Source organism: Paracoccus sp. UBA5162 (assembly GCF_002413585.1).
Lineage (GTDB): Bacteria > Pseudomonadota > Alphaproteobacteria > Rhodobacterales > Rhodobacteraceae > Paracoccus.
This window is the reverse complement of sequence record NZ_DHXG01000002.1, coordinates 17,845-70,880: the sequence shown is the minus strand read 5'-3', so window position 1 is coordinate 70,880 and position 53,036 is coordinate 17,845. Positions and strand designations below refer to the sequence as shown.

Sequence of the window (53,036 nt, the reverse complement as noted above, 5' to 3'; positions counted from 1 at the left end):
GGTGATGACCACGATCACTGCGCAGTAACCGGCCCGCATCCAGCAGGCCTCGGCCCTCCGTGCCCTTGGCGCGGAGGGCCGTTTTCGCATTCGGCTTTCACAGCGGACCAGCGTTCCTGATGCCCTTTGGAAAAGGATCGCCGCGATAGCGCCGCCCATTGATGCGACGCCAACAGCATGACCGGCGTTCCCATCCTCTCTATCGCTGAATGTGTTACAGGAGCGCTGATGGACATTGGTCGATCAAGCCGCTGAACTGTGTGAGACCGTGGCGACTTCACCTGGCATATCCGGCGGGCGAGCCTCGCCACCGACTGCCAGCCGCAGTTCACGCGCGATCACCCATCCATCTTCAACGCCTGAATGAACGCCGTCTGCGGAATTTCCACTTTCCCGAACTGGCGCATCTTCTTCTTGCCGGCCTTCTGCTTTTCCAGCAGCTTCTTCTTGCGCGTGGCATCGCCGCCGTAGCATTTGGCGGTCACGTCCTTGCGCATGGCCGACAGGGTCTCGCGCGCGATGACGCGGCTGCCGATGGCGGCCTGGATCGGGATCTTGAACATGTGGCGCGGAATCAGCTCTTTCAGCTTTTCGACCATGACCCGGCCGCGCGATTCCGCGCGGTCGCGGTGGACCATGATCGACAGCGCGTCCACCGGCTCGTCATTCACCAGGATCGACATCTTGACCAGGAAATCCTCGCGGTATTCGCTGATCTGGTAGTCAAAGCTGGCATAGCCCTTGGTCACCGATTTCAGCCGGTCGTAGAAGTCGAAGACGACCTCGGCCAGGGGCAGGTCATAGACGACCATCGCGCGGGAACCGGCATAGGTCAGATCCAGCTGGATGCCGCGCCGGTCCTGGCACAGTTTCAGAACGTCGCCCAGGTAATCGTCGGGCACCATGATCGTGGCCTTGATGCGCGGCTCCTCGATATGGTCGACCAGGGTCAGGTCGGGCATGTCGGCGGGGTTGTGCAATTCGCGCATCTCGCCGTCGCGCATGTGCAGCCGGAAAACGACGCTGGGCGCGGTGGTGATCAGGTCCAGATCATATTCGCGTTCCAGCCGGTCGCGGATCACCTCCAGGTGCAACAGCCCCAGAAAGCCGCAGCGGAAGCCGAAGCCAAGCGCGGCCGAAGTCTCCATTTCGGAGCTGAAGCTGGCGTCGTTCAGGGCCAGTTTCTCGATCGCGTCGCGCAGCGCCTCGAAATCGTTCGCATCGACCGGAAACAGCCCGCAGAACACCACCGGTTGCGAGGGTTTGAAACCCGGCAGGGCGGTGGCGGCGGGCTTTTTCTCGTGCGTGATCGTATCGCCGACACGGGTGTCGCGAACCTGCTTGATGGATGCGGTGAAAACGCCGATCTCGCCCGGCCCCAGTTCCGCGATGTCCTTCATCGCAGGCGTCAGCACCGCCAGCTTGTCCAGCCGGTAGGTGGCGCCGGTCTGCATCATCTTGACCTGATCGCCCTTGCGGATGGTGCCGTCCATGACCCGGATCATCACGACGACGCCCAGATAGCTGTCATACCAGGAATCGACCAGCATCGCCTTCAAGGCCGCGTCGGCATCTCCCGTCGGCGCGGGCAAGCGCTGCACGATCGCCTCCAGCACATCAGGGATGCCGAGGCCGGTCTTGGCGCTGATCGGGATCGCCTGGCTGGCGTCGATGCCGATCACGTCCTCGATCTGCGCCTTGACGCGATCGGGCTCGGCGGCGGGCAGGTCGATCTTGTTCAGGACCGGGACGATCTCGTGATCGGCGTCGATGGCCTGATAGACATTGGCCAATGTCTGCGCCTCGACCCCCTGGGTCGCGTCCACGACCAGCAGCGATCCTTCGACGGCGCGCATGGACCGGCTGACCTCGTAGGCGAAATCGACATGGCCCGGCGTGTCGATCAGGTTCAGGATATAGGTCTGGCCGTCCTGCGCCGGATAGGCGATGCGGACCGTATTGGCCTTGATGGTGATGCCGCGTTCGCGCTCGATATCCATGGCGTCCAGCATCTGGGCCTTCATGTCGCGTTCGGCGACGGTGCCGGTCAGCTGGATCAGCCGGTCGGCCAGCGTGGATTTGCCGTGGTCGATATGGGCCACGATCGAGAAATTGCGGATCAGGGACAGCTTGGTCATGGCGCGGCTATACAGGGGCGTCATGCCCGCGAAAAGAGGATTTCGCAAGGCCGCTGGCGAGGCTGCCGCCGCCCCGGTTTCCCGTCTTTCAGCCTGGCCGCGCGACGCTGCCGGCGGGGATCCGGCGCGCGGCGCGATTCAGCCGCGCCTCGCGCCACATCGTATAGCCGCCCGCGACGGCAATAATGGCAGCCCCCGTCAGCATCCAGCCATCGGGGCGTTCGGCAAAGACCAGCAATCCCAGGATGATGGCGAAGACCAGCCGGGAATAGCGGAAGGGTGCGATCGCGCCGATCTCTCCGATCCGGGTCGCGATCACCATGGTCAGATAGCCGAACAGCCCGAAGATCAGCGAGGCCGCCATCAGGCCCCATTGTGCGGGGTCGGGCGCGATCAGCGGCTGTCCTCCGACGACGACCAGCGCGGCCCCGGCCAGCGACATCGACCCGAAGGCCGAGGCCGTCAGCAGCCCCGACCCGATGGAGGCAGGCAGCCGTCGCGTGACCAGATCGCGCACCGCCAGAAACAGCACCGCGACCAGGGCCAGCACCGATCCCGGCTGAAACGCATCCGTCCCCGGCCGCACGATCATCAGCACGCCCAGGAACCCCGCACCGATGGAAGCCCAGCGGCGCCAACCGACTTTTTCGCCCAGGATCAGCGCCGCGCCAAGCGTCATCAGCAAAGGCAGCGCCTGCAGGATGGCCGAGGCGATGGCCAGATCGCCGATCGAAATGGCGGTCAGGAAGAAGACGCCGCAGACCGCCTCGCAAAGGTTGCGCAGCAATACGCCGGGATGGATCAGATCGCGCCAGCGCAGTCCCTCGGGGCCCAGGGCAACCCAGGCGCCGAAGGCGACCATCCCGCCAAAGCCCAGCAGCAGCAGAAGCTGTCCGATCGACAGATCCGAGGACAGGAATTTCAGCAGCGCGTCCTCGAAGGCAAAGCCCGCCATCGCCAGCGTCATCAGCAGGGCCGCCCGGGCATTGACGCTCATGGCACGGCCTCGATCTGCGTGATCAGGTCAGGCAGATCCGCGATTCTGTCCAGATGATGCAGGCGCGGATCCGGGCCCGGGTCGGCATGTTCGGCGGCCCAGGTCATCTGGTGTGGAATGAAGACGCCATGTCCGCCCAGTGAAATCACCGGCAGGACATCGCTTTTCATCGAATTGCCCGCCATCACGAAACCGCCCGAGGCGATGCCGAGACGGTCCAGGACGCGGGCATAGGCCGCGGGCGTCTTTTCGGCCAGAATCTCGATCGCCGCGAAACGTCCGGCAAGGCCCGAGGCGGCGATCTTGCGTTCCTGATCGATCAGATCCCCCTTGGTGATCAGCACCAGGCGCCGCCCCGACAGCGCGTCCAGCGCAGCCTCGACTCCCTCGATCAGCTCGACCGGATGGGCCAGCATGTCCCGTCCCAGTTCAAGGATGCGACCGATGGCCTGGCCGTCGATCCGCCCGTCGGTCAGTTCGATCGCGGTCTGCACCATCGACAGCACGAAGCCCTTGATGCCGAAACCGTATCGTTCAAGATTCGCGCATTCGACCTCATAGAGCCTGCCCGCGATGTCGTCGATCTCGGCATGATCCGCCAGAAGCGATGCGAATTCGGCCTCGGTGACGCGAAAGAAGGTCTCGTTCTCCCATAGCGTATCATCCGCATCCAGCCCGATTGCCTCGATCATGTCATCCTCCGTCCGGCAGCGCAGCGGAACCATGCAGCGCGCGCAAAGTCAAACCGCAGCGAATTGTCCGGTCGCTCCGGATCGGGACCACGACACAAGATATTGATGAGGCCGCGCTGTCAGCGCAACAATTCCTCACGTCCCGGTGATTGAGCCCGAATGAGCTTTTTGCTATGTCTGGTGGTGCAGAAAGGGCATTCCAGATCGGGAAAAACCGGCCATGCCCGCTTTCATGAGGATCAGGAAACCGAGGAGACAGTTCCATGCTCAACCGCATCGCGATCGCGGCATCCGCCGTGATGATGACAGCGCCGCTTGCCATGTCCGGCCCTATCGACACCGCCTGTGTGCGATCCGACCGCGCCCGCGGCAACGCGCCGCTTTGCGGCTGCATCCAGCAGGTCGCGGACCAGACCCTGTCGCGTTCAGACCAGCGCCGCGCGGCCGCGTTCTTCCGCGATCCGAATCAGGCGCAGGCCGTGCGGATGTCGAAACGCGATGCCGACAACGCGTTCTGGGCGCGCTACAAGCGTTTCGCCGGCAGGGCCGAGGCCCTTTGCCGCTGACGCATGCGGATCACGGTCCTGACCGGCGCGGGCATTTCCGCTGAAAGCGGCCTGGCCACCTTTCGCGCCGGCACGGGATTGTGGGAACGGCACCGGATCGAGGATGTGGCGACACCGGGGGGTTTTGCCCGCGACCCGGCGCTGGTCCATCGCTTCTACAATGAACGACGGCAGAAGGCAGCCGGCGCGCAGCCCAATGCTGCCCATCGGGCCCTGGCCCGGCTGTCGCGGAACCATGACGTGACATTGGTGACGCAGAATGTGGAAGATCTTCACGAACGCGGCGGCTGCGCCGATGTGATCCACATGCATGGCCGCCTGAGCCGCGCGCGCTGTGCCGCCTGCGGGGCGTGCTGGGATGCGCCGATGACGATGACATCCGAGGACGGCTGCCCCGGCTGCGGGGCAAGGCGGACCCGACCCGACATCGTCTGGTTCGGCGAGATCCCCTGTCACATGCAGCGGATCTGGCAGGCTTTGGCGCATAGCGACCTTTTCGCAGCCATCGGAACGTCGGGAAATGTCTATCCGGCCGCCGGTTTCGCCCGGCACGCCGCCCGGATGGGCGCGGAATGCGTCGCCCTCAACCTGGAAGCCGGCGCCAATGCTCCGGACTTCGACCGCCAGATTCTGGGCCCGGCCTCGCGGATCGTGCCCGAGTGGGTCGCCTCGCTGCCCGCCTGAGGCGAAATTCCTTGCGCCGCGACGGCCCGATCGGCTATGCCCCGGGCTGCCTCGGTTCCGGGTTCGCGCCCGGTGAAAAGGGAACGCGGTGCAATTCCGCGGCTGCCCCCGCAACTGTCAGCGGAGAGCGAGGCCGGAGAATGCCACTGTCCGCCGAATTCGCGGATGGGAAGGCCCGGCCAAGCCTTGACCCGCAAGCCAGGAGACCTGCCCAGGCGATCACCCCAAGGACATGCGGGGCGCATGTGCTTGACGGATCGTCCGTTGTGGTGATGTTCGCCGTCCGGAAAGCCCTTCCGGACAGACCGCATCCCGCCCCGGCATCCGTCCGGGCGACCCGGAAGGGACATCATGAAACGCCTAGCCATCCTGGCCGCAATCGCCGCCGCCCCCCCCGCCCTTGGCCAGCAGACGCCGTATGTATTGCCGGAAATCACCCTGACCGCCAATCGCGAGCAGACCGAAATCGGTCGCTCTGGCAGTTCGGTTTCGGTAATCGGTGCGGCCGCGCTGGCCGATCGCACCGCCCAGCCGATCGCCGACAGCATCGCCGAACTGCCCGGCGTGGCGATCCGCCAGTCCGGGCCGCTGGGCACGACCGGCGCGCTTCAGGTGCGCGGCGCACCGCCCGAATATACGCCGGTCCTGATCGACGGAATCGACGTTTCGGACCCGGCGGCGGGCCAGCCCTATTTCGATATCGGCGGACTGATCACGGCCGGCGTCGGCCGGATCGAATTGCTGCGCGGCACGCAATCGGCGCTTTACGGATCGCGCGCCATCGCCGGCGTGTTGTCGATCGACACCATGCGCCCGACCGAGGACGGATTGCGCCAGAATTTCGCCATCGAGGCCGGCCAATACCAGACCTTCGCCGCAAGCTACGGCGCGGCTCTGCGCCGTGACGGCACGGACCTGGCCTTCACCGCCAGCCGCGTGACCAGCCAGGGATTTTCCGCCCGCGACGAAAACGACGGCAACTTCGAGACCGACAGCTACAACGCATCGCGCCTGTCCTTCTATGCCGCGCGAGAGCTGCAAAATGGCGGCAAGGTCGGCATCAACGGCTTCTGGGACAAGAGCCGCGCCGAATTCGACGAATTCGGCGGCGACATGACCGGCACGCCGGGCGACGAATACACCACCCGCAAATCCTACGGCCTGCGCGCCTTCGCCGAGGTCACGACCGGATCCATCGATCAAAGCCTTGCCCTGACCCGCTATCGGATCGACCGGAGAAGCTGGTCGAACGGCGTCGAAACGCCCTTCATCGGGTCCCGCACCAAGGTGTCATGGCAGGGCGCGACCGACCTGGGCACGACCGGCGCACGCGCGATCCTTGGCGCCGATACCGAGAAAGAGAAGGCCGATGGCATGGGCGACAGCCGCATCAGCGGGGTCTTTGCCGAAGTTGACGCCCCGATCGGCAGCGATATCGATCTCAGCGCCTCGCTGCGTCGTGACGATCATTCGCGCTTTGGCGGCTTCACCTCGGGCCGGGTCTCGGCCGTCTGGCGGGCACGGCCGGACCTGCTGGTCCGCGCCGCCATCGGAACCGGCTTTCGTGCGCCCTCGCTCTATGAGTTGTTCGGCCCCTACGGCGATGCCGGGCTGGATCGAGAGGAAAGCCGCACCGCCGAGATCGGGGTCGAGAAACGCTGGGGCGATGACAGCTATCTGCGCGCCACCGCCTTTTGGCTTCAGGCCGAGAACCTGATCGGCTTCGATGCCGATGCCACAGCATGCGGCCAGCTTTTCGGTTGCTATGCACAGGTCCAGGGCCAGTCGCGTCGGCGCGGGATCGAACTGGATGGTCGCTGGGCCATCGGCGCGGCCACCGCGATTCGGGGTTCCTATACCTATACCGACAACGCTGCCACGACAGATTGGGCCGAGGCACCCCGCCACGTTCTGAACCTTGGCGCCGAGACTGAAGTCGCCGCCGGCACCAGGGCCGGAATGTCCCTGCATGTCGAGGCCGATCGCCCGCGCGACATGGCCAGCTTCGCGACGCTGGATCTGACCGCCAGCCATCCGCTGCCGAATGGTGCCGACGTCTATCTGCGGGTCGAGAATGTGCTCGACCGCGAATATCAGCAGAACCAGGGCTATGGCACGTCCGACCGGGCCGTCTATGTTGGGCTGCGTGCGGATTTCTGACCTGATATGCGCGGCGGCGGCGCTTCTGGTTGCGGCTCTGCCCGCCGTGGCAGCGCCGCGGCGGGTGGTATCGATGAATCTGTGCACCGACCAGGTTGCGATGTTGCTGGCCGCGCCGGGCCAGCTGATTTCGGTCAGCGATCTGGCGCAGGATCCGCGCATGTCGCCGATGGCGGACGCGGCGCAGGCCTATGACGTGAATTATGGCCGGGCCGAGGAAATCTATCTGATGCGCCCGGACCTGGTCATCGCGGGCCAGTTCGCATCCTCGGCGACGGTCTCCATGCTGCGCCGGCTGGGAATCCGGGTCGAGGTCCGCGACCCCGCCGAAAGCATCGCCGCCATTCGCGACGAGATCGCCGGGATCGGCGCGCTGCTGGGACGCGAATCCCGCGCCCGAACCGTGATCGCGGATTTCGACGCCCGCCTCGCCGCGCTGCGCCGTGCTCCGGGCCGCGACCGCGCCGCCCTGTATTATGCGAATGGCTTCACCTCGGGTCGCGGCACGCTGGCGGGCGAGATCCTGGACGCAGCGGGGTATCGCAACATCGCCAGCGATTACGGCATCGAGAATACCGCGCCGCTGCCGCTGGAGTTGTTGGTCATGTCGCAGCCCGACCGCCTCATCACGGGCGCGCGATGGCCGGGAAGATCACGAAGCGAGGCCATCCTGGACCATCCCGCGCTGTCCGAGGCGACGGATCGCAGAGCCGATGTCACCGATCGCGACTGGGTCTGTGGCACGCCTTTCATCCTGCGCGCCGTCGAAGGGTTGGAATGAAGCCTCTTTTCGTCATCCTCGCTGTTCTCGCCACCGCGCTTTTCCTGGTTTCGCTGCTGACCGGTCCGGCGGGGCTGGGCGCGTGGCGCGGCCTGTCGGCGCTGATGTTCGGCGGCGAAGGCCCGGCGCCCATCGTGATGCGCGAAATCCGCCTGCCGCGGGCCATGCTGGGGCTGCTGATCGGCAGCGGACTCGGGCTGACGGGCGCGGCCCTGCAAGGCTATCTGCGCAACCCGCTGGCCGAGCCGGGGTTGATCGGCGTGTCGGGCATGGCGGCACTTGGCGCGGTGATCGCGATCCAGACCGGGCTGTCGCTATCTGCCCCGCTGGCGCTGCCGCTGGTGGCGCTGGCCGGAGCGGCCATGGGCGTCGGCCTGCTGGTGGCGCTGGCCGGGCCGCGCGGAGGTTCGGTGACGCTGATCCTTGCCGGCGTCGCCATCTCGGCGCTGGCGGGGGCGGGCACGGCGCTGGTTTTGAACCTGTCGCCCAATCCCTACGCCGCCAACGAGATCGTGTTCTGGCTGATGGGATCGCTGGCCGATCGCTCGATGGTGCATGTCTGGCTGGTCCTGCCGCCCATGCTGCTGGGCGCGGCGCTGATCCTGTCGGCGGGGCGGCCGCTGGATGCGCTGACCCTTGGCGAAGGCGCGGCGGCGGCGATGGGCGTCTCGCCTCCGTGGCTGCGCTGGCGGATGATCGCGGGCGTCGCGCTGATCGTCGGTCCGGCCACGGCGGTGGCGGGCGCGATCGGTTTCGTCGGCCTTGTCGTTCCCCACGTCATGCGGCCCTGGGTCGGCGCGCGCCCCTCGGTCCTGCTGGCGGCCTCGGCGCTTGGCGGGGCGATCCTGCTGCTGGCGGCCGATGTCGCGGTGCGTCTGATCCTGCCCGAACGCGATCTGAAACTGGGCGTCCTGACCGCCATCGTCGGTGCGCCGCTGTTCCTGCACCTGATCTGGAAAACCCGCAGCGGGGGGCGCGTCTGATGCTGCTGGCGCTTGCGAACCTTGCCGTCACCCGTCGCAATCGCCCGGTGCTGCGCGGCATCGACCTGACCTTGCAAGAGGGCGAGGTGGTCGGGCTGATCGGCCCCAACGGTGCCGGAAAATCCACGCTGATGGAGGCCGCGCTGGATCTGATCCCCTTCAGCGGCGCGTCCTCGCTGGCCTCGATGACGGCGCGCGATCGGGCCCGCGCGGCCGCCTTTCTGCCCCAATCGCGCGAAATCGCCTGGCCCGTCAGCGTCGAGGATCTGATCGCGCTTGGGCGCATTCCCTGGCCCGGCGGCGGCCGCAGCGCCGCCGACCGCGACGCCATCGAGGCCGCCATCGCGCGCATGGGCCTTGCACCGTTCCGCAAACGCACCGCGCTGCGCCTGTCCGGGGGGGAACAGAACCGCGTCCTGGTCGCGCGGGCGCTGGCCCAGGACACCCCCCTTCTGATTGCGGACGAACCCATCGCCGGTCTCGATCCGGCACAGCAACTGGCCTGCCTGCGCCTGTTCCGCGATCTGGCGTCCGGGGGCCGGGGCATCCTGACCTCGATTCACGATCTGGGCCTTGCCGCCCGCTTCTGCAGCAGGCTGGTCCTTCTGGCCGAGGGCCGCATCCTGGCCGACGGCCCGCCCGACCGGGTGCTGGACGACGCGCTGCTGAACCGGGCCTTCGGCATCACCGCGCGTCGCATCGAGACGCCGGATGGACCCGCCATCCTGCCAGTGTGACCGCCGGCGCAATTCTCAGCCGAAAGCGGCCAGAACCTCGTCCGTCAGCGCGGCCATCTCGTCGCGCGCCACGCCGTTTCGGGCGCGTTCGGCAACGCCGAGGCCCTGGCCCAGCGTCTCGGCATAGGCGACGCGGTTGGCGACCTGCGTGCCGGCCACATCGGCGCCCAGTTCGGCCGCCTTCCGGGCCACCTCGACCGACAGGCGCGTATGCGGCCGGACCCGGTTCAGCACCACCAGAACCGGCGATTTCTCGCGCCGCGCCAGATCCAGCACACCCTCGGTCGCCCACAGATCGACATGGCTGGTGGCGACCGGAACCAGAACCAGATCGGCGACCCGAAGCGCGGGGCGCAGGTCACTGTCGATCTTGGGCGGCGTGTCCACGATCACGTAATCGAAACGCTTCTTCAGCTTCTCGGATTCGTAGCTGGCCCCCCAGGCCGATGAGGTCGAGAAATCCATGGCCTCGTCCTCGCCCTGCGCCTGAAGCCGCTCGATGAACCAGCGGCCCATGCTGCCTTGCGGATCGGTATCGACCAGGGCGACGGAATGGCCGCGCTGATGCAGGCACACGGCCAGATTGATCGCCAGGGTGGTTTTCCCCGAGCCGCCCTTCTGCTGGGCGACGGTGATGATCCTGCCTGCCATCGCTGCCTCCTCGTCACGCGCTTTCCAAAACGTATCGGGCCGGTTCAGCGATTGCACGGGCTATCTTGCGGGCCGCGACATCAATCGCCGAAAACTGCCTGAACCTCGTACATCACCGGCTCGAAGCTTTTGCACATCGCATGGATCTCGCGGTTGCGGCGACGCATCTCGTCGCTACGCAGCATCGCCTGATAATCCTTGCGGTCGCGCCACTGCGAATAGGTGGCGATCCGGGTCTGCGCGTCGTTCAGGTGAACCGCGCCGGCGATGAAGCCGGGTTGCCGGCGGATCACCTGATCCCAGGCGGCGGTCAGCATCTCAAGCACGTCCTGCGCGCTGCCGGGCGTCACCTCGAAGGTGGTGATCACGGTCTGGCCGTCGAATTCGGTCCTGATATCGGGCATGGCTGGCCCCTCCTCTGCTGACGCATCCCGGCGCCCAGCCTAGGGGGAAATCCGCAGCACGCAAAGTGGCAACTGCGCGGCATTGCCGGCGCTCGCGCCAGGGTGCATGGTCGGCGCGGGCGGCAAAGGAGGCATTGCATGATCCCGGTGTTCGATGGTCACAACGATTTCATCCAGCGCGTCGTCGCGGCGGGCGAGGACGGGGCGCGGATCTGGCTGGAAGGCGACGGGACCGGCCATCTGGATCTGCCACGCGCCAGGGCGGGCGGGCTGGTCGGCGGATTTTTCGCTCTCTGGGTGCCTTCGCCCGCCAATCCCAATGATGTCGAATCCATCGCGCTGATGCAGGATCCGCCCTTTCACCTGCCGCTGCCCGACGAGATCGCGCATGACAGCGCCCTGCCCTTCGCCTTCCGGCAGGCGGCGGCACTGAAGATGCTGGAACGCACCGGCACGCTGGAGGTCGTGACCAGCGCCACCGGTCTGCGCCGCGCGATCGCCGAAAATCGCTTCGCCGCGGTCATGCACATGGAGGGGGCCGAAGCGATCCGCGACATGGATGCGCTGCATCTGTGGCACGCGGCGGGACTGCGATCGCTGGGACCGGTCTGGTCGCGGCCCACGGCCTACGGTGAAGGCGTGCCCTTTGCCTATCCGGCCGGCCCCGATATCGGCGCGGGACTGACACCGCAGGGGCGCGATCTGGTCCGCGAATGCAACGTCTTGCGGATCATGCTGGATCTGTCGCATCTGAACGAGGCCGGGTTCGATGATGTGGCACGCCTGTCCGACGCGCCGCTGGTAGCCAGCCACAGCTGCGTGCATGCTATCTGCCCCTCGGCCCGGAACCTGACCGACCGCCAGTTGCAGGTCATCCGCGACAGCGGCGGGCTGGTCGGGCTGAACTATGCCTCCAGCTTTCTGCGCGAGGACGGCAAGCGGCTGCCGTTAAAGGGCTTTGATACGATCCTGCGCCATCTCGATCGCCTGCTGGCGGTCCTGGGCGAGGACGGAGTCGGCCTGGGTTCGGATTTCGACGGTGCGCTGATGCCCGAGGAACTGGCCGACGCGGCCGCCCTGCCCGCCCTGATCCGCGCGATGGAGGCGCATGGCTATGGCGACGCCTTGATCCGCAAGATCGCCGGTGAAAACTGGATTTCCCTGCTGGCGCGGGTCTGGGGCAACTGACCCCGACGGCCGGTTCATCACCCGGCCATCATGGGCGCGGCCTCCCCGATGCCCGCGCCTCGGCGATCCGGGCCGCGCTACTCGGTCGCCTGCGCCTCGCCATTTACCGGCGCGGCCTGGGCCAGCGCCACCATCTGCGCCAGTTCGGGATCGGCGTTCAGATCGGCCAGCGCAAATGTTCCGGTCAGCGCATCAGGTGACAAACGGATATTCTTGACCACCTGAGGCCCCGGCGCCGCGGGACCGTAGGTCTTGCCGTTCACCGCGAAATAGATGGCGCCCGAATTGCCCGTGCGCAGCACCGGCGGTTCTTCCAGCTTGGGCAGGCTGAAGCGTTCGCCGGCATCCATGATCTTTTCCAGCAGCACCGTCCCGTCCGAGGTGGTGACCCGCACCCAGGCGGGCCGGGCGGCCAGCAACTGAAGCTCGGGCGCATCCGCCGCCATCGTGACCGAGTGCTGGCTTTCCGGCATCTGCGGTCCGTATTCCACCGCCTCGCCCGCCCCGGCCGAGGCCAGCGCACGCTGGATCGCGTCCGCCCCTTCGGCGGAACCGGCCGTCATGTCGCCGCCTTGCGCCGTCGCCGTTTGCCGTGCAAGCCCCGGATCGATGGCCGCGATCGGGCCGTCGCGAGAAGTCAGCACCGGCGCCTCCAGAATCTGCGGCCGGTAGATCCGGTCAAGTCCCTCGGGCTGCGGCAGATTCTGCGCGATTTCAGCGGTATCGCCACTTTCGAGCAACGGCACCGACATTCCGGCGCCGGCAGCCGGATCCAGTTCCGTCACCACGCCTGGGGTGGTTTCGCCCGGCGTCAGCGTCACCCGCTGCACCTCTTGCAGCACGGCCCAGCCGCCATAGGCCAGCCCGCCCATGATCGCGATCAGCACCAGGACCGAGCCCATCGCCCGGGGTTCGATCTGCGTCCAGAAGCTTTCGCGCTGAGGAAGGAACAAGGCATGAGGATTGGCCAGCGCCTCGGCCGGTTCCGACGGCCTGCGCCCGGGTTTCGGCCCCGAGGCCGAGGGCGCCATGCCATGCGTCGGCTGGAAGCCCGATTCAAGACAGAAGCGGCGGAAGGTCCAGTCCGGGTCCATGCCCAGATACCGCGAATAGGATCGCACATAGCCCGAGATGAAGCTGGGCGTATCGAAAGCCGTGATGTCGCAATTCTCGATCGCGGCGACATAGGAGGCCCGGATCCGCAATTCGCGCTGCACATCCAGCAGCGATTTGCCCAGCGTCGCCCGCTCGCCGCGCATGATGTCGCCGAGACGTGTGTCGTCATCGAGGAAATGGTCCACTTCCTCCACCTGCATCAACTCCTCTGCCGGGATTTCAGCCCGCAGCCTGCTCATTCCTGCCTGCCTCTTTGCCCGCTGACCGTATCGCCCGAATCGGAACGATATCCTGCCTTGTTTAAACCAAGGTTATCACGGACGCGAGAGCAGTTCACCCGTCGATTGTGTCACGCGCTCATTTCGGCGCGATTCAACGCACAATGCGACCAAAGTGCATCCATCGCCCGCACCAGTTGATCAATTCGTCCAGGATCGTGCACTGGCGAGGGCGTGAACCGCAGGCGCTCGGTGCCGCGCGGCACCGTGGGAAAGTTGATCGGTTGCACGTAGATGCCGTAATCGCGCAGCAACATATCGGACAATTGCTTGCAGTGGACCGGGTGCCCGACATGGACCGGCACGATATGGCTGCCATGATCGATGATGGGCATCCCCAGCGATTGCAGCCGCATTTTCAGGATCTTCGCGTGCAATTGCTGGGCATCGCGCAGCGTCTGCCCTTCGGCCGTCTTCAGCAGCCGGATCGAGGCGGCTGCCCCGGCGGCCACCGCGGGCGGCAGCGAGGTGGTGAAGATGAAGCCCGGCGCGTAGGATCGGATCGCGTCGCACATGGTGGCGCTGGCCGCGATATAGCCGCCGAACACGCCAAAGGCCTTGCCCAGCGTGCCGTTGATGATGTCGATACGCCCCGCCAGCCCGTCGCGTTCCGCCACACCGCCGCCGCGCGGCCCGTACATGCCGACCGCGTGAACCTCGTCCAGATAGGTCAGCGCGCCGAATTCACGGGCCAGATCGCAGATCGCCTCGATCGGTCCGAAATCGCCATCCATGGAATAGATCGATTCGAAGGCGATCAGCTTGGGCGCGGCCGGATCGTCCGCTTCGATCAGTTCGCGCAGATGCGCCACGTCATTGTGGCGAAAGATCCGCTTGGCGCCGCCATTGCGCCGGATCCCCTCGATCAGCGAGGCGTGGTTCAGCGCGTCGGAATAGATGATCAGGCCCGGAAACAGCTTTGGCAGGGTCGAAAGCGTGGCGTCATTGGCGATGTAGGCGCTGGTGAACACCAATGCTGCCTCTTTGCGGTGCAGGTCGGCCAGTTCGGCCTCCAGCCGCTTGTGATAGACGGTGGTGCCGCTGATATTGCGCGTTCCGCCCGACCCGGCGCCGACCGCATCCAGCGCCTCGTGCATCGCGCCCAGGACCGCGGGATGCTGGCCCATGCCCAGATAATCGTTACCGCACCAGACGGTGATGTCCTGTTTCCTGCCATCGGGACGGGTCCAGACGGCCAGGGGAAACTGCCCCTTCGATCGTTCGATATCGATGAATGTGCGATAGCGGCCCTCGTCGTGCAAACGTGCGATGGCCTGATCCAGGGCGGCGTCATAGTCCATGTGCGGGCGTTCCCTTGCGTAGCTGGCTGGGTGCGATCATTGTCAGATCACGCGCGGCCCCAAGTTGATACACGTCAAATTCCGGCAAGAACAGACCAAAATCGCCGTGACACGACCAAGGAACAGGGCGCGGAAGCTGCAAACACCACCGGGAAAGGACGACCACATGGCGCAGGATGACAGGCTGGAGGCGGTTCTGGCAGAGCTGGACCGGGGGCTTGAGCCGGCCTTGCAGCGGCTGCTGGACTTTCTGCGAATCCCCTCGATCTCGACCGATCCGGCCCATGCGGGCGACGTGCGCGACGCGGCGGAATGGCTTTGCGCACAGCTTGCCTCGCTGGGCTTCGAGGCCAGCGTGATGGCGACCGAAGGCCATCCGATGGTGATTGCGACCTCGCCGCCCAGCGGGGCGCGTCCGCTGCTGTTCTATGGCCATTACGACGTGCAGCCGGTTGATCCCCTGGCCCTGTGGGACCGTCCGCCTTTCGAGCCGGAAATCCAGTCCACCGATGCCGGTGACGTCATTCGCGGCCGCGGCGCCAGCGACGACAAGGGCCAATTGATGACCTTTGTCGAGGCGTTTCGCGCCTGGAAGGCGGTTCACGGCGCCCTGCCCGGCGATCTGATCCTGCTGTTCGAGGGCGAGGAAGAATCCGGTTCGCCCTCGCTGCGCCCCTTTCTACTGGCGCAGAAGGACCGCCTGTCGGCCTCGTTGGCGATGATCTGCGACACCGGGCTCTATGCGGATGGCCGCCCCGCCATCACCACGCAATTGCGCGGCCTGGTCGGCGAGGAAGTGGTGATCCGAGCCGCCGATCGCGACCTGCATTCGGGCAGTTTCGGCGGGCTGGCCGCGAACCCGATCATGATCCTGACGCGCGCGCTGGCGGCGCTGAAGGACGCGGAGGGTCGCGTCACCCTGCCGGGCTTCTACGAGGGTGTGGCCGATCTGCCCGAGACGCTGCGCCGCGACTGGCAGGCGCTTGATTTCGACGCACGGGATTTCCTGTCCCGTGTCGGATTGTCGCAGCCGATCGGGGAAAAGGGCCGTACCCCGCTGGAAATGGTCTGGAACCGGCCCACCGCCGAGATCAACGGCATTGCCGGAGGCTATGCCGGCGATGGTTTCAAGACCGTGTTGCCCGCCGAAGCCCGCGCCAAGGTCAGCTTCCGCCTGACCGGCCGGCAGGATCCCGCAGCGGTGCGCGAGGCCTTTCGCAATCATGTCCGCGGCTTCCTGCCAGCCGACTGCACGGTGGAATTTCACGACCACGGCGGCAGCCCGGCCAGCGTCATGGACACCTCGGATCCCGCCTTCGCGGCCGCCAAATCCGCGCTGAGCGAGGAATGGGGGCGCGAGGCCGCCTTTATCGGCGCCGGCGGCTCGATTCCCGTCGCAGGTGATTTCAAGCATATTCTGGGCATGGATTCCCTGCTGATCGGCTTTGGCCGCGACGATGACCGGATCCATTCCCCGAACGAGAAATACGACGTCGAAAGCTTCGCCAAAGGCGCGCGATCCTGGGCGCGCATCCTTGCGGCCCTGCGATAGGCGGGCGGCAGGGGGGCGCTGCCCCCCTCGGCCCCAGGGGGCCTCACCCCCCGAGGTATTTGAAAAGAGGGCGAGGGGCGATTAACGACAAATTAAGCAATTGCGGACAAGACTGCGAATCGCGGTACAGGCGGAGGCGCCGATGACCGCAAGAGAGCGAGGCGCTCCGGTTTCCCGCCAAGCCCCCTGAGCCGGCAGCCGGAGCGACCTTTCTTCCGTCTCGTTCTCTTTCCAATCGCCTTTGGCGCCATCGGCGGTCCTTGGCACCGGTCTTCCCGGCAGCGCCGCGCAGGCCGACCTGAAACGCCGCTTCTATCCCCGTGGCGTGCAATAGCTCTGGCTGCTGGTCCAGGCGGCTATATCGGCGCGCTTCTCGGGGTTGCGCATCGGCGCCCAGTCGCGCGCCACGCCGCGCCAGCCGCTGCCGTCATTGGCCACCGCATTGTCGCGCGCGACCTGTCGCGACATGATCCGGACGGCGCAGGACATGTTGTCGGCCCCGTTGCGGATATTGCCGTCGCAATTGTAATTGCGCCAGGTCGCGGGCGCGATCTGCATCAGGCCGATCCACTTGCCGCCGCCGCCACTGGCTTTCGGGTTATAGGTGCTTTCATGCTTGGCCACCGCCGACAGCAGACCCGCCCAGAAGGCCTTGCGGCCCGGCGCGCCAAGCTGGGCGTAATTGGGGCAGAAGGCGTCGATGTCCGAGGGCACGCGCGACAGCACCTTCACCCCCTCGCGATCCAAAGCGGTCAGCGTCGCCCTGGTCCAGGCATCCGCGCCCGACCGCTGACCCCACCGCATCGGCGGCCTTTGCGCCAGCGACATCTGCCGGGCCTGCGCCTCGGCCTGCTTCGCCCGTTCGGCCTTGTCGCTCGTCGTGGTCGCACAGGCGCTCAGCAAGGCAAGAGCGGCCAGGGGCAGAAGCGCAGCGTGCATCGGGATCCTCTCTGGAAGGTTTCGTCGCTTCCGGATTAGCCATGCGTGCAATTCCCGCAAGCATCGCGGAATCCTTCGGCGAAATCCCGCCCGGCCACGCCCGCGGCGCGACGAAAATCCGCCGATCGACCATGCCGGGGCGGCCTTCTTGACCTGTCACACAAAGACGTGTCGCAGGGCAGGCGGGGTGCGCGCGTCGGGCGTGACGCAGGCCCCCAGTGACAAGCGCCCTCTGCTGCCCTAGAACACCCGCCGAGACGCCATTTGCCGACGAGGATCCCGATGCTGGACCACCTGAGCTTCACCGCCCCCCAACCAAAGGTCATCGCCGGGGCGAGGGGCGATTGGGAACTGGTCATCGGGCTGGAAGTCCACGCCCAGATCGCCAGCAAGGCCAAGCTTTTTTCCGGCGCATCGACCGAATTCGGCGCCGAGCCGAATTCCAACGTCTCCTTCGTCGATGCCGCCATGCCCGGGATGTTGCCCGTGATCAACGAATTCTGCGTGGCCCAGGCCGTGCGCACCGGGCTGGGCCTGAAAGCCGCGATCAATCTGCGCAGCGCCTTCGACCGCAAGAACTACTTCTATCCCGATCTGCCGCAGGGCTATCAGATCAGCCAGCTTTACCACCCCATCGTCGGCGAGGGCGAGGTGATCGTGGACATGGGGCCGGGCATTGCGCGGCGCGTGCGGATCGAGCGTATTCACATGGAACAGGACGCCGGCAAGTCGATTCACGACATGGATCCCGACATGTCCTTCGTCGATCTGAACCGCACCGGTGTCGCGCTGATGGAGATCGTCAGCCGCCCCGACATCCGCGGCCCCGAGGAAGCCTCCGCCTATGTCGCCAAGCTGCGCCAGATCATGCGCTATCTGGGCACATGCGATGGCAACATGCAAAACGGCAACCTGCGCGCCGACGTGAACGTGTCGGTCTGCAAGCCCGGCGATTACGAACGCTTTCAGGAAACCGGCGATTTCAGTCATCTTGGCACCCGCTGCGAGATCAAGAACATGAACTCGCTGCGCTTCATCCAGGCTGCGATCGATCACGAGGCACGCCGCCAGATCGCCATTTTGGAAGATGGCGGCAGCATCGTGCAGGAAACCCGCCTCTACGATCCCGACCGGGGCGAAACGCGATCGATGCGCAGCAAGGAAGAGGCGCATGATTACCGCTATTTTCCCGATCCCGACCTGTTGCCGCTGGACATCGAACAGGCATGGGTCGATGCCATCGCAGGCGATATGCCCGAATTGCCCGATGAAAAGAAGGCCCGCTTTGTCAAGGAGATGGGGCTGTCGGAATATGATGCGGGGGTGCTGACCGCGGATGTCGAGAACGCCAATTATTTCGAGGCTGTCGCGCAGGGCCGCGATGGCAAGGCGGCCGCGAACTGGGTGATCAACGAGCTGTTCGGTCGTCTGAACAAGGAAGGCCTGACGATCGAGACCTCGCCCATCTCGGCGGCGCAGCTTGGCGGCGTGATCGATCTGATCGGCAAGGGCGAGATTTCGGGCAAGATCGCCAAGGAATTGTTCGAGATCATCTGGACCGAGGGCGGCGACCCGGCCGGGATCGTCGAGGCGCGCGGCATGAAACAGGTCACGGACATAGGCGCGATCGAGGCCGTCGTGGACCAGATCATCGCCGCCAATCCCGCCCAGGTCGAAAAGGCCAGGGCCAATCCGAAACTGGCGGGCTGGTTCGTGGGCCAGGTGCTGAAGGCCAGCGGCGGCAAGGCAAATCCGGCCGCCGTCAACCAACTGGTCGCAAAAAAGCTGCAATTGTAGCGGCTGCGGCGGCAGAGGGTCGCGCAGGCTGAAACGGCGGCCACTTCCTCTGTCGGAGATGACCCCGCCGCCCTTGGCAAGCGATGCGGCATCTGCTCTACCTTCTGGTTGATGCAAGGTTCAGGACGCAGACAGATGCCCTTCGAATACACCGTCATTCCGGCCCCCACGCGCGGCGAGAAAGCCAGGGACGTCAAGACCCCGACCGACCGCTATGCGCTGGCAGTGACGCAGGAACTGAACCGGATGGCAAAGGATGGCTGGGAATATATCCGCGCCGACGTGTTGCCCAGCGACGAACGCAGCGGCCTGACGGGGCGGACGACGATCTATCACAACCTCTTGGTTTTCCGCCGCAAGGCAGACGCCACCGAGACGCCAGAACCCGAAAGGCAGCAGATTCCGCAACCCGAATATCCCGTCGCCGCCGCGCCCGTGCGCAAGCCCCAGCCGGCACCGGCGCTGCCCGAGGCCGCGGCACCGCAGCCCCCGCGTCGGGTTTCCGAAACGGTGCCGGCCGCCACCGCCGACGCCGAGCCGATTGTCAAGGAAAACCCGACCGGGACCGAACCTCCCGCACCGCGGACCGAGCCTGACCGGATTTAGCCCTGCGGTTCAGGGATCATGCCGGATCGGCAGCGGGCGACGTCTCTTCGACGATGACCAGTTCGCGCGTGGACGCATCCTTGGCATGGGCCAGCGCGGCTTGATATTCGGCGCTTTCGTAGCAGGCCACGGCCGCTTCGAAGCTGGGAAAGCGGGCCACGACGTTGCGCGGCCGGTCCTGCCCCTCGAATTGCCGGTAGCGGCCGCCCCGCGCCAGAAAAACGCCGCCATGCGACGCGATCGCGGGTCCGGCAGCCTCGGCATAGCGGCGATAGGCCTCGGGGTCGGTCACGAGGACATGTGCGATCCACAGCGCGCTCATAGTGTTGCCCCGATCAGTTTCTCGACTTCGGCAAAGGCGCTTTCGGCGGCCTCCAGTCCCGGCGCGCCACCCTGGGCGCGATCTGGCCGCCCGCCGCCGCCCTTGCCGCCAAGCGCGGCGGTGGCGGCCTGCACCAGGGACACGGCGCTGAGACGGTCGGTCAGATCCGGCGTCACGCCGGCGGCCACGGTCGCCTTGCCGTCGGCTTCCGACAGGACCAGCACCGCGCCGCTGCCCAGCCTGGCTTTCATCTCGTCGATCAGAGGCCCAAGCTCCTTGCCGCCGACGCCCTCGACCCTGCGGCCGATGAATTTCACGCCGGCGATTTCCTTGGCTTCGGTGGCCCCGCCGCCGCCCATGGCAAGCTGCCGCTTCAACTGCGCGACCTCGCTGGCCAGTGCCTTGCGCTCATCGGCCAGGGCGCGCACCCGGTTCACGACATCGCCCGCCTGCGCTTTCAACAGGGTCGCGATCTCGGCCAATTGCCGGTCTGCCGCGCGCAGATGGTCCAGCGCCGCCTGCCCTGTCAGCGCCTCGATCCGCCGCACTCCGGCGCTGGAAGCGGAATCGCCCAGCAGCGCGAAGGCGCCGATATCGCCCGTGCGCAGGACATGCGTGCCTCCGCAAAGTTCCAGCGAATAGGTCTGGCCATCCGTGCCCTTGCCGGAATTGCCCTGCCGACCCATCGAGACCACCCGCACCTCATCGCCATATTTCTCGCCGAACAATGCCTGGGCGCCCAGGGCACGAGCGTCGTCGGGGGTCATGATCCGGGTTTCGACCGGGGAATTCTGCCGAATGAAATCATTCACTTCCGCCTCGATCTTCGAGACCTCCTCGGGCGTGACGGCATGGTTGTGGCTGAAATCGAAGCGCAGCCGGTCAGGCGCGTTCAGACTGCCGCGCTGCGCGACATGGGCGCCCAGGGTCCGACGCAATGCCTCGTGCAGCAGATGCGTGGCCGAATGGTTGGCGCGGATCATGCCGCGCCGGTCACGATCGACCGACAATTGCGCACCCTGACCCTTGGCAATCGTGCCCAGCGTCACCTGGGCCATATGCGTGAAGACGCCCGCGACCTTCCTGGTGTCGGTTACCCGCGCGGCGCCTGTCTCGGTCCTGACAAGACCGGTATCGCCAACCTGACCGCCCGATTCGGCATAGAAGGGCGACTGGTTCACGACGATCTGAACCTCTGCGCCCTCGGTCGCTTCCGAAGCCTCGGCCCCCTCCACCACCAGAGCCAGGATCTGACCTTCCGCCTCGTCGGTGTCATAGCCCAGAAATTCGGTCGCGCCATGACGTTCGGCCAGATCATGCCAGATCGCTGCGTCCTTCGTCTCGCCGCTGCCCGCCCAGGCCGCGCGGGCCTTGGCCTTCTGTTCGGCCATCGCGGCATCAAAGCCGCTGATGTCGACCGCGCGGCCTTTTTCACGCAAGGCATCCTGTGTCAGATCCAGCGGGAAACCATAGGTATCATACAGCTTGAAGGCCGCCTCGCCCGGCAGATTCGCGCCCTCCGGCAGCTTTGCCACTTCCTCGTCCAGCAGCCGCAATCCCCGGTCCAGAGTCTGCCGGAACCGGGTTTCCTCGCTGCGCAGGGTCTCTTCGATCAGCGGCTGCGCGCGGGTCAGTTCCGGATAGGCCGTGCCCATCTGCCCGACCAGGGCCGGGACCAGCCGATACATCACCGGATCCTGCGCACCCAGCATGTGCGCGTGACGCATCGCGCGCCGCATGATGCGCCGCAGCACATAGCCGCGCCCCTCGTTCGAGGGCATGACCCCATCCGCGATCAGGAAGCCGGTCGAACGCAGATGATCCGCGATCACCCGGTGATGCACCTTGCCCGAGCCGTCCGGATCGACGCTCGTGGCATGGGCGCTGGCTTCGATCAGGCTGCGCATCAGATCGGTGTCATAATTGTCGTGCTTGCCTTGCAAGAGCGCACCGATCCGTTCCAGTCCCATGCCGGTGTCGATGGATTGCATGTCGAGCGCGCGCATCGAGCCGTCCTCGAATTGCTCGTTCTGCATGAAGACAAGGTTCCAGATCTCGATGAAGCGGTCGCCGTCTTCCTCGGCCGAACCCGGCGGCCCGCCCCAGATGTGATCGCCGTGATCGTAGAAGATTTCGGTGCAGGGGCCGCAGGGACCGGTCGGACCCATCTGCCAGAAATTATCGGCCGTGGCGATGCGGATGATGCGGTCGTCCGGCAATCCGGCCACCTTTTTCCAGATATTCGCGGCCTCGTCATCGGTATGATAGACCGTGACCAGCAGCCTGTCCCTGGACAGCCCGAAATCCCGGGTCAGCAATTCCCAGGCGAAGGCGATGGCCTCGGATTTGAAATAGTCGCCAAAGCTGAAATTGCCCAGCATTTCAAAGAAGGTGTGGTGCCGAGCGGTATAGCCGACATTGTCCAGATCGTTGTGCTTGCCGCCGGCGCGGACACATTTCTGCGCCGTCGTCGCGCGGGTGTAGTCCCGCGTCTCCAGTCCGGTGAACAGGTTCTTGAACTGAACCATTCCGGAATTGGTGAACATCAGCGTCGGATCGTTGCGCGGCACCAGGGGGCTGCTTTCGACCACGCGATGGCCGTTTTTCTCGAAATAGCCCAGAAACGTTGATCGGATGTCGTTCAGACTTGGCATGAGCGGCCTTCATCGCAGGAATATCGCGGCGTCCCCGCGCCGCAAAAGCTGGCGTTCGGTCTATCGTCCGCCGTGCCCGCTGTCCAGCGATCCCGCCGCGCGCTGATACCCAGCCGGAGAAAGGCGCCGACCGGAAAAGAAAACGCGCGAAGGATTGCCCCCCGCGCGCGTCGAATGGTCGGTCTGCCCGTTGCTTCAATCCTCGGTCAGCTTTTCGTCCTCGCCGCCCGCGACGCCGAAATCCAGACCATGGCTGGCCCGGATCTTGTCCTCGATCGCATAGGCGATATCGGGATTGTCGCGCAGATATTGCTTGGCGTTCTCGCGTCCCTGGCCGATCCGTTCGTCGCCATGCGAATACCACGCGCCCGATTTCTCGACCACGCCGGCCTTGACGCCCAGATCGACCAGTTCGCCGACCTTGCTGATGCCCTCGCCATACAGGATGTCGAATTCGACCTGCCGGAAGGGCGGGGCAACCTTGTTCTTGACGACCTTCACCCGCGTCGTATTCCCGATCACCTCGTCGCGATCCTTGATCGAGCCGATGCGGCGAATGTCCAGACGCACGGACGCATAGAATTTCAGCGCGTTCCCGCCCGACGTGGTCTCGGGACTGCCGAACATCACGCCGATCTTCATGCGGATCTGGTTGATGAAGATGACCATGCAATTGCTGCGGCCGATGCTGGCGGTCAGCTTGCGCATCGCCTGGCTCATCAATCGGGCCTGCGCGCCAACCTGATGGTCGCCCATATCGCCCTCGATCTCGGCCTTGGGTGTCAGCGCGGCGACGGAATCGACCACCACCATGCTGACCGCGCCGGAACGGACCAGAGTATCGACGATCTCCAGCGCCTGCTCGCCTGTATCGGGCTGGCTGATCAGCAGCTCCTCCAGGTTGACGCCCAGCTTGCGGGCATATTGCGGATCCAGCGCGTGTTCTGCATCGACAAAGGCACAGACGCCGCCCTTCTTCTGTTCCTCGGCCACCGCATGAAGGGTCAGCGTCGTCTTGCCGCTGCTCTCGGGTCCATAGATCTCGACGATGCGCCCCTTGGGCAGACCGCCGATTCCAAGCGCGATGTCCAGCCCCAGCGATCCGGTCGAGGTTGACTCGATCTCGGCCACCGGATTGTCGGCGCCCAGTTTCATGATCGAGCCCTTGCCGAACTGGCGCTCGATCTGAGCCAGCGCGCTGTCCAGCGCCTTCTGCTTGTCCGCGCCGCGTTTGTCGTTCATGTCGAAAATGCTCGCCTGTGCCATGTCGTCCTCACATGTATTTCACAGCCATCCGGGCGTAGCAATCTGCCGGGCCGCCGCGAATTGTTCACTTCTTGTTCTCACGCCTGAATGCCCGATCCGGGACCTCGTTTCAAGTGAAATTGGTTAACCGAGGCGATTCTGCCTCCGATGATGCGCGACGAGCGGTTAACGAATCATTACCGGATTCCCCGATCGTCGGCTTTTGCCTGCCTTTGCCGTTTTTTTCGCCCCGCTCCGTGCCGGTCTGCTGATCCGATCCGGCGGGTCAATGCAGCGTCGGTCCCGGCGGCGCCGACAATTGACGTGCGACGGTCTGGGTCAATTCGGCCAGGGTGAAGGGCTTGGCGAGAAAGGCTGAATTCGGGACCGGCATGCTGCCTTCGCCGAAAATGTCGTCGGTATAGCCGGACATGAACACAACCCTGGTCTTCGGCCGGTCCCTCAGCGCGGTTCTGACCCAGCTTGGTCCATCCATGCCTGGCATCACGACGTCGGTGACAAAGACATCGATCTTCAGCCGGCTGTCGGACAGCATTTCAAGCGCGCTTTCGGCGCTGTCGGCTTCGTGAACCTCATAGCCCTTCAGCCGCAGGGCGCGGACCGCGAAGGCCCGGACAGGGGCCTCGTCCTCGACCAGAAGGACCGAGGCGGGATGGTCGGGGGCGTGTTCACGCCCCGATACCGGTTCGGGCAAGGCTGCGGGCGAACTTTCGGCGGCGGCATCATGCGCCGGAAAATACAGCGAAAAGCAGGTGCCTCGCCCAGGCTCGCTGTCGCAGAAGATATAGCCGCCGGTCTGCTTGACGATACCATAGGCCGTCGACAGGCCCAGGCCGGTACCCTCTCCGGTGCGCTTTGTGGTGAAGAACGGCTCGAAGATCTTGTCCAGCACTTCCGGCGACATGCCGCAGCCTTCGTCGGACACGCGGATGCGGACATAGCTGCCTTTCGGCAAATCGACCCTGTCACGCGACAAGGGTTTGTGCAGCGAGACGTTGTCGGCGCGAACGTTGATCTCGCCGCCCTGCGGCATGGCATCGCGCGCGTTGACCACGAGATTCATGATGACCTGTTCCAGTTGCCGCTTGTCCGCGCGGATCGGACGCAGTGCGGGATCGTTGGTGATCGTCAGCCCGACCCGTTCACCCACCAGACGGTTCAGCAGATGCGTCAGATCGGCCAGCGTATCGCGCGGGTCCAGCGTCTCCAGCCTCAGGGTCTGCTTGCGCGAGAAGGCCAGAAGCTGCCCGACCAGCGCCGCCGCGCGGTTGGTATTCTGGCTGATCTGGTCGAGATCCGCGAATTCCGGATCGCCCTTGTCGTGGCGCAACATCAGCAGATCGCAATGTCCCCGGATCGCCGTCAGAAGATTGTTGAAATCATGCGCGACGCCACCCGCAAGCTGCCCGATCGCCTGCATCTTCTGACTCTGCACGAACTGCGCCTCCAGCGTCTTCAGCGCGCTGGCGTCATGCAAGACCGCGATCAGACCCGGCTGATCGACGGGATCCGGGGCCAGGGCAACCTGGAAGTATCGATCGCGCGCAGGCTCGCCCGCGCGACCTTCGGCACCACGCATCCGCAGCATCTCGGCACGGCCGTCAAGCCGCCCCGACAGAGCGTCGATCAGCCAGTCGCCGATGGGCCGCCCCGGACCTTCCAGCAGCGATGAAAGCTGGATCGGCGTCTCGGACGGCAGGCGGCCATCCAGCAGCTTTCGTGCGGCGATATTGGCACGCCGGATCAGACCGTCCGGCGACAACCGAAGCAGCGCGACCGGCAGGGCGTCGAAATCGTCGTCCGGCCGCGCATGGCCCATGGCCGCGTCATCGACCGGAGACACGCCAGGCATGTGGAAAGACCACAATTGCAGTGGCGCATCCCTGGAGCGGGTCAGCGCGATCATGGCGCCGGTATCAAGCGCCAGCTCGGCGTATCCGCCCTTGCCCGCGCGGGCCAGCATATCCTCGGCATCGCCCTCGGCATCGGCGCGCATCTGCCCCAGCAGCGCCACGATATTGCGTCCCAGAAGATCGCCGAAGACCTCACTGGCCTCGTTTTGAAACAGAACCTGACCCTCGCCATCGCAGACCCAGACAGGTTCCGCGGCCAACGCCACCTCGCGGCGCAGCGCCGAAAGCCCGCGCCGGGCCATGTAGCCCTGAAACCCATGCGCCAGCGAAATCGCGCCGCCCAGCAGATACCACGCCACGGCGATGGTCGAGAACACGATCGCCGCGGCGCCGCTGGGATTGCCCGGCATCACCACCAGAATCAGCGCGCCGATCGCCATCGGCAGCAACAGCAGCGGCAAGGCAGCCATGGCGTTGCGCGACAATCCCAACATCCGGTCCAACTGATCCATCCGAATCGCCCTTCTGCGCGGTTTCGTTCTGGATAGGTCGGACGAGCTTAAGATTGCGTTAATGCGCCTGTGGACATTTTTCATCGCGACCGCTCCAGCAGGGCCAGGAAAAAGCCGTCGCTGGCGGACAGGGGCGACCAGCGATGCGCGCTGCGAAGGGCGAAATCCGGGCGGCGCGCCAGAAAGGCCGCGATCTGCCTGGTATTTTCGTCATCCAGCATCGAGCAGGTCATGTAGGCCAGCAGTCCGCCGGTCGCCACATGGCCCGAGGCGTCGTCCAGGATCCTTGCCTGCGCCGCGACAAGAGCTTGCAGATCGGGTTCGGACAAGCGCCATCGGGCGTCCGGGCTGCGCCGCCATGTTCCCGAACCGGAACAGGGCACGTCCGCCACCACCAGATCGAAGACCCCCGATGGCCGCGGCACGATCTGGACCTTCGCGCCGGACCGCGCCGCACGGACGGGCAGATCGCGCATCCGAGCGCGATCGGCGTCGTGGGCGGCGATCCGAAGGTTCTCGGCACGCCCGGCAAGGGCCAGCGCCTTGCCACCGCCGCCGGCGCAGTAATCGAGGATCCGCTGCCCCGCCCGAACCGGAACCGTCGCACAGGCCAGTTGCACCGACAGATCCTGAAGCTCGACCACTCCGTCGCGATAGGCGCGGCTGGTGGAAAGACGCCGCTCGTTGCGCGTGACGCGCAGCGCAGAGGGCAGTTGCAGGTGGGATTCGGCCGCGATCTCGTCCTCCGCCAGGGCTGCGAGGGCCTCGGGCAAAGTGGCGCGCAACGGGTTCACCCGCAACCAGACCGGTGCCCGCAGGCGCAAGGCCGCGGCCTCGTCATCGGCGCGCGGCCCCAGCGACGCCCGCCAGCGCGGCAGGATCCAGTCGGGAAGATCGATGGCATCGCCCGGATGGTCGGTCATTTCCTCGGCAGTCAGCGGGGCCGGGGCGTGACCCTCGCCGGTGAACAGCGCGCAGGGATCGCGGCCCTCGTCGCGCAGCAGGCCGATCATCAGGCCGCGCCCGCTCATCACGCCGCCACGATGGGCAAGGCTGTTGCGGCAGCGCAGGGCATGAAAGACCAGATCGCGGATGGCCGCGCGGTCGCCCGAGCCGGCAAAGCGGCTGCCGCGCGACCAGCGCAGCAGCGCCGCCTCGGCCGGATCGCCGGCGAGGATCCGGTCCAGGATATCGGCGGCGGCGGCAATGCGCGCGGCCGGTGTCATCGTATCTGTCCGGCCTGTCTCATGCCGCTCCTGCCTCACCGTCAATCCCTGTCGCTTTAGCGCAGGCCTGGCGCCGGCGAAACCGGCCGACGAAAAAGGGCGCCTCGCGGCGCCCTTCTCCCGATCACTGTCCAGGGGCGATCAGACCGAATAATACATCTGATACTCGACCGGATGGGGGGTATGCTCATAGGCATAGACCTCTTCCCATTTCAGCGCGATATAGCCTTCAAGCTGGTCGCGGGTGAACACGTCGCCCGCCAGCAGGAAGTCCATGTCCTTTTCAAGTTCCTCCAGCGCTTCGCGCAGGCTGCCGCAAACGGTCGGGATCTCGGCCAGTTCCTCGGGCGGCAGGTCATAGAGATCCTTGTCCGAGGCGGCGCCGGGATCGATCTTGTTCTTGATCCCGTCAAGACCGGCCATCAGCAGCGCGGCAAAGGCCAGATAGGGATTCGCCGCCGGGTCGGGGAAGCGGGCTTCGACGCGCTTGGCCTTGGGCGATTCCGTCCACGGGATCCGCACGCAGCCGGACCGGTTGCGGGCCGAATAGGCGCGCAGCACCGGCGCCTCGAAGCCGGGGATCAGGCGCTTGTAGCTGTTGGTCGCGGGATTCGTCAGCGCGTTCAGCGCCTTGGCGTGCTTCAGGATGCCGCCGATGAAATACAGCGCCTCCTGGCTGAGATCGGCGTATTTGTCGCCGGCGAACAGCGGCTTGCCCTCTTTCCAGATCGACATGTTGACGTGCATCCCGCTGCCGTTGTCGCCCTTCATGGGCTTGGGCATGAACGTCACCGACTTGCCATAGGCGGCGGCGACGTTGTGGATGACGTATTTGTATTTCTGGATATTGTCGGCCTGTTCGGTCAGCGATCCGAAGATCAGCCCCAGCTCGTGCTGCGCGCTGGCGACCTCGTGGTGGTGCTTGTCCACCTTCATGCCCATCCGCTTCATCGTGGACAGCATCTCGCCGCGGATATCCTGAGCGGCATCGACAGGGTTGACCGGGAAATAGCCGCCCTTGTGACCTGCGCGATGGGCCTGGTTGCCCATCTCGTATTCGGTATCGGTGTTCCACGCCGCATCGACGGCATCGATCTGGAAGGCCACCTTCTGCGGCGTCACGGAATAGCGCACATCGTCGAAGATGAAGAACTCGGCCTCGGGGCCGAAATAGGCCGCGTCGCCGATCCCGGACGATTTCAGGTAGGCCTCGGCCTTGACGGCGGTGCCGCGCGGATCACGGCTGTAGGCCTCGCCGGTATCGGGCTCGACGACGTTGCAGTGAACGCAGAGCGTCTTTTCGGCATAGAACGGATCGATATAGGACGATGCCGGATCGGGGATCAGCTTCATGTCGGACTGATCGATCGACTTCCAGCCCGCGATCGAGCTGCCGTCGAACATGAAGCCTTCCTCGAAGAAGTCCTCGTCGACCAGATCGACATCCAGCGTCACGTGTTGAAGCTTGCCCTTGGGATCGGTGAAGCGGACATCGACATAGGCGACGTCTTCGTCCTTCATCAATTGCAAGACATCCTTGATTTTCATCTCTTCCCTTTCTGCGTCATTGCGACCCGGCGTGTCAGGGCGCCGGGTGCGGAAGTGGTGTTGACCTTGCCGGTTCTCTTAGACTGCGTCGTCGCCGGTTTCGCCAGTGCGAATACGGATTGCCTGCTCGACAGGCGATACGAAAATCTTGCCGTCGCCGATCTTCTCGGTCCGGGCGGCGCCCACGATCGCATCCACGGCGGCCTCGACCTGATCGTCGGGCAACACCATCTCGATCTTCACCTTGGGCAGGAAATCGACCACGTATTCCGCGCCGCGATACAGTTCGGTATGCCCCTTCTGGCGACCGAAACCCTTGACTTCGGTGACGGAAAGACCCTGCACGCCGACCTCTTGCAGCGCCTCCTTCACATCGTCCAGCTTGAACGGCTTGATGATCGCCTCGATCTTTTTCATCACAAATGATCCTTCCTCGCGGCTTGCCTGACGTCTGATTGGCGGGTTTCATCACGCGGGTAAATGCGGCGCGGCGGGGATCGGGGGCGCAAACCACCGGACCGCGATTCATTGCCCGTTTTTAAGGCATAATGGCAATATATCAGGCAGACACAATGCTGACAGGCACGGAAATCCTGACCACCGCCCAAATGCGCGCCATCGAATCCGCCGCCATGTCCGGCGGCCGGGTTTCGGGACTGACCCTGATGGAGCGGGCTGGCGCCGCGGTAGCGGGCCAGATTCGCCTGCGCTGGCCCAGGCCGGGACAGGTCACCGTCCTGTGCGGCCCCGGAAACAATGGTGGCGACGGCTATGTGATCGCCCGTCATCTGGCCCGCGCGGGCTGGCGGGCACGGGTTCTGGGCGTGGACAGCCGGCGCGGCGCCGATGCCGCCGAGATGCAGCGACGCTGGCGCCAGATCGGCCCTGTCGAACCCCTGACCCGGCAATCCCTGCGGCGCGCCGAGGGCGAGGATCTCTGCGTCGATGCGATCTTCGGCACCGGTCTGACCCGCCCGCCCGAGGGCGCGATCGCAGACGTTCTGGCCGGCCTCGGGACAGACAGATTCGGGAACCGGATGGTCGCGGTCGATTGCCCCAGCGGCCTGTGCATGGACAGCGGCGCGATGCTGGGCAGGCCGCGCAAGGGCAGCCCGGATGATCCCCGCGCCGCGTTGACCGTGGCCTTCGACAGCCCCAAGCCTGGCCATCTCATCGGCCTCGGCCCTGTCCTCTGCGGTGATCTGGTGATCGCGGATATCGGGCTTTCAGGCTGGCGCGACCAAAAGCCCGTCCCGCCGTCGCTTGCAGCGATATGGCCTCCGATCGGCCCGACACGGATGCGCGAGTCCGGCATCGCAAGGCTGGCCAAACGATCGGATCAGGCGGCGCATAAATTCGTCCATGGTCACGCGCTGGTCCTTGCGGGTCCGGCCGGCAGGGGCGGTGCTGCGCGACTGACGGCGCGGGCAGCCCTGCGCGTGGGCGCCGGTCTGGTGACGATCGGCCCGCCCGAGGCAGCGATGGGCGATCATGCCGGACCGCCCGACGCGCTGATGCGGCGGTGTGTGGACAGCGCCGACGATCTTGAGCGGATGCTGAGCGACGCCCGGATCCGTGCTGTGGCGATCGGTCCCGGCTGCGGGGTGGACCGTGCGGGGGTCTTGCTGCCGGCGCTTCTGGCTTCGCGCCGGTCCTGCGTGATCGATGCTGACGCGATCACGGCGATTGCGGGGGCGCCGGCCATGCGCGCGACGCTGCACCAAGGCTGCGTGCTGACACCGCATGAAGGCGAATTCGCGCGGCTGTTTCCCGACCTGGCCGACCGTCTCGGGGCGCTGCCCGAGCGCGGCCCGGCCTTTTCCAGAATAGACGCCGCGCGCGAGGCCGCCGCGCGCTGCGGTGCGATTGTGCTGTTGAAAGGCCCCGACACGGTGATCGCTGCGCCGCCGTCCTGTGACGGCGCCAACCCGCATGGCAGGGTCATCATTCACTCCGCCTTCGACATTCCCTGGCTGGCAACGGCCGGCGCGGGCGACGTGCTGGCCGGGATCATCGCCGGCCTGCTGGCGCGCGGCCTGCCTGCGCCGGAGGCCGCCGGTTGGGGAACCCTGCTGCATGCCAAGGCGGCTCGCGCCTTCGGCCCCGGACTGATCGGCGACGATCTGCCCCAGACACTGCCCGCCGTCCTGCGAGAGATGGGCATGTGAGTCCGGCTTGGGACGGTTGGATGCTGTAATGGCGGACCCGGAGCGATTCGAACGCCCGACCCCCAGATTCGTAGTCTGGTGCTCTATCCAGCTGAGCTACGGGTCCGTCGTAGGGCGGTGGTCTACCCCCCCCTCCCAGCGGATGCAAGAGGGTGCGGCGCATTTTCCACGCCATTTTCCCTATCGCGCGGCGGCGCCCGCACGCGCCGGCAAGATCGCCATGTCGCGCGGAATGTGGATCATGAATTCGCTGCCCTCTTCGTCGCTGCGGACCAGTTCCAGCCGGCCCCCATGGCCGCGGATCAGATCGGCGGCGATGGTCAGGCCCAGTCCGGTGCCGCCCTTCCGCGAACTGCCGCTGAAAGGCTTGAACAGGTATTCGCGCGCCTTCTCGGGCAGACCCGGGCCCGAATCGCCAACGCGAATCCACCATTCGGAATCGGTCTCGCCCGCTCCGATCTCGATTGCGCCGGGGCTGCCGGTGCCCTCGATCGCCTGTCGCGCGTTCCGCGACAGGTTCGCCAGCACACGGTAAAGCTGATCGCGGTCGGCGCGGATCGTCAGGCTGGGCGCGATGTCGGTGACGAATTCGACCTGCCCCGCGGCTTCGCCCGCCAGCGTCTCGGCCTCGATCACCTCGGCGGCAAGCTGGGTCAGGTTGAAACGCGACAGGGACGGCGCAGGCTCTTCCGCCTTGCCGAAGGCCAGGGTCGTTTCGCACAGGTTCACTGCGCGAGAGATCGAGTTCACCAGCTTGGGCGCGGCGCGGCGAACCTTGGGATCGGCGCTATCCTCCAGCCGGTCGGCAAAGATCTGGGCCGTCGTCAGGATGTTGCGCAGATCGTGGCTGATCTTGGCCACAGCCTCGCCAAGCTGCGCCATCCTCTCCTTCTGCTTCAGCGACGAGGTGACGGTCTTCTGCATCGCCTCCAGCGCCGTTTCGGCGTCACGCAATTCGGCCAGGCGGGCGTTGGGGGTGATGATGTGGCGCGTGTTGTCGGGTTCCAGCGCGTAAGAGGTCATATGGCTGATCACGCGCCGGATCGGCACCAGGATCAGCCGCTGAGCCGCGATGTTGAGCAGGATCCCGGTCAGTATCGAAAACGCCGCCGACAGCACCAGCAACCGCAGCCCGTAATCGATCATCGCGCCGCGCAGGGGGGCGGTCTTCATGGTGATCTCGATCAGCTGGCCCGCCTGATTGACCGGAGAGCCGATGACGCGCACGGTTTCGTCCCTGTCGTCCAGCAGCGTGACCAGAGCATCGTCGATCGTCTGCACGACGCCTTCTTCGCGCAGATCGTAGGTCGCGCTGACCTGATCGCGGATGGGCGAGGACAGGACCAGCTGGCGCACGTTATCGCGGCGAAGCACAACGTTCAGCACGCCGGCATTCTGCAACAATTCCGATTCCAGGTCGCTGGTCAGCGATTCATCGGTCGCCAGCAGCGCCAGCGATGCGATCTGCGCCCGCTCCAGACGCGATTCCAGAAAGTCCAGCCGAAAGCGTGACAAGGCCGGCAGCAGGATGAACAACTCGGCCAGCACGACGAAAATGATCGTCAGTGCAGCGAATCGGCCGGAAATGGTGTTCAATCGCATCTTGTCCGGATCGTCTTGCTCGTCGCCTGCGTGTTTTCGGCTTTCGCGGGGCCGGTTTGCACATCAAACGAATGTGATCATTCGCTGGTTCCCTTTCCAGAGGCAGTCGGAAAGATTGCCGGCGGCAGTTGACGCGGGCTTTGGGCTGCATTATCCAGCGGACTTCCTGCAACCGGCGCATCGCGCGGGGTTATTGCCCCTGCACATCGCCATACGCAATTACAATTGATCGAAACCGCAAAAGACCGACCCGGAGACCGACCATGAAGCGCACTTTCCAACCGTCGAACCTTGTTCGTGCGCGCCGCCACGGCTTTCGCGCCCGCATGGCCACCAAGGGCGGCCGCCGCGTGCTGAACGCCCGCCGTGCCAAGGGCCGCAAGCGTCTGTCGGCGTAAGCCTTTCCGCCGGGTAACATCCCCGCACGTCGAGGCAATGACCATGCCGCCCCTGCCCCATCCCCGCGCTGAACCGCAGCCAAGGGATGATGGCGGGGCGGCATTTGCCGTGCCCCTCGCCGGATGCGGCAAGATGCCCGTGGTAATTGCGAATCGCGCCGGTTTTCTTGCCGCCGCACGCGCCCGGCGTCAGGGAACGCCGGGTTTCATGCTTCAGGCGCGGGATCGCGGCGATGATGGCCCGCTTCGCGTGGGCTTCACCTGCTCGAAGAAGATCGGCAACGCCGTTGCCCGCAACCGCGCCAGGCGCCGCCTGCGCGAGATCGCCCGGCTGGGCTTGCGGCATGGGGGGCGGGCTGGCTGGGACTATGTCCTGGTGGGTCGCCCCGAGGCGACGATCGCGCGCGATTTCGACGACTTGCAGCGGGATTTGTCGGTCGCGCTGCGCAAGATTCACCGATGAGCCCGCTGGCCCGCCTCCTGGCGCTGCCGGTGCGCGCCTATCGCCTGGTCGCTTCGCCCTGGCTGGGAAATGGTTGCCGCTTTCAGCCGACCTGCTCTGAATATGCGCTGGAGGCGCTGCAGCGACACGGCGCGTTCCGGGGGGGCTGGCTGGCAATCCGGCGCATCGCGCGGTGCCACCCCTGGGGCGGACATGGCCACGATCCCGTTCCCGGGGCCCGAGACTCGGGTCATGATCATGAATGAGAAGGCCCAGGCGATGCCGGATGACACTGACGATACCGAAATTCATCCGCTTTTCGCCGGCGCCCCCTCATCGACCGAGTTCCGCAAGCTGCGCAAGCGCCTTGTGCGCGAAACCCGCGCCGCGATCGAGGATTATGGCATGGTCCGGCCCGGCGAGCGTTGGCTGGTCTGTCTGTCGGGCGGCAAGGACAGCTATACGCTGCTGGCAGTGCTGCACGAATTGCAGTGGCGCGGCCTGTTGCCGGTGGACCTGCTGGCCTGCAATCTGGATCAGGGCCAGCCCGGTTTCCCGGCCACGGTCCTGCCGGAATTTCTGGCGGCGCGCGGCGTGCCACATCGCATCGAATATCGGGACACCTATTCGATCGTGAAGGAAAAGGTGCCGCAGGGACGGACTTACTGCGCCCTGTGCTCGCGGTTGCGGCGCGGCAATCTGTATCGGATCGCACGGGAAGAAGGATGTTCGGCTGTCGTTCTGGGACATCATCGCGACGACATTCTGGAAACCTTCTTCATGAACCTTTTTCATGGCGGTCATCTGGCAACCATGCCGCCGAAATTGCTGAATGAAGAAGGCGATCTGATGGTCTTGCGCCCCCTGGCCTTCGTGGCCGAGGCCGATTGCGACCGGTTCGCGCGGGCGATGGCCTATCCGATCATTCCCTGCGATCTTTGCGGCAGCCAGGAAGGCTTGCAGCGCGTTCAGGTCAAGAAATTGCTGGACGAATGGGAATCGCGCAGCCCCGGCCGCAGGCAGATCATGTTTCGTGCCCTGATGAATGCACGCCCTTCGCATCTGCTGGACCCGAACCTGTTCAATTTCGCCGGCCTCGTCGCGGATCGTTCAAATGCGATGCAAGCGGCTGACGATTCCCTGTGTGAACATTAACTGAACAACAAGCATTCTGCGCTAGACCTGCCAAAGGTAACCCGTGGAAGGGACAGAATGCGCCACCGAATGATGAGATCCGCGAACTGGCTGAAAACGCGACTGTTGCGTGACGGCAAGCCCCGCGATCGCACGGGCCCCCTCAGCGTCCTGCTGATGCGGCTCGAAAATTTCGATGTTCTGACCGACCATCTGGGCAGGGCCGGAATCGGGCACCTGCTGGTCAGCATCTGCATGAGGCTGAACCGCGCGATGCGCCCGGAAGATCCGGTGCAGATCATCGCGCCCGGCGTCTTCGCGGTCGTCGTCTCCGACCGCTGCGAGATCGAGGCGATGCGAATCGCCAGCCGTTTGCAACGCGAGGTGCAGCGACCGGTCGCAGCATCGGGGCGGACCGTGGCCCCGGTTCTGACCGGGGTCATGGTCCATGCCAATGCCGACGCATCGGCCGAACTGGCCGACATGATCGAGGATGCGCGCCATCGTCTGGAGCGGTTGGATGCGGAAGGGCTGGGCAATCTGCGTCTTTACAGTCACGATCCGCAGCGGATCACCGACGCCATCCCCGCCTGCGTCGCGGATGCCGTGGCCGACGGTCAGATCATCGCCTATTTTCAGCCGCAATTGTGTTGCCACACCGGCAAGGTCACCGGTTTCGAGGCGCTGGCCCGCTGGAACCACCCGGTCCACGGGATCCTGCCCCCCGCAGCCTTCATGCCCAAGATGACCGAAGCGGATCACGCCGCGCTCACGCTGTCGATGCTGCGACAATCGCTGGCGGCGCTGCAGCGGTGGGATAGCGAAGGCCGCGATGTGCCGACGGTGGCGTTGAACATATCGAACTGCGAACTGGGCGACAGCGGTTTTGCGGCCAGCCTGTTGTGGGAACTGGATCGCCAGAACATTCCGACCAACCGGCTGGTGCTTGAACTTCTCGAAAGCGTGGGCCCCGTCACCGCGAACAGCGAGGCCCGCGCCAATCTGGAAATGCTGTCCAAGGCGGGCTGCCGGCTGGATCTGGATGATTTCGGCACCGGATATGCCAGCCTGGATGCAATCCGGCTGTTCGGCGTGCACAGGATCAAGATTGATCGCAGTTTCGTGATGGGCTGCGATATCGACCCCGGCCAACAGCGAATGATCCTTGCCATCCTGGCGCTGGCAGAACATCTGGGCGTCGCGACGCTGGCCGAAGGCGTCGAGACCTCCGAGGAACATGCCTTTCTTGCCCAGATGGGATGCGATCAGGTCCAGGGATATTCGATCGCGCGCCCCCTGCCCCTCGAGGAAGCCTGCGCTTTTCTCGACGATCACGCCCGCCGCGCCGAATCGATGCGCCTGATGCCGCCCCGGAAGGCGGGCTGACACCGCCGCGACCCGCGGGTGCGACGGCCTTCGCGGTCGGCTATCTTGACGGCCAGCCCCCCCCCGCGAAACGGACCGCGCAAAAGACGTCTGGCCCAATTCCGCTTGACCTTTGACGGCCCCTTCTGTTGAACCGGCGCGACTGACGCGATGACGGTGGACTTGGGACATGGACGACAACAACCGCAATCTGATCCTGGCGACGGTGCTGTCGTTTCTGGTGATCCTGATCTGGTACACGGTCTTCGCGCCCGAGCCCCCGGCACCGACAGAGCCCGCACAGCCCGTGGCCCAGCAGGGCACCGGCGCCCAGCCGGCGGCGCCCGAGGCGACGGGCGATGCGACAGCCACTGCCGATCTGTCGGCCCAAGCCGTGCCGGCTGCGGACAGGGCTGGCCGCGTCCAAATCGATTCACCCGCGCTCGCGGGTTCGATCTCGCTGGCCGGGGGCCGTATCGACGATCTGTCGCTGCTGAAATACCAGGAAACGCTGGATCCGTCCTCGCCCAATGTCCGTTTGCTGGCGCCGTCCTCGGCAACCGCCGATCCCCGCATCGACACGACCGGATCGAAACCTTATTACGCCGTCTATGGCTGGACGCCCGGCCCCGGCGTCGATCCCGCGTCGGTGCCCGGCCCATCGACAATCTGGACGCTCGAATCCGGCGACACGCTGGCACCCGGCAAGCCGGTGACACTGACATGGGACAACGGCGCGGGCCAGATCTTTCGCCGGACCTTCGAACTGGACGACAACTATCTCTTTACCGTCAGTCAGAGCGTCGAGAACAACGGAGAGGCCAGCTTCAGCGCCGCGCCCTACGGCATCATCGCCCGCCACGGCCGACCCGACACGCAGAATTACTTCGTCCTGCACGAAGGTGCGGTGGGGATGCGTGATGGCGAACTGGTCGAACTGAAATACAAGAATATCGCCGATCTGGCCCCGGTTGCCCGCGAGGGTCGTGCGGATGTGATCGACGTCAAGGACAATGGCTGGATCGGCTTTACCGACAAATACTGGATGACGACGCTGGCGCCCGCGCCCGGTCAATCCTTCACCGCGGTCGTAAAATACGCCGAAGGCGCCGACATCTATCAGACCGAGGCGCGCTATCCGATGCAGAATGTCCAGCCGGGCGCCAGCTATACCGCGCAGGGTTATCTCTTTGCGGGCGCCAAGGTCTGGGGGGTGATCAGCGCCTACGAAGATTCGCCCGGTATCCAGCGTTTTGTCGATTCCATCGACTGGGGCTGGTTCTATTTCCTGACCAAGCCGATCTTCCGCATCCTGCACTGGCTGAACGCGCAGATCGGCAACATGGGCTGGTCGATCATTGCGCTGACCTTCATCCTGAAGCTGCTGGTCTTCCCGCTGGCGCGCAAATCCTACATCTCGATGGCGAAGATGAAGGAATTGCAGCCACAGATGGAGGCGATCAAGGAACGCACCGGCGATGACCGGATGAAATACCAGAAAGAAGTGATGGAGCTTTACAAGTCCCAGAAGGTGAACCCCGCCGCGGGCTGCCTTCCGGTTCTGCTGCAGATTCCGATCTTCTTCTCGCTCTACAAGGTCATCTTCGTCACCATCGAATTGCGGCACGCGCCCTGGATCGGCTGGATTCGCGACCTGTCCGCGCCCGACCCCTCGAGCCTGCTGAACCTGTTCGGCATCTTGCCCTTCGCGCCGCCCGCACAGGGCACTCTGCTGCATTCGCTGTCGCTGCCGGCGCTGGCGATCATTCTGGGGATCAGCATGTGGATGCAGCAGCGGCTGAACCCGACCCCGGCCGACCCGTCGCAGAAGATGATCTTTGCGCTGATGCCCTGGGTCTTCATGTTCATGCTGGGCGGCTTTGCCTCGGGGCTGGTGCTGTACTGGATCACCAACAACACCATCACCATCATCCAGCAATACACGATCATGTCGATGCACGGGCACCGTCCCGATCTGTTCGGCAACATCAAGGCCTCGATCCCGAAACGTCCGAAACGCGACAGCAAATCCGGAAGCAAGGGCAAGTGAGCGCACGGCTGGCCCATATCCGCCGGCATCCGATCAAGTCGGTCGGCGGTGAAGGGCTGGACAAGGTGACCCTGCAAGCCGCGCGCCGGCTGCCCGGCGATCGCGAATGGGCTGTCGTCACCGAGGCCGGCGAACGCCATGCGCGGGCCAGCGAAAGCGGCGGTGCGCCGGATCGCTGGCTGCCGAAATCCTGCTTTGTCCGCGGCGTCTCATCGGCTGCGGTTCAGGCCATCGCGGGTGGCTGGCGGAATGGTCGCATCGCGCTGTCGCAACCGGCGCAGTCCGATCTGAGCTTCGATCCCGAAACGGAAGCGGACCGCCTGATCGAATGGCTGCGTCCGCTCTGGCCCGCCGACGCGCCGGCGCCGACCCGCCTGGTCAGGGGTGTCGCGATCTGGACCGACCAGAAGTGGCCCTGGCTGTCGATCCTGTCGCTTTCCAGCCTGTCGGCGCTGGAGGAAAGGATCGGCCATCCGCTGGGTCTTCACCGCTGGCGCGGCAATCTGTGGGTCGAGGGCTGGGCCCCCTTTGCCGAGCGCGAACTGATCGGCCGGATCATCCGCATCGGCGCGACCGAATTGCGGGTGACCGACACCATTGCCCGCTGCGACGCCACCAGCGCCGATACCCGGACCGGCGCGAGGGATCTGGATATGGTTGCGACGCTGGAACGCCTCTACGGGCACCACGATTTCGGGATCTTCGCCGAAGTCGTCACCGGCGGCGAGATCGCCATCGGCGACGGGGTTTCGGCATGAAGGTCGCCTTCCCCGTCGCGCCTCAGCCCGAAGCCGAGGCGGCCGAGGCGGCCCGGCTGCTGTTCGCGGGCCCCGTCGATTTTCTGAAAGGCGTCGTCGCCATGGACGGCCTGCCGCCCCCGGACCGGCCCGAGGTCTGCTTTGCCGGCCGTAGCAATGCCGGAAAATCAAGCCTCATCAATGCGCTGACCGGCCGCAAGGGACTGGCGCGGGCCTCGAACACGCCGGGACGCACGCAAGAGATCAATTATTTCACCCTGGGCGATCGGGCCTATCTGGTCGATCTTCCGGGCTATGGCTTTGCCAAGGCGCCTGTTGCTGTCGTGTCCAGATGGCAGGGCCTGCTGAAATCCTACCTGGCCGGGCGCCCCACCTTGCGCCGGGCCTTCTGTCTGATCGACGCGCGCCACGGCGTGAAGCCCGTCGATCACGAGATCATGACGTTGCTGGACAGATCAGCGGTGCCGTTTCAGGTCGTGTTGACCAAGGCTGACAAGCCCGGCCCGAATGCGATCAAGCCGGTGCTGGCGCAGGTCGAGGACGCGCTGCAAAAGCATCCGGCAGCCTTTCCGCAACTGGTGGTCACCTCTTCCGAAAAGGGCCAGGGAATCGCCACCCTGCGATCGATCATCGCCGCTCTGGACTGATCCTTGCCGGCGTCCTAGGCTCCGCGTCGTCGCATCGGGGGCCTTTGAGGGATGAAAAAGCAGAACATGAACCGGGACTGGATCGCCACAGCGCGCACGCTTTCCGAGGCTCTGCCTTACCTGCAACGCTATTCCGGCGCCGTGGTGGTGGTGAAATTTGGCGGAAACGCGATGGGCGACGACGAAGCGATGGCCGAATTCGCCCGCGACATCGTCCTGATGAAGCAGGTCGGCATGAACCCGATCGTCTGTCACGGCGGCGGACCGATGATCAACGACCTGCTGGCCCGCCTGGGTATCGAAAGCCGCTTCGTGCGCGGCAAGCGCGTCACCACCAAGGAAACCGTCGAAGTGGTCGAAATGGTGCTGTCGGGCCTGGTCAACAAGCGCATTGTGCAGGCAATCAATGATGCGGGCGGCCGCGCGGTGGGGATCAGCGGCAAGGATGACGACATGATGGTCTGCGAGGCGGACGACCCCGAACTGGGCTTTGTCGGCCGTCCGGTCGAGATGAACATCCAGATCATCCGCGATCTGTACAATGCCGGCATGATCCCGGTCTGCGCGCCGGTCGCCACGGGCATGGAGGATAACGAGACATTCAACGTCAATGGCGACACCGCGGCGGGTGCCATTGCCGGTGCGCTCAGGGCCGACCGCCTGCTGCTGCTGACCGATGTCGCGGGCGTCAAGGACCAGTCCGGCGAGGTCTTGACGCAACTTCACCCCGATCAGGTCCGCGAGATGATCGGCGATGGCCGGATCAGCGGCGGCATGATCCCCAAGACCGAAACCGCGCTGCAGGCGATCGACGAGGGCGTTCGTGCGGTGGTGATCCTAGACGGAAGGGTGCCCCATGCCTGCCTGCTGGAATTGTTCACCGAACATGGCGCGGGCAGCCTGATCCGCTCAACCGAGCCGCGAATCAAGGCACATGGATTGCGGCAGGGCGAGGATGGTCTGTGAGCCGAACCTGACGGCGCCGGCGGGGCTGATGATCGCGGGCTTTTGCCCCGACGACGCCGCGACGATCGTTCTGATCGCGCCCGAGGGCGCCGCGTTCTGGCGCCGCTTTACCCGATCCGCGGAATATGCCGATGGCAGGCCGCATCCGATGGATCGCTGGTCCAGGCGGATCATCGGGGCCTGGGCCGGGCGACTGGATGCGCAGGCGATCTTTCCCTCTGACGGGCCGCCCTATCCGCAATTCTTCGCCTGGGCGCTGGCCAGCGGTCGCTGCTGGTCATCGCCGGTCGGGATGCTGGTCCATGACGAAGCCGGCCTTCTCATCAGCTTTCGCGGCGCGCTGCGGGTGCCGGGGGGGCTTCTGCCCCTGCCCGCTGCCGCCACCAGCCCCTGCGAGGCCTGCCCGCAGCCCTGCCGCGACGCCTGCCCGGCCGGGGCATTCGACGACGGCTACATCACGGCCCGCTGCCACGATTTTCTCGACCAGCCCCAAGGGCGCGACTGCATGACCGGGGGCTGTCGTGTCAGACGTGCTTGCCCGATCAGCTTGGGCTGTGGCAGGCTGCGCCAGCAATCGGAATGGCATATGAGGCAGTTCCACCCATGACCCCACTTGGACATCGACGACTGATCCTCACCCGCCATGCAAAATCGGCATGGGACGATCCGGCTCTCAGCGATCACGACCGCCCGCTGAACGATCGTGGCCGCCGTTCGGCGCGCGAACTGGGCGACTGGATGGCAAGCCGCGGCCATGAGCCGGAAGAGGTCCTGTGTTCGTCGTCGCAACGCACGAAGGAAACCTGGGCCATGGTCGAGGGCGCCCCGCTGGAGGTGCGGCCGCTGCTGCGGATAGAACCCGGCCTTTATCATGCCAGCCCGGACAAGATGTTGACGATCCTGCGCACGGCCAGCCATCCCACGGTGATGATGCTGGGCCATAATCCCGGCATCGCGGAACTGGCCGCGCTGCTGCCCGCGCGGCCGCCGATGGACCCGGATTTCCGCCGCTATCCGACCTGCGCCACTCTGGTCGTCGATTTCCAGATCGACACATGGTCGCAGGCCGAACCCGGTCAGGGCAGCGTCATGGATTTCGTCCGCTTCGACGGCCGGGCCTGACCGCGGGCAGAGCCTTTCTGACCGTTCGATCATCTTGCCGGCCGGGCAGGTTGCCTCTGGCCGCCCGCGACCCAGACTGCCTATCGGGCCGCGATCAATGCCCCAGGATCTGGCTCAGGAACAGCTTGGTCCGCTCGGAGCGCGGATTGTTGAAGAAATCGTGGGGATTGTTCTGCTCGACGATCTGGCCCTGATCCATGAAGATCACCCGGTTCGCGACCGCCTGTGCAAAGCCCATCTCATGGGTCACGCACAGCATGGTCATCCCTTCCTCGGCCAGTTCGATCATCGTGTCCAGAACCTCCTTGATCATCTCGGGATCAAGTGCCGAGGTCGGCTCGTCGAACAGCATGATCTTGGGCTGCATGCAGAGCGAGCGCGCGATCGCCACCCGTTGCTGCTGGCCGCCCGACAACTGGCCGGGATATTTATACGCCTGTTCGGGAATCTTGACCTTTTCCAGAAAGGCCATGGCGGTGGATTCCGCCTGTTTGCGCGGCACCTTGCGCACCCAGATCGGAGCCAGGGTGCAGTTCTCCAGCACGGTCAGGTGCGGGAACAGGTTGAAATGCTGGAACACCATGCCGACTTCCGAGCGCACCTTGTCGATATTCTTGATGTCGCTGGTCAACTCGACGCCATCCACGGTGATATGGCCCGCCTGATGTTCTTCCAGGCGATTGATGCAGCGGATCAGCGTCGATTTGCCTGATCCGGAGGGGCCGGCGATGACGATCCGTTCGCCCTTGTGCACCGTCAGGTCGATGTCGCGCAGCACGTGGAAGGTTCCGAACCACTTGTTCATGTTGCGGATGTCGATGGCGATCTCGTCGCTGACCTTCATGTGGCTGCGGTTGATGTCGCGGTCAATGGCTTCGCTCATGGCGGGATCCTATCGGTGGTCGCGGGCAAGCCGGCGTTCAAGGAACATCGAATAGCGCGACATGCTGAAGCAGATGATGAAGAAGATGGCGCCGACGAAGATGAACGGCTCCCAGTAGATGCCCTTCCAGGCGAAATTGGCACGGACGAAGTCGGAAATGCCCTTCAGCGGATCGAACAGGCCCACGAAGGTCACCAGCGTCGTGTCCTTGAACATGCCGATGAAGGTCGAGACGATCCCCGGGATCGAGATCTTCAGCGCCTGCGGCAGGATGATCAGCCGTTGCGCCTTCCAGTAATCCAGACCCAGGGCATCGGCCGCCTCGTATTGCCCCTTCGGCAAGGCGGCCAGACCGCCCCTGATCACCTCGGCCATGTAGGCCGCGGCAAACAGCGTGACCATGATGATGACCCGCAGGATGATGTCGAAATTCGTGCCCGGCGGCAGGAAATAGTTCAGCAGCAAGGAGGCCACGAACAGAAGCGAGATCAGCGGCACGCCCCGAATGAATTCGATGAACATCACCGAAAGGGATTTCACCAGGAACATGTCCGACCGGCGCGCAAGCGCCAGCATGATTCCCATGGGCAGCGACAGCGCGATTCCGGCGATCCCGATGGTGATGGCCAGAAGGAAACCGCCGAACTGGTCCGAGGCGACCGGCGTGATCGCCAGCGGAAGCAGGTTCTGCAGATCCTCGGCGGCCCGTCCGGCGAAGCCGATCCACCAGACCAGCGCGACGATGATCGCCGCCGCTGCCGCAAGCAGCGGCAAAAGCCGGGCGACCACGACCCATGCCAGCGCCCCGAGGCCGAAACTGGCCAGCACCATCAGCGGCCCCCAAAGGCTGCCGCCCCACAGAAGCCAGACGCCCAGAAACGGATAGAGCGCCGAGAAGATCAGCAGCCGGGTCGGCTGCCGTTCGGCCACGGCGATGGCGCCGATCATCGCGGTGGCGGCCAGGATCAGCGCCGGTGTGGGGATGCCAAGCGCCAGCGCCAGGATCAGTGTCGCCGTCGCGCTGACGATCAGCACGATGCGGCGGATGATGCGCGATTCCGAAAACAGGATCGGTGCCAGAGCCACCATCAGCAGGCCGAAGGCCAGAAGCGGACGCCAGTAAAGCTCGGGCGGATAGAAGCCGAACATGTATTGATGCCAGCGTTCCCGGATTACCGCGAAACAGGCGCCCGACGCGCCCTCGCCCCAGGTTCGGGCGATGATCTCGCGGCATTGCGCCAGGCTGTCGGCGCGCCAGACGGAATGGGCGAACCAGGGCCAGAAATGGCTGACGATGAACCAGATGATCGCGATACCCAGCAGCGTCAGAATCGTGTTGACCGGGCCCGAGAACAGATTCTGTCGCAGCCATCTGACTGCGCCGGCCTCGCGGATGGGCGGCGGCGCGGGCGGCAGCATGGTCTCGCGAACGAAGGGAACGGTTTCGGCGTGCATCTCGCTCATGTCAACGCTCCTTCAGCTTCACGCGGGAATTGAAGACGTTCATCCCGGCCGAGATGATCAGGCTGAGCAGCAAGTAGATCAGCATCATCAGCAAGATGGATTCCAGCTCTCGCCCGGTCTGGTTCAGCGTCGTCCCGCCCAGCGTGCCGCGCAGATCCATGTAGCCCACGGCGATGGCCAGCGAGCTGTTCTTCATCAGGTTCAGATATTGCGAGATCAGCGGCGGGATGATCACCCGCAGCGCCTGCGGCAGGATCACCAGGTTCATGGTCCGGTTCGGCCGCAGGCCAAGCGCGAAGGCCGCCTCGCTTTGACCCTTGTTCACGGCCAGGATGCCCGCGCGCACGATCTCGGCGATGAAGGCGCCGGTATAGAGGGTCAGCGCCAGCCACAATGCGACCAGCGCGTTCTGGACGTTCAGCCCGCCGGTAAAGTTGAAACCCTTCAACTCCGGTGGCAGCAGATGCAGGCCGAAGAACCAGATCAGCAGCAGCGAGGGCACGACCATCACGCCGAGATTGATCCACCAGGTGGTCGGCCGGCGGCCGGTCCGGTCCTGCGTGACCTGCGCCCATGCCAGGATCGCGCGGCGCAGGAACCAGCCCGCGATCAGGGCGGCGGCGAAGGCGATCGTGGCCCAGCTGATGGTCACGCGCGCGCCCAGATCCAGACTGCCCGGATCGTTGGTCATGCCCAGTCCGGGAATGGCGGTATAGCGGTTGGTCAGGGCGACATTGTCGAACAGGATCTTCGACCAGGCCGGATTCTCGCCGCGATAGGCATTGGGCGCCGGCATGATCTCGGTGAAAAGCGCGTAGATGATCAGGATCCACAGCAGCAGGGGAATGTTGCGGAACATCTCGACATAGATGGTCATCAGCCGGGCGAACAGCCAGTTGTTCGACAAGCGCGCCACACCCACCCCGACGCCCAGGATGGTCGCCGCGACGCAGCCGAGGACCGAGACGATGATCGTGTTCAGCAGCCCGACAATGGCCGCACGCAGATGCGTGTCATCCGACGTATAGGGGATCGGGGTCTGCGGGATGTCGTAGCCCGCGCGCTGGAACAGGAAGCCGAAATCGAAATCCTTGCCCAGGGCGCGCAGGTTCTGGATCGTGTTGTTGATCAGCCACCATCCTAGCGCCATCACCAGAATGAAGACGATCACCTGGAAGGTCATCGACCGATAGCGCCGGTCATAGATCAGCATGTTCAGTCGGAACGGCGGATTCGCCGGTGCCGAAACATCCGTCATGGCTTTACCCCTGCATCCGGTCCTGCAGCTTTCGTGCCGCTTCTGGCCGACCGGCTTGTCGTTGTTCTTGAAGCCATCGGGGGCGCCATGGCGCCCCCGACAAGATTGTCTCGTCCGATCAGCGGAACGGCGGGGCGTACATCAGCCCGCCCTGGGTCCATTGCGCATTCAGACCTCGCGCCAGCCCGATCGGAGTCTGTTCACCGATATTGGCCGCAAAGATCTCGCCATAATTGCCGCTGGCCTGGATGGCGCGCTTGGCCCATTCCTTGTCCAGTCCGATCATCGCGCCAAGATCGTCGGTCACGCCCAGCAGACGCTGCACCTCCGGGTTCTGCGAGGATTTCACCAGCTCGTCGATATTCTTCGAGGTGACGCCGTATTCCTCGGCCGCGACCAGCGCGTAGAAGGACCAGCGCACGATATCGGCCCACAGATCGTCGCCCTGGCGCACGGCGGGGCCCAGCGGCTCTTTCGAGATGATCTCGGGCAGGATGACGTGGTTTTCGGGATTGGCAAAGGCCGCGCGGGTGGCGGCAAGACCCGATGCGTCGGTCGTATAGGCATCGCAGGCGCCGGCCATGTATTGCTGCTCGCCCTCGGCGTTGCTGTCGATGTTGACCGGCTGATAGCTCATGTTGTTGGCCTTGAAGTAATCGGCCAGGTTCAGTTCGGTCGTGGTGCCGGTCTGGATGCAGATGGTAGCACCGTCCAGTTCCTTGGCACTGGTCACGCCCAGATCCTTGGGCACCATGAAGCCCTGACCGTCGTAATAGTTCACGGCCACGAAATCCAGCTTCAGGTCGGTGTCGCGCGAGAAGGTCCAGGTCGAGTTGCGGGCCAGCAGATCGACCTCGCCCGATGACAGCGCGGTAAAGCGGGTCTGCCCGGTCGTCGGCACATACTTGACCTTCGAGGGATCGCCAAGCACCGAGGCCGCGACGGCCTTGCACACCGCGATGTCGAAGCCGGCCCAGTTGCCGTTCGCATCCGGCGCCGCGAAGCCCACGAGACCGGTATTGACGCCGCAGATCAGTTCGCCGCGCGCCTTCACATCGGCCAGCGTGTCGGCCATGCCGACCCCGGCACTCAGCGTGACCGCGGCAACCGAGCCGAGAAATAGGGATTTCTTCATCTTGTCCTCTCTGTTGATGCCTTCCGTGCCATTCTCGGCCGGTCGGCTGTTGGAGCCGCCGAGGCAGCCCGCATTCCCACCGGGCCGGTCGGATGAACGGCCCATGATGGGCGGTATTGTGCCGATCAACGCTAACAGGTCAAGCGGATCGCAAGGTGACGCAGCGGCTTTCAACCGGCGCGAGACAGCCACCACAGCCGCTCGGCGTCGATCAATGCGCATCGTCGCGACCGCGCGGCTTGCGCGGCCTCGTCATCCTTGCCCCAGCGGCTGATCTGAAAATCCTCGTCGATGCGCGACAGGCGATGCGCCGTCTCGCCGTCGATCCTGCCCCGGATCACCGCCAGCCCCAGGATCAGCGATCCCGGCAGCGTCACGAGATCGTGCAATGCCGTCAGCCCGAACAGGTCCAGCCCGATCACGACCTGATGCAGGCGCGCCAGAACCTCGGGATCCTGCGGCACCGGGATCACGCCATGGGTGATCCGAAGCGGCGCGCGCAACGCGGTTGCCGCCCAGTCGATCAGCGGATCCCAGCCCTCGGCCTGCAATCCGATCAGTTCCTCGGGCTGGTCGGCGCGATAGGACAAGAGGTCAGTGCCCCCGTAATCGGCCAGCATCCCCGCCACCGCAGCAAATTGCGGCAGAACCTTCTCGATGGCGGAATTGGCCGCGCGGGTCAGCGGCATCGTCGCGGGGTCGATCAAATCCTTCTGCGCGTCCCATTCGGCAGCAATGGCGCCGGCCAGCGCGCTGGTCGGCAGGATCAGGGGTTGCTTGCCGGGCGTCCGGAGCAGGCGGTCGTCCAGCGCGACCTGCCATCCCGCGGCGTCGGGCCGGATCGCCGCGGCCTGCCAGAAGCGGCGTGCCTTCCATTCGCTCATGCCGCGGCCCAAGCCTCGATCGCCCGGGTCAGCGCGGCGAAATCGGCGGCGACCAGCGCGGCCCCCGATGCCACCAGTCCCTCTGGTCCGTGATACCCCCAGGAGACCCCGTAGCCCATCATCCCGGCCGCACGCGCCATTTCGATATCGAAACTGGTATCGCCGACCATGATCGCGGCCTCGGCGCCGACACCGGCCTCGGCCAGCGCGGCCTGCACCATCTGGGGCGCGGGTTTCGAGGGATGATGATCGGCTGTCTGCAAGCTGACGAAACGGCCGTGCAAGCCATGTGCCTCGATCATCGCGTCAAGTCCCCGCCGGGATTTTCCGGTCGCCACCGCCAGCAGCAGATCACCGCGGCCGGAGAGATGGTCCAGGCATTCGCGCGCGCCCTCGTAGAGTGGCGCGGCCTGTGCGATCCGCGCCTTCAGGAAGGCTTCGCGATAACCTTGCACGATGCGCGCCCGGACATGAGGATCGCCATCCGGGACAAGCCGCGCCACCGCCTCGGGCAACGACAGGCCGACGATCTGCAACACCTCTTCGCGCGGCAGAGGGGGGCGACCGACGCCCTCGAAGGCCAGGCTCATCGCGCCGTGGATATGATGCTGACTGTCGATCAACGTGCCATCGACATCGAAGACGACCAGTTTCATTCCGCCTCCGCGAAGGGATCCTCGGGGACATCGCTCTCGTGCCAGCCAAGGCTTTTCCAGGTGCGTTTCATGTGATCGGGCAACGGCGCGGTCAGGATGAGGCGCTTTCCGGTGACCGGATGGTCGAAAGACAGGGACCGGGCATGAAGATGCAGCTTGCGGCTGATCTCTCCGCCCAGTTGCGCCCCCCAGCCGTCGCCCAGATTTTCCTGGCCCGAGCCGCCATATTTGCCGTCGCCGACGATCGGGTGGCCCAGTTCGGCCATATGCGCGCGCAGTTGATGGGTGCGCCCGGTGATCGGCACCAGCGCGCACCAGCTTGCCCGGCTCGCCAGCGCGTCCAGAACGGCATAATCGGTCGTCGCCCGCTTCGCGCCTTCGGTGCTGTCGATGTCGCGCGGATGGACGGCGATCATCTTTTCGCCCTCGCCGCCACGCCCGTGACCCGGAGCCTTGACCAGCCCGTAGCGGATCGTGCCCATGCGCGGCTGCGGCACGCCGGCGACCACGGCCCAGTAGATCTTGCGTGTGGCGCGTGACCGGAACGCCTCGGACAGCGCGCGGGCGACGCGGTCGGTGCGAGCCAGCAACAGGATGCCCGACGTGTCCTTGTCCAGCCGGTGCACCAGCTTGGGTCGGTCCTTGTAGCCGAATGTCAGCGCCTCGGCCAGACCGTCCACATGCCGGTCGCCCTGCCCGCTGCCACCCTGGCTGGGCAGTCCCGGCGGCTTGTTCAGGGCGATGATGTGATCGTCCCTCCACAGCACGGCGGCCTGGATCATGCGCTGATCTGATTCGGGAATGCGCGGCGCATCGGCCCGTGGCGCCGGCCTGGCATCGGGAAGGGGCGGCACACGCACCTCCTGCCCGGCCTCGATCCGGCTGGCGGCCTTGACCCGGCCGCCATCGAGGCGCAACTGGCCGGTGCGGCACATCTTTTCCACCGCACCCTGGGTCAGTTGCGGAAATTTCTTCTTCAGCCAGCGGTCAAGGCGCTGGTCGCCCTCGTCCCGGCCGACGCGCAGGGTCTGCACGCCGCTCATGCGAAAAAGCCCCGTCCGACGACAAGGCCCGCAATCACCGCCGCCAGCGACAGCACGACCGAGACAAGGACATAGACGATCATGCCCGCCGCCTGCCCGCGTTCCCACAGCGTCAGCGCGTCCAGCGAGAAGGCCGAAAAGGTGGTGAACCCGCCCAGAAAGCCGGTCAGAAGAAGCGGCGCATAATGGTTGCCGAACCGCTGCGCCAGCGCGATGGTCAGAATGCCCATGGCGAAGCTGCCAACGACGTTGACGACGCCCGTCGCCACCGGGAAACCCGGCCCGTGCCAGGCAATCGCACGATAGACCGAATAGCGGGCGGTCGCGCCCGCAGCGCCGCCAAGGGCCACCTGAAGGAAGGGATTCATCATCGCGCCCTCCTGTGCCGGAAGCCGCCCAAAGTCAACCGCCGCGCTTCAGCCGCTGGGCGACGAACCAGTCCAGCCGCTTCTTCAGATCGCGCTCGAATCCGCGTTCGACCGGAACATAGAGAACCGGCCGTTTCATGCCCTCGGGGAAATAGTTCTGGCCGCTGAACCCGTCCTCGGCATCGTGGTCATAGGCATAGCCGGCGCCATAGCCCTGTTCCTTCATCATCGCTGTCGGCGCGTTCAGGATATGGGCGGGCGGCATCAGACTGCCGGTTCGCCTGGCCTCGGCCCTCGCGGCCTTGTAGGCGCCGTATCCGGCATTGGATTTCGGCGCCAGCGCCAGATAGATCACCGCCTGCGCCAGCGCCAGTTCGCCCTCGGGACTGCCCAGCCGTTCGAAAAGAGCCCATGCGTCGAGGCAGTGACGCTGTGCAGCCGGATCGGCCAGCCCGATATCCTCGATCGCCATGCGGGTGATGCGGCGGGCCAGATAGCGCGGATCCTCGCCGCCCTCCAGCATCCGCGCCAGCCAGTAGAGCGCGGCATCCGGATCGCTGCCGCGAACGGATTTGTGCAGGGCCGAAATCAGGTTGAAATGTTCATCGCCCGACTTGTCGTATTTCGCCGCGCGCTTCATCAGCCGTTTGGCCATGGCCTGGGCATCGACGGGCGCGGCGGTCTTCCACGCGGCCACCTGTTCGACCAGGTTCAGCGCCGCACGGCCATCGCCATCGGCCATGTCCAGCAGGGCCTCGCGCGCCTGCGCGGTCAGCGGCAGCTTGCGGCCCAGTTCCGCCTCGGCCCGCTGCGTCAGCCGTTCCAGATCGGCCTGGCCCAGCCGTTCCAGAACGATCACCTGCGCGCGAGACATGAGCGCGGCGTTGAGTTCGAAAGACGGGTTTTCGGTCGTGGCGCCGACCAGAAGGATCGTGCCGTCCTCCATGTGCGGCAGAAAGCTGTCCTGCTGCGCCTTGTTGAAGCGGTGGATTTCATCCACGAACAGCAATGTGCCGCGCCCCTGCTGCCGGCGCAGCTTGGCCGCCTCGAAGACCTTGCGCAGTTCCGGAACGCCCGAAAAGATGGCGCTGATCTGGACGAAGGCCAGATCGGTTTCGTCGGCAAGAAGCCGCGCGATGGTGGTCTTGCCCACGCCAGGCGGCCCCCAGAGGATCAGCGAGGACAGGCTGCCCGCTTCCAGCATCGAACCCAATGGCCCTTCCGGCGCCAGAACCTTGTCCTGGCCGATCACATCCTCCATGCGCACCGGGCGGATGCGATCGGCCAAAGGTCTTGCCGCCGGCGATTGCGGCGGCTCGGCGGTTGCGGGCGTGTCGAAAAGGTCGGCCATTTCGGCGCCCATCCTAGGCCCGCGGACCCGCGCCGAACAGCCCCCTTCGACTGCCTCGGATCAGTGCATCTTGGGCGTCAGGTCGATCGACACGCACTGGAAGTCTCCATCGTCGATCCACATCCTGCGGCCGATCGCCTCGGCATCCAGCCCGCAGCGGCCATACCAGCGCGGCCAGGTCGCCCCGGTCAGCGCGATCAGCCGCGACGCGCCCAGTTCCCGGGCCGATCCGGTCATGGCCTCGACCATCTTGAAGTGAACCTTGCGACGATAGGTTTGCGGGATCGAATGACTGACGAAAACGCGCGAGCATTCCCAGGTCTGTTCGTCGATGGGCGCCTCGGCGAACAGCAGATCCTGCGGGATCGACCCGCCCAGAATGCCCTTTTGCGCATCGCGGATCATGTAGCTGTAGATACCGCAGCGCGCGATCGTCGGCGTCAATCGGATGCCCGCCAGAACCTCGCCGCGGTCGTGGATCGCGATCCAGCGGCTTTGAGGCGTATCATACTGGTCGAATTCCATATCCTCGGATTCGGGCAGATCCCAGTTCTTCTGGATGATGAAACTCTGCTTGCGGGCGCGGAACAGATTGGCGAACAATTCGCCATGGTTGTGCAGGTTCGAGAAGGAAAGTGTAGTCGTCTGCATTTTACGTACTCCTGGGGTGTGAGGTGTCCCCTCACCGCCTCACGGATCCCCTGGGCAAACGCCTACAACAGACGGTATTCCTTGGCCCTCTGCAGCGCCTCGGCAGTCGTCCGGGCCTTCAATCTTTCGCGGACCGAGATCAGACGTGCCTTGAACGCGCTTTCGGTAATGCCAAGTTTGGCTGCCGCCGCTGCGTGACGATCGCCCTCCGCGATGCAACGAAGGGCTTCTTTCTGAGCCTTGGTCAGGCTCGCCGGCGGCTCCGTGATTTCGTGAAGCCGACGTACGGTGGTCGAGATCTCGGCGATCTCGTCATCGATGAATTCTCTGTCGTCGCGCGCAAAACTGGCGATCGTGCGCGAGGAAATCGGGCCGCAGGACAGGGTCAGCCCGAAGGTCAGTCCGTGATCGGCCGCGTCCTTGAGGATATTGAAGGGATCAGGGATCGGCAGGCTTGACCAGCGACAGGCCCCCGTCGTCGAAAACCCCCAGGCGATTGTCGGGTCACGCAGTGCGTAGCCGTTGGCGGAATAGAATTCCGACCATTCATCGGAATAGGTCTGAAATTGCATGAGAGGAGCGGCAAAACGGATGTGCAGTCCGACAAAATAGCCGGATGGGGCGGTCTTGCCCAGTTTCCGCAAGGCGGCATTTATGTCTGCGCGTGATGACATGGCTTTTTAGACAAATTGTTTTCCGATACGTCAACGTGCACACTAGTCATGGCGCAGAATAGTTGCCATAGCGTTAATCCGTTGGAGCCGGTTGTATGAGCCTTGACGGCCAATCGTCATCTCTGGCCGACAGGCTTCACCAGCAATTGCTGGCGCTTTATCAACGGGGCGATCTGGATCACGCAGAATTCGACGAGGCCTGGGCGGCGATAAAATGTCACATCCTCGCGCCACATTCGGGACTTAACGCTGCGGAAAGCAACAAAAATACCCCGCCGCCGGTGTGGCAACGGGGTCTCTGATTCGGTGATCGTGCGACTTTACTGATCGTCGCTCACAGCCGATTCGGCTTCCAGACGCGCCCGATCAGACGAACCTTTGGCCGACGGGTCGCGGTCGACCAGTTCGATGATCGCCATCGGGGCCATGTCGCCGTAACGGAAGCCGGCCTTCAAGACGCGGACATAACCGCCCTGACGATCCTTGTAGCGGGCACCCAGTTCGTCGAACAGCTTGGCGACGTGGCCGTCCTGCTTCAGTTGGGCCGCGGCCTGACGGCGGGCATGAAGGTCGCCGCGCTTGGCCAGCGTGATCATCTTTTCGACGATCGGACGGAGTTCCTTGGCTTTTGGCAGGGTGGTCTTGATCTGCTCGTGCTCGATCAGCGAGCCAGCCATGTTGGCGAACAGCGCCTTGCGGTGTTCGTGGGTACGGTTGAGGCGGCGATAGCCGCGGGCGTGACGCATGATGTTCTCCTACAGCGTGTTTTGCTTTGTCCGGCAACCCATGCGTGCGGGTCGCTCTCCTTGGGGCGGATGCCCGGTCACAGGCGGGGACGGTGCCCCCGCCCTCTTGCTCAGAACTGGTCGTCGAACCGCTTGGCCAGATCCTCGATGTTCTCCGGCGGCCAATCGACCACGTCCATGCCCAGATGCAGGCCCATGCCCGACAGCACTTCCTTGATCTCGTTCAGGGATTTGCGGCCGAAATTCGGCGTCCGCAGCATCTCGGCCTCGGTCTTCTGGATCAGATCGCCGATATAGACGATGTTGTCGTTCTTCAGGCA

The 53,036-nt window shown here is 65.1% G+C and carries 51 protein-coding genes, 1 tRNA gene and 1 riboswitch; of the genes, 22 read left to right on the top strand and 30 right to left on the bottom strand.

Annotated features, from left to right (window positions below):
• Window positions 1-338 precede the first annotated feature (338 nt).
• From lepA to B4A72_RS00465, 3 genes are all read right to left on the bottom strand, one after another.
• Window positions 339-2,138: a translation elongation factor 4 gene (gene lepA, locus B4A72_RS00475; protein WP_292958633.1), complete on the bottom strand. Its 1,800-nt coding sequence runs from the start codon at window positions 2,136-2,138 to the stop codon at window positions 339-341.
• A gap of 88 nt (window positions 2,139-2,226) precedes the next feature.
• Window positions 2,227-3,135 carry a DMT family transporter gene (locus B4A72_RS00470; RefSeq protein ID WP_292958631.1) on the bottom strand — a complete coding sequence of 303 codons (909 nt, stop codon included), beginning with the start codon at window positions 3,133-3,135 and terminating at the stop codon, window positions 2,227-2,229.
• Window positions 3,132-3,827: an HAD family hydrolase gene (locus B4A72_RS00465; protein WP_292958629.1), complete on the bottom strand. Its 696-nt coding sequence runs from the start codon at window positions 3,825-3,827 to the stop codon at window positions 3,132-3,134. The genes B4A72_RS00470 and B4A72_RS00465 overlap by 4 nt, the downstream gene beginning before the upstream one ends.
• A 263-nt stretch (window positions 3,828-4,090) precedes the next feature.
• Here B4A72_RS00465 and B4A72_RS00460 point away from each other — a divergent pair, with 263 nt between their 5' ends.
• The 6 genes from B4A72_RS00460 (at window position 4,091) to B4A72_RS00435 (ending at window position 9,738) form a co-directional block, all read left to right on the top strand.
• Entirely contained in the window at window positions 4,091-4,393 is a 303-nt protein-coding gene (locus B4A72_RS00460; protein ID WP_292958627.1) for a hypothetical protein, read from the top strand.
• Between the two features lie 3 nt (window positions 4,394-4,396).
• The gene (locus B4A72_RS00455; RefSeq protein WP_292958625.1) at window positions 4,397-5,077 is read left to right on the top strand and encodes an NAD-dependent deacylase; all 681 of its coding nucleotides are present in this window, start codon (window positions 4,397-4,399) and stop codon (window positions 5,075-5,077) included.
• A gap of 35 nt (window positions 5,078-5,112) precedes the next feature.
• A riboswitch (cobalamin riboswitch) is annotated at window positions 5,113-5,306 on the top strand.
• A gap of 122 nt (window positions 5,307-5,428) precedes the next feature.
• On the top strand, window positions 5,429-7,237 hold the full coding sequence (locus B4A72_RS00450) for a TonB-dependent receptor plug domain-containing protein (protein WP_292958623.1): 1,809 nt from the start codon (window positions 5,429-5,431) through the stop codon (window positions 7,235-7,237).
• Window positions 7,224-8,018: an ABC transporter substrate-binding protein gene (locus B4A72_RS00445; protein WP_292958621.1), complete on the top strand. Its 795-nt coding sequence runs from the start codon at window positions 7,224-7,226 to the stop codon at window positions 8,016-8,018. Before B4A72_RS00450 ends, B4A72_RS00445 begins: the two co-directional genes overlap by 14 nt.
• Complete coding sequence (locus tag B4A72_RS00440; protein ID WP_292958619.1) at window positions 8,015-9,001, top strand: FecCD family ABC transporter permease; 987 nt, start codon at window positions 8,015-8,017, stop codon at window positions 8,999-9,001. Before B4A72_RS00445 ends, B4A72_RS00440 begins: the two co-directional genes overlap by 4 nt.
• A complete protein-coding gene (locus tag B4A72_RS00435; protein WP_292958666.1) occupies window positions 8,998-9,738 on the top strand; it encodes an ABC transporter ATP-binding protein in 741 nt (246 codons plus the stop codon). The genes B4A72_RS00440 and B4A72_RS00435 overlap by 4 nt, the downstream gene beginning before the upstream one ends.
• 15 nt (window positions 9,739-9,753) lie before the next feature.
• Here the strand turns inward: B4A72_RS00435 and parA are convergent, their stop codons facing one another.
• Complete coding sequence (gene parA / locus B4A72_RS00430) at window positions 9,754-10,389, bottom strand: ParA family partition ATPase (RefSeq protein ID WP_292977932.1); 636 nt, start codon at window positions 10,387-10,389, stop codon at window positions 9,754-9,756.
• An 80-nt stretch (window positions 10,390-10,469) separates the two neighbouring features.
• Window positions 10,470-10,793 (bottom strand): antibiotic biosynthesis monooxygenase family protein, encoded by a 324-nt coding sequence (locus B4A72_RS00425; protein ID WP_292958615.1) that lies wholly within the window; start codon window positions 10,791-10,793, stop codon window positions 10,470-10,472.
• A 138-nt stretch (window positions 10,794-10,931) separates the two neighbouring features.
• Here B4A72_RS00425 and B4A72_RS00420 point away from each other — a divergent pair, with 138 nt between their 5' ends.
• A complete protein-coding gene (locus tag B4A72_RS00420) occupies window positions 10,932-11,981 on the top strand; it encodes a dipeptidase (protein WP_292958613.1) in 1,050 nt (349 codons plus the stop codon).
• Between the two features lie 77 nt (window positions 11,982-12,058).
• On the opposite strand, the gene B4A72_RS00415 is transcribed toward B4A72_RS00420, so the two are convergent.
• The gene (locus B4A72_RS00415; RefSeq protein WP_292958611.1) at window positions 12,059-13,336 is read right to left on the bottom strand and encodes a helix-turn-helix domain-containing protein; all 1,278 of its coding nucleotides are present in this window, start codon (window positions 13,334-13,336) and stop codon (window positions 12,059-12,061) included.
• Between the two features lie 110 nt (window positions 13,337-13,446).
• The gene (gene hemA / locus B4A72_RS00410) at window positions 13,447-14,676 is read right to left on the bottom strand and encodes a 5-aminolevulinate synthase (protein ID WP_292958609.1); all 1,230 of its coding nucleotides are present in this window, start codon (window positions 14,674-14,676) and stop codon (window positions 13,447-13,449) included.
• Between the two features lie 166 nt (window positions 14,677-14,842).
• Between hemA and B4A72_RS00405 the strand changes: the two genes are divergently transcribed.
• Complete coding sequence (locus B4A72_RS00405; protein ID WP_292958607.1) at window positions 14,843-16,228, top strand: M20/M25/M40 family metallo-hydrolase; 1,386 nt, start codon at window positions 14,843-14,845, stop codon at window positions 16,226-16,228.
• Between the two features lie 312 nt (window positions 16,229-16,540).
• Here B4A72_RS00405 and B4A72_RS00400 read toward each other — a convergent pair whose 3' ends face one another.
• Entirely contained in the window at window positions 16,541-17,167 is a 627-nt protein-coding gene (locus tag B4A72_RS00400) for a lytic transglycosylase domain-containing protein (RefSeq protein ID WP_292958605.1), read from the bottom strand.
• A 282-nt stretch (window positions 17,168-17,449) separates the two neighbouring features.
• Between B4A72_RS00400 and gatB the strand changes: the two genes are divergently transcribed.
• Both gatB and B4A72_RS00390 read left to right on the top strand, forming a co-directional pair.
• Entirely contained in the window at window positions 17,450-18,964 is a 1,515-nt protein-coding gene (gene gatB / locus B4A72_RS00395) for an Asp-tRNA(Asn)/Glu-tRNA(Gln) amidotransferase subunit GatB (RefSeq protein ID WP_292958603.1), read from the top strand.
• Between the two features lie 135 nt (window positions 18,965-19,099).
• Window positions 19,100-19,570, top strand: a complete 471-nt coding sequence (locus tag B4A72_RS00390; RefSeq protein ID WP_292958601.1) for a DUF4177 domain-containing protein — start codon at window positions 19,100-19,102, stop codon at window positions 19,568-19,570.
• A gap of 16 nt (window positions 19,571-19,586) precedes the next feature.
• Here B4A72_RS00390 and B4A72_RS00385 read toward each other — a convergent pair whose 3' ends face one another.
• The 7 genes from B4A72_RS00385 to B4A72_RS00355 form a co-directional block, all read right to left on the bottom strand.
• A complete protein-coding gene (locus B4A72_RS00385) occupies window positions 19,587-19,892 on the bottom strand; it encodes a DUF1330 domain-containing protein (RefSeq protein ID WP_292958599.1) in 306 nt (101 codons plus the stop codon).
• On the bottom strand, window positions 19,889-22,546 hold the full coding sequence (gene alaS, locus B4A72_RS00380) for an alanine--tRNA ligase (RefSeq protein ID WP_292977931.1): 2,658 nt from the start codon (window positions 22,544-22,546) through the stop codon (window positions 19,889-19,891). The genes B4A72_RS00385 and alaS overlap by 4 nt, the downstream gene beginning before the upstream one ends.
• Window positions 22,547-22,741: 195 nt before the next feature.
• Window positions 22,742-23,812, bottom strand: a complete 1,071-nt coding sequence (recA, locus tag B4A72_RS00375; RefSeq protein ID WP_292958595.1) for a recombinase RecA — start codon at window positions 23,810-23,812, stop codon at window positions 22,742-22,744.
• A gap of 265 nt (window positions 23,813-24,077) precedes the next feature.
• The gene (locus tag B4A72_RS00370) at window positions 24,078-26,177 is read right to left on the bottom strand and encodes a hybrid sensor histidine kinase/response regulator (RefSeq protein ID WP_292977930.1); all 2,100 of its coding nucleotides are present in this window, start codon (window positions 26,175-26,177) and stop codon (window positions 24,078-24,080) included.
• 80 nt (window positions 26,178-26,257) lie between these two features.
• On the bottom strand, window positions 26,258-27,403 hold the full coding sequence (locus B4A72_RS00365; RefSeq protein ID WP_292958591.1) for an RsmB/NOP family class I SAM-dependent RNA methyltransferase: 1,146 nt from the start codon (window positions 27,401-27,403) through the stop codon (window positions 26,258-26,260).
• Between the two features lie 141 nt (window positions 27,404-27,544).
• Window positions 27,545-28,951: a type I glutamate--ammonia ligase gene (gene glnA, locus B4A72_RS00360; protein WP_292958589.1), complete on the bottom strand. Its 1,407-nt coding sequence runs from the start codon at window positions 28,949-28,951 to the stop codon at window positions 27,545-27,547.
• A 78-nt stretch (window positions 28,952-29,029) separates the two neighbouring features.
• Complete coding sequence (locus tag B4A72_RS00355) at window positions 29,030-29,368, bottom strand: P-II family nitrogen regulator (RefSeq protein WP_292958587.1); 339 nt, start codon at window positions 29,366-29,368, stop codon at window positions 29,030-29,032.
• A 155-nt stretch (window positions 29,369-29,523) separates the two neighbouring features.
• On the opposite strand from B4A72_RS00355, the gene B4A72_RS00350 reads away from it, so the two are divergent.
• Window positions 29,524-31,119: an NAD(P)H-hydrate dehydratase gene (locus B4A72_RS00350; protein WP_292958585.1), complete on the top strand. Its 1,596-nt coding sequence runs from the start codon at window positions 29,524-29,526 to the stop codon at window positions 31,117-31,119.
• Window positions 31,120-31,148: 29 nt separating this feature from the next.
• On the opposite strand, the gene B4A72_RS00345 is transcribed toward B4A72_RS00350, so the two are convergent.
• Together B4A72_RS00345 and B4A72_RS00340 are read right to left on the bottom strand one after the other, a co-directional pair.
• Window positions 31,149-31,225 (bottom strand) — tRNA-Arg (locus B4A72_RS00345).
• A 74-nt stretch (window positions 31,226-31,299) separates the two neighbouring features.
• Window positions 31,300-32,721, bottom strand: a complete 1,422-nt coding sequence (locus B4A72_RS00340; RefSeq protein ID WP_292958583.1) for a sensor histidine kinase — start codon at window positions 32,719-32,721, stop codon at window positions 31,300-31,302.
• A 263-nt stretch (window positions 32,722-32,984) separates the two neighbouring features.
• Here B4A72_RS00340 and rpmH point away from each other — a divergent pair, with 263 nt between their 5' ends.
• The 11 genes from rpmH (at window position 32,985) to B4A72_RS00285 (ending at window position 41,603) form a co-directional block, all read left to right on the top strand.
• Window positions 32,985-33,119: a 50S ribosomal protein L34 gene (rpmH, locus tag B4A72_RS00335; protein ID WP_028725980.1), complete on the top strand. Its 135-nt coding sequence runs from the start codon at window positions 32,985-32,987 to the stop codon at window positions 33,117-33,119.
• 43 nt (window positions 33,120-33,162) lie between these two features.
• Window positions 33,163-33,582 (top strand): ribonuclease P protein component, encoded by a 420-nt coding sequence (rnpA, locus tag B4A72_RS00330; RefSeq protein WP_414692190.1) that lies wholly within the window; start codon window positions 33,163-33,165, stop codon window positions 33,580-33,582.
• Window positions 33,579-33,827: a membrane protein insertion efficiency factor YidD gene (gene yidD, locus B4A72_RS00325; protein ID WP_292958570.1), complete on the top strand. Its 249-nt coding sequence runs from the start codon at window positions 33,579-33,581 to the stop codon at window positions 33,825-33,827. The genes rnpA and yidD overlap by 4 nt, the downstream gene beginning before the upstream one ends.
• Before the next feature lie 13 nt (window positions 33,828-33,840).
• Window positions 33,841-34,716, top strand: coding sequence for a tRNA 2-thiocytidine(32) synthetase TtcA (ttcA, locus tag B4A72_RS00320; protein WP_292977929.1), 876 nt, complete (start codon window positions 33,841-33,843; stop codon window positions 34,714-34,716).
• Between the two features lie 69 nt (window positions 34,717-34,785).
• A complete protein-coding gene (locus B4A72_RS00315) occupies window positions 34,786-36,081 on the top strand; it encodes a GGDEF domain-containing phosphodiesterase (RefSeq protein WP_292958566.1) in 1,296 nt (431 codons plus the stop codon).
• Window positions 36,082-36,250: 169 nt separating this feature from the next.
• Entirely contained in the window at window positions 36,251-38,110 is a 1,860-nt protein-coding gene (yidC, locus tag B4A72_RS00310) for a membrane protein insertase YidC (protein ID WP_292958564.1), read from the top strand.
• The gene (locus tag B4A72_RS00305) at window positions 38,107-38,868 is read left to right on the top strand and encodes an MOSC domain-containing protein (protein ID WP_292958562.1); all 762 of its coding nucleotides are present in this window, start codon (window positions 38,107-38,109) and stop codon (window positions 38,866-38,868) included. The genes yidC and B4A72_RS00305 overlap by 4 nt, the downstream gene beginning before the upstream one ends.
• Window positions 38,865-39,515: a ribosome biogenesis GTP-binding protein YihA/YsxC gene (gene yihA, locus B4A72_RS00300; RefSeq protein ID WP_292958560.1), complete on the top strand. Its 651-nt coding sequence runs from the start codon at window positions 38,865-38,867 to the stop codon at window positions 39,513-39,515. Before B4A72_RS00305 ends, yihA begins: the two co-directional genes overlap by 4 nt.
• Window positions 39,516-39,581: 66 nt before the next feature.
• Window positions 39,582-40,481 carry an acetylglutamate kinase gene (gene argB / locus B4A72_RS00295; protein ID WP_292958664.1) on the top strand — a complete coding sequence of 300 codons (900 nt, stop codon included), beginning with the start codon at window positions 39,582-39,584 and terminating at the stop codon, window positions 40,479-40,481.
• Window positions 40,471-41,088, top strand: a complete 618-nt coding sequence (locus tag B4A72_RS00290; RefSeq protein ID WP_292977928.1) for a ferredoxin — start codon at window positions 40,471-40,473, stop codon at window positions 41,086-41,088. The genes argB and B4A72_RS00290 overlap by 11 nt, the downstream gene beginning before the upstream one ends.
• Window positions 41,085-41,603 (top strand): SixA phosphatase family protein, encoded by a 519-nt coding sequence (locus B4A72_RS00285; RefSeq protein ID WP_292958556.1) that lies wholly within the window; start codon window positions 41,085-41,087, stop codon window positions 41,601-41,603. Before B4A72_RS00290 ends, B4A72_RS00285 begins: the two co-directional genes overlap by 4 nt.
• A gap of 94 nt (window positions 41,604-41,697) precedes the next feature.
• Here B4A72_RS00285 and B4A72_RS00280 read toward each other — a convergent pair whose 3' ends face one another.
• The 13 genes from B4A72_RS00280 to B4A72_RS00220 form a co-directional block, all read right to left on the bottom strand.
• Entirely contained in the window at window positions 41,698-42,486 is a 789-nt protein-coding gene (locus B4A72_RS00280; RefSeq protein WP_292958554.1) for an amino acid ABC transporter ATP-binding protein, read from the bottom strand.
• Window positions 42,487-42,495: 9 nt separating this feature from the next.
• Window positions 42,496-43,950 carry an amino acid ABC transporter permease gene (locus B4A72_RS00275; RefSeq protein ID WP_292958552.1) on the bottom strand — a complete coding sequence of 485 codons (1,455 nt, stop codon included), beginning with the start codon at window positions 43,948-43,950 and terminating at the stop codon, window positions 42,496-42,498.
• 1 nt (window position 43,951) lies between these two features.
• Entirely contained in the window at window positions 43,952-45,208 is a 1,257-nt protein-coding gene (locus tag B4A72_RS00270) for an amino acid ABC transporter permease (protein WP_292958550.1), read from the bottom strand.
• A 118-nt stretch (window positions 45,209-45,326) separates the two neighbouring features.
• Window positions 45,327-46,343, bottom strand: coding sequence for an amino acid ABC transporter substrate-binding protein (locus tag B4A72_RS00265; RefSeq protein WP_292958548.1), 1,017 nt, complete (start codon window positions 46,341-46,343; stop codon window positions 45,327-45,329).
• 170 nt (window positions 46,344-46,513) lie between these two features.
• A complete protein-coding gene (locus B4A72_RS00260; RefSeq protein ID WP_292958546.1) occupies window positions 46,514-47,227 on the bottom strand; it encodes an ATP12 family chaperone protein in 714 nt (237 codons plus the stop codon).
• Complete coding sequence (locus B4A72_RS00255) at window positions 47,224-47,883, bottom strand: HAD-IA family hydrolase (protein ID WP_292958544.1); 660 nt, start codon at window positions 47,881-47,883, stop codon at window positions 47,224-47,226. The genes B4A72_RS00260 and B4A72_RS00255 overlap by 4 nt, the downstream gene beginning before the upstream one ends.
• Window positions 47,880-48,926: an RluA family pseudouridine synthase gene (locus B4A72_RS00250; RefSeq protein ID WP_292958542.1), complete on the bottom strand. Its 1,047-nt coding sequence runs from the start codon at window positions 48,924-48,926 to the stop codon at window positions 47,880-47,882. The genes B4A72_RS00255 and B4A72_RS00250 overlap by 4 nt, the downstream gene beginning before the upstream one ends.
• Window positions 48,923-49,297, bottom strand: coding sequence for a fluoride efflux transporter CrcB (gene crcB, locus B4A72_RS00245; protein ID WP_292958540.1), 375 nt, complete (start codon window positions 49,295-49,297; stop codon window positions 48,923-48,925). Before crcB ends, B4A72_RS00250 begins: the two co-directional genes overlap by 4 nt.
• 31 nt (window positions 49,298-49,328) lie before the next feature.
• On the bottom strand, window positions 49,329-50,645 hold the full coding sequence (locus B4A72_RS00240) for a replication-associated recombination protein A (RefSeq protein WP_292958538.1): 1,317 nt from the start codon (window positions 50,643-50,645) through the stop codon (window positions 49,329-49,331).
• Window positions 50,646-50,705: 60 nt separating this feature from the next.
• Entirely contained in the window at window positions 50,706-51,296 is a 591-nt protein-coding gene (locus tag B4A72_RS00235; RefSeq protein WP_292958536.1) for an acyl-homoserine-lactone synthase, read from the bottom strand.
• A 62-nt stretch (window positions 51,297-51,358) separates the two neighbouring features.
• The gene (locus B4A72_RS00230; RefSeq protein WP_292958534.1) at window positions 51,359-51,970 is read right to left on the bottom strand and encodes a helix-turn-helix transcriptional regulator; all 612 of its coding nucleotides are present in this window, start codon (window positions 51,968-51,970) and stop codon (window positions 51,359-51,361) included.
• 320 nt (window positions 51,971-52,290) lie between these two features.
• Window positions 52,291-52,716 (bottom strand): 50S ribosomal protein L17, encoded by a 426-nt coding sequence (gene rplQ / locus B4A72_RS00225; RefSeq protein WP_292958532.1) that lies wholly within the window; start codon window positions 52,714-52,716, stop codon window positions 52,291-52,293.
• Window positions 52,717-52,826: 110 nt separating this feature from the next.
• Window positions 52,827-53,036 (bottom strand): DNA-directed RNA polymerase subunit alpha C-terminal domain-containing protein (locus tag B4A72_RS00220; RefSeq protein ID WP_292977927.1); only part of this gene is annotated, 210 nt, incomplete at its 5' end.

Bases quoted from the DNA above. Each gene is read 5' to 3' on its own strand.
- lepA (WP_292958633.1), bottom strand. From the start codon at position 2,138: ATGACCAAGCTGTCCCTGATCCGCAATTTCTCGATCGTGGCCCATATC.
- B4A72_RS00470 (WP_292958631.1), bottom strand. From the start codon at position 3,135: ATGAGCGTCAATGCCCGGGCGGCCCTGCTGATGACGCTGGCGATGGCG.
- B4A72_RS00465 (WP_292958629.1), bottom strand. From the start codon at position 3,827: ATGATCGAGGCAATCGGGCTGGATGCGGATGATACGCTATGGGAGAAC.
- B4A72_RS00460 (WP_292958627.1), top strand. From the start codon at position 4,091: ATGCTCAACCGCATCGCGATCGCGGCATCCGCCGTGATGATGACAGCG.
- B4A72_RS00455 (WP_292958625.1), top strand. From the start codon at position 4,397: ATGCGGATCACGGTCCTGACCGGCGCGGGCATTTCCGCTGAAAGCGGC.
- B4A72_RS00450 (WP_292958623.1), top strand. From the start codon at position 5,429: ATGAAACGCCTAGCCATCCTGGCCGCAATCGCCGCCGCCCCCCCCGCC.
- B4A72_RS00440 (WP_292958619.1), top strand. From the start codon at position 8,015: ATGAAGCCTCTTTTCGTCATCCTCGCTGTTCTCGCCACCGCGCTTTTC.
- parA (WP_292977932.1), bottom strand. From the start codon at position 10,389: ATGGCAGGCAGGATCATCACCGTCGCCCAGCAGAAGGGCGGCTCGGGG.
- B4A72_RS00425 (WP_292958615.1), bottom strand. From the start codon at position 10,793: ATGCCCGATATCAGGACCGAATTCGACGGCCAGACCGTGATCACCACC.
- B4A72_RS00420 (WP_292958613.1), top strand. From the start codon at position 10,932: ATGATCCCGGTGTTCGATGGTCACAACGATTTCATCCAGCGCGTCGTC.
- B4A72_RS00415 (WP_292958611.1), bottom strand. From the start codon at position 13,336: ATGAGCAGGCTGCGGGCTGAAATCCCGGCAGAGGAGTTGATGCAGGTG.
- hemA (WP_292958609.1), bottom strand. From the start codon at position 14,676: ATGGACTATGACGCCGCCCTGGATCAGGCCATCGCACGTTTGCACGAC.
- B4A72_RS00405 (WP_292958607.1), top strand. From the start codon at position 14,843: ATGGCGCAGGATGACAGGCTGGAGGCGGTTCTGGCAGAGCTGGACCGG.
- B4A72_RS00400 (WP_292958605.1), bottom strand. From the start codon at position 17,167: ATGCACGCTGCGCTTCTGCCCCTGGCCGCTCTTGCCTTGCTGAGCGCC.
- gatB (WP_292958603.1), top strand. From the start codon at position 17,450: ATGCTGGACCACCTGAGCTTCACCGCCCCCCAACCAAAGGTCATCGCC.
- B4A72_RS00390 (WP_292958601.1), top strand. From the start codon at position 19,100: ATGCCCTTCGAATACACCGTCATTCCGGCCCCCACGCGCGGCGAGAAA.
- B4A72_RS00385 (WP_292958599.1), bottom strand. From the start codon at position 19,892: ATGAGCGCGCTGTGGATCGCACATGTCCTCGTGACCGACCCCGAGGCC.
- alaS (WP_292977931.1), bottom strand. From the start codon at position 22,546: ATGCCAAGTCTGAACGACATCCGATCAACGTTTCTGGGCTATTTCGAG.
- recA (WP_292958595.1), bottom strand. From the start codon at position 23,812: ATGGCACAGGCGAGCATTTTCGACATGAACGACAAACGCGGCGCGGAC.
- B4A72_RS00370 (WP_292977930.1), bottom strand. From the start codon at position 26,177: ATGGATCAGTTGGACCGGATGTTGGGATTGTCGCGCAACGCCATGGCT.
- B4A72_RS00365 (WP_292958591.1), bottom strand. From the start codon at position 27,403: ATGACACCGGCCGCGCGCATTGCCGCCGCCGCCGATATCCTGGACCGG.
- glnA (WP_292958589.1), bottom strand. From the start codon at position 28,951: ATGAAAATCAAGGATGTCTTGCAATTGATGAAGGACGAAGACGTCGCC.
- B4A72_RS00355 (WP_292958587.1), bottom strand. From the start codon at position 29,368: ATGAAAAAGATCGAGGCGATCATCAAGCCGTTCAAGCTGGACGATGTG.
- B4A72_RS00350 (WP_292958585.1), top strand. From the start codon at position 29,524: ATGCTGACAGGCACGGAAATCCTGACCACCGCCCAAATGCGCGCCATC.
- B4A72_RS00340 (WP_292958583.1), bottom strand. From the start codon at position 32,721: ATGCGATTGAACACCATTTCCGGCCGATTCGCTGCACTGACGATCATT.
- rpmH (WP_028725980.1), top strand. From the start codon at position 32,985: ATGAAGCGCACTTTCCAACCGTCGAACCTTGTTCGTGCGCGCCGCCAC.
- rnpA (WP_414692190.1), top strand. From the start codon at position 33,163: ATGCCGCCCCTGCCCCATCCCCGCGCTGAACCGCAGCCAAGGGATGAT.
- yidD (WP_292958570.1), top strand. From the start codon at position 33,579: ATGAGCCCGCTGGCCCGCCTCCTGGCGCTGCCGGTGCGCGCCTATCGC.
- ttcA (WP_292977929.1), top strand. From the start codon at position 33,841: ATGCCGGATGACACTGACGATACCGAAATTCATCCGCTTTTCGCCGGC.
- B4A72_RS00315 (WP_292958566.1), top strand. From the start codon at position 34,786: ATGATGAGATCCGCGAACTGGCTGAAAACGCGACTGTTGCGTGACGGC.
- yidC (WP_292958564.1), top strand. From the start codon at position 36,251: ATGGACGACAACAACCGCAATCTGATCCTGGCGACGGTGCTGTCGTTT.
- yihA (WP_292958560.1), top strand. From the start codon at position 38,865: ATGAAGGTCGCCTTCCCCGTCGCGCCTCAGCCCGAAGCCGAGGCGGCC.
- argB (WP_292958664.1), top strand. From the start codon at position 39,582: ATGAACCGGGACTGGATCGCCACAGCGCGCACGCTTTCCGAGGCTCTG.
- B4A72_RS00290 (WP_292977928.1), top strand. From the start codon at position 40,471: ATGGTCTGTGAGCCGAACCTGACGGCGCCGGCGGGGCTGATGATCGCG.
- B4A72_RS00285 (WP_292958556.1), top strand. From the start codon at position 41,085: ATGACCCCACTTGGACATCGACGACTGATCCTCACCCGCCATGCAAAA.
- B4A72_RS00280 (WP_292958554.1), bottom strand. From the start codon at position 42,486: ATGAGCGAAGCCATTGACCGCGACATCAACCGCAGCCACATGAAGGTC.
- B4A72_RS00275 (WP_292958552.1), bottom strand. From the start codon at position 43,950: ATGAGCGAGATGCACGCCGAAACCGTTCCCTTCGTTCGCGAGACCATG.
- B4A72_RS00270 (WP_292958550.1), bottom strand. From the start codon at position 45,208: ATGACGGATGTTTCGGCACCGGCGAATCCGCCGTTCCGACTGAACATG.
- B4A72_RS00265 (WP_292958548.1), bottom strand. From the start codon at position 46,343: ATGAAGAAATCCCTATTTCTCGGCTCGGTTGCCGCGGTCACGCTGAGT.
- B4A72_RS00260 (WP_292958546.1), bottom strand. From the start codon at position 47,227: ATGAGCGAATGGAAGGCACGCCGCTTCTGGCAGGCCGCGGCGATCCGG.
- B4A72_RS00255 (WP_292958544.1), bottom strand. From the start codon at position 47,883: ATGAAACTGGTCGTCTTCGATGTCGATGGCACGTTGATCGACAGTCAG.
- B4A72_RS00250 (WP_292958542.1), bottom strand. From the start codon at position 48,926: ATGAGCGGCGTGCAGACCCTGCGCGTCGGCCGGGACGAGGGCGACCAG.
- crcB (WP_292958540.1), bottom strand. From the start codon at position 49,297: ATGATGAATCCCTTCCTTCAGGTGGCCCTTGGCGGCGCTGCGGGCGCG.
- B4A72_RS00240 (WP_292958538.1), bottom strand. From the start codon at position 50,645: ATGGCCGACCTTTTCGACACGCCCGCAACCGCCGAGCCGCCGCAATCG.
- B4A72_RS00235 (WP_292958536.1), bottom strand. From the start codon at position 51,296: ATGCAGACGACTACACTTTCCTTCTCGAACCTGCACAACCATGGCGAA.
- B4A72_RS00230 (WP_292958534.1), bottom strand. From the start codon at position 51,970: ATGTCATCACGCGCAGACATAAATGCCGCCTTGCGGAAACTGGGCAAG.
- rplQ (WP_292958532.1), bottom strand. From the start codon at position 52,716: ATGCGTCACGCCCGCGGCTATCGCCGCCTCAACCGTACCCACGAACAC.